The organism is Photobacterium halotolerans DSM 18316, from assembly GCF_000425165.1.
GTDB lineage: Bacteria > Pseudomonadota > Gammaproteobacteria > Enterobacterales > Vibrionaceae > Photobacterium > Photobacterium halotolerans.
Genome location: NZ_AULG01000016.1, coordinates 1 through 57671 on the forward strand (window position 1 = coordinate 1; position 57671 = coordinate 57671).

Consider the following 57671-nt stretch of genomic DNA (forward strand, 5'->3'; position numbering starts at 1 on the left):
AATGTGGCGGAGAGATAGGGATTTGAACCCTAGATACGCTATTAACGTATGCCGGTTTTCAAGACCGGTGCTTTCAACCACTCAGCCATCTCTCCGTAAGTGCGGCGAATAATACGTGGGGATGATGGTGCTGTAAAGTAAAAAAAGTTCAAGTGCTCAATAAGCCACCAGACGGCAAGTTAACTGATGGCTTTCGTCTCAGCCTGCATCAAAAAACACCGCTTAAGCTAAGTCTGACGCCACAAATCCCTGATACTGACTAGTGTCATTACGGATGATATCGCGCAAAGCAACAGGGTGAAGCTGGTGTGTGTCCAGCTGTGACTTGTCTGCCCAGATAAACTCAAGGTGAGGTTCTTTTGAAGCAATGACTGCCGGTGCATCAATACCCAACAGACGGCCACGAAACACCAGCGCGATTTCCGTTTGATGCTGCCCATTTTGCTGCCAGTCATTTTCAGCGATACCGATCAGATCCCCGATCTCGGCGGTGAATCCCGTTTCTTCGTGAAGTTCTCTTGCGACAGCCTGCACTGCCGCTTCTCCGGCATCAACATGACCGCCAGGGAGAAACGTGAATGCCTCCCCAACCCGTTTTACCAGAAGTACTTTTCCCTGCACTTCTATCAGTGCCCGGGATGCATAGTGTAATCCCAACCTTGCCACCTGTGTGGTTACTTTACTGTGCACATAGCTTAACGGCTTGAAGATACCGCGGCAAACAGCACTCAGGTTATGCTCTTGCTATAGTTGTGCTAACCTTCTGCCTTCATTTACCTTACAAGGTTTAGAGAGATGAACATTTTCAGTAACTTCGAAAGCGGCAATATTGATGTTGTAAAAGCCGACCAGCCTGGTGATATTCAACTGCGAATTAAAAAAGACAACCAGTCTGATTTTTACCAATGGTTTCACTTTCGTCTGGAAACTCAGGCTCAGGTTGAACATGCCTTCGAATTACAGGATTTAGCGAAATCGGCCTACCCGGAAGGCTGGAAAGATTACGATGTCGTGGCATCTTATGACCGTGAAGAGTGGTTTCGCATTCCGGCTGAATTTGACGGCGACACCCTGCGCTTTAAGGTGATTCCTGAACAGCGTTCCATGTATTTCGCCTACTTTGCTCCCTACAGTTACGACAGACATCTGGATTTGCTGCATCAGGCTCAGATGAACTTCAACTGTGAGCTGGAAACCCTGGGCAGCACGCTCGATAACAATGACATCAGCCTGCTGACAATAGGCGAGCCAGGCGAAGGCAAGAAGAAGATCTGGATTATTGCGCGCCAGCATCCGGGCGAAACCATGGCAGAGTGGTTTATGGAAGGGCTGCTGCAGCGCTTGCTGGATGAAACCGACACTGTCGGCCGTGCGCTGCTAGAGCGTGCCGTCTTTTACATTGTGCCGAACATGAACCCGGATGGCAGCATCAGAGGCCACCTGCGCACCAATGCCGCCGGCATCAACCTGAACCGCGAATGGCTGACCCCCAGCATGGAGAAAAGTCCGGAGGTTTTCCTGGTGCGGGAGCGCATGCTGGAAACCGGCGTTGATATGTTCCTCGACATTCATGGTGATGAAGCCATTCCATACAATTTTGTCGCTGGCTGTGAAGGCATTCCTTCCTATGACGAGCGCCACGCCACGCTGGAACACAACTTCAAACAAGCCTTGCTGACGATTACACCGGAATTTCAGGATGAATACGGTTACGACAAAGATGCACCGGGCGAAGCCAATCTGAGCATGGGCACAGCCTGGGTTGGTGAGCAATTTAAATGTCTGGCGTATACCGTTGAAATGCCGTTTAAAGATCACAACCTGCAACCGGATGCCTTTTATGGCTGGTCGCCGGAACGTAGTCTGGCATTTGGTCAGGACATGTTAGCCGCAGTCCGCGTGGTCGTTGACCAACTGCGCTGATTATGGCTGATTGAGAAATGCAAAAGCCAGTCTCCGGACTGGCTTTTTAGCACTTGGATGGCGCATTATTCAACCCGCATTTTCTCAGGCTGGAACGGCGAAAGATACTCTGAAAATCGATTCTGTCAAAGCAGAATCTTATCCTGCCAGCGACTTCATCTCACAAATACGCCATTGGTCACAAAGCACGATTTCATTGCTTTGACGCTGTCTGAAAGCTCTGATAAAGATATGCCTGATCTCGACGCATAGTGCTTTCAGGAGGTAATTGTGTCTATCAACTCACTTGAATATCTGGAAATGGCTGATGCCGCTAACAAGTGGGACCAGCAAGACGAAACAGCATCATCTGCTAAAGTCTCTGCCAGTAAACGTCAACAAGCCGCTGCACGCCGCCGTATCGAAATGCTGCGTGACATCCGTGAATGCGGATTAACCATTGAGGAAGCCAAAGAGCTGGGTTTATTACACTGAAAACCCACACTTAACTCTACCGATCTCATCATGGCTAATGTGCTCGCTTGCATTAGCCATGAATTGTCACCCTCTCGCCATCGTTTTTTTCTATTGCAATAATTGCCCGATCCCCTCTTTTCTGAACGACATAAAATCAGTACATTGAGCCCATATTGAGACAGATGGAAATTGATTATGTCGACTATCACTACCCGATGCCCGCATTGCCAGGGCCTGAACCGTATTCCCGTTGAACGTATTAATGACAAAGCCGTATGTGGTGCATGCAAAGAAGCACTGCTCGACGGAAAACCATTAGAAGGCACCGCCGATAACTTCCAGGCTGTGCTGCAAAGTGAACAGCCCGTTGTGGTCGATTTCTGGGCCCCCTGGTGTAACCCTTGCGTGGGTTTTGCCCCGGTTTTTGAAGATGTCGCGGCAGAAAGAACCGGACAGGTACGCTTCGTAAAAATTGATACCGAAGCTCAGCAGGCGCTGGCGGCGCAATACCGTATCCGCAGTATTCCTACCATTATGGTCTTCAGACAGGGCAAGCTGGTCGACACCATCAATGGCGCGCTGCCAAAATCTCACTTCGATCAGTGGCTGAATCAGGCACTGGCAAAATAACCTTTCCGCACATATAACGTGATAAATCACGCGGTATCTTTCTTATTAAAGATACCGCGTCATTGTTAGCCTCTGTATTCCTTCACTTTTTCGAGTACTTACCTATACTTAACGTCATAAAAATTATGTGTTTGGGTAATAGGTGTTGATGATATGCAAAAGCACTTTTCTCGCGCGTGTCTGGCTTTTACAGGCCTTTTCTGGCTGTCGGGATGCAGCAGTTTATCCTCGCTGGGATTCAGCAGTGACTACAGTATGTATGACACCGCCCAGGAATTTATTGACGAAAATGAGGTTCGCTCCAACGGTGCCGTGGTTGACAAAGGCCAGTATTATCCCAAAAGCGCCTACTCTTATACCTACCGTTATTGCAGCAACAGCCCGGAGCAGGCCGCGGAAGATATCGCGCAGTTTCAGAATCTGGCCCGGCAGGTCTGCGATCTCAATAATGGCCAGCTCAATCACCAGGAGACAGGCACCTGGTGCGTAGTAAACACCAACACAGCCGAGGAATACCCTTTCTTCTCAGCCAGTATCAGCAGTACGGATCAATGGGCAGATTTGTGTCTCGACGGCCCATTCGTGACGCTGAAAGTAATCGAAAATGATGGCGCGCCGGACGACGAATGGTACAGCTCGGCCATTGTACTGGGCTACCTGCCCTACACGGCAGAACGCAGGCTGCTGGATGCGCCCGCAGCAGCAACCGTGCTGATTGAACCCACCAAAGCACCGGCAGCGAATGGTGCCTGGACGGAAGAAAGCGAACATATTTATACCAGTGTCGGCGAAAATGTCTGCCTGTATGAGAGACCGCGTAACAGCACGCTGGGATATACCTACCGCGGAACTGTCCGAAATGCCACCGATGGCAAAGTGAGGGTCCTGGTCACCGAAAAATACAAAGGCGATATCCGGACCGCGCCAACCTTAGAGCGCTTAGACTGGCATGAAGAAGCCTATATCACGGCCAGTGCCAAGGCGTGGTTTGTATGCTCGTCGTGAATTGGTAACGACAGCCCCGAACGGACTCCCCTTGGCAGAGAATGGCATCAAGCCATTGATTTATAAGACACAAACAAAACCCGGCGATTGCCGGGTTTTGTTTACAAGGCAGAGAAATCATTAGACAACAAATTTCTTCATTGCACTGTTTAATTCATCCACCTGGGATTTGATGGACTGAGAGGTTTGGTTGGCATTATCGCAATTGCCGGACACATCGTCGGCAGAAGAAGACAGCTGGTGCACCAGCTCAGCAACCGACTGTGACACATTCGACTGTTGTTCAGTCGCAACCGCAATATCGCTCACCTTCTGCGACACCACCTCCATGTAGCGAACCGTATCTTTGAGCATCTCATTGGCCGTCGCAGTATGCTCTGTGCCCACCTGAACCAGAGACTGACTCTGTTCGATAACTTGTACGACCTGATGTGTGGACGCCTGGAGGGCTTCAACAATGTCGTTAATCTCTGTCGTGGACTCAGTCGTGCGCTGGGCCAGCAGGCGGACTTCATCGGCAACAACCGCAAAACCGCGGCCTAAATCGCCGGCACGGGCCGCTTCTATCGCCGCATTCAGCGCCAGCAGATTAGTCTGCTCTGCCACCCCCTGAATCACTTCCGTGACATGTTCAATGCGGTCACTGTCTGCCCTGAGTTGCTGAACCATGTCACTGGCCTGCGCCACCAGCGTATTGAGCTCTGTCACTGTCTGCTGGTTTTGATCCAGCGCCTGCTCGCCATTCACCAGCAGGGAAGCCGAGTGGGCAAGATCGTCAGATGCCGCCTGGGTATTTTGTGCCGTTTCATGGGCCGTGGCGGACATTTCCTCTATTGCTGTCGCCACAGAATTGATCCGCGATGCCTGATCGTTCACCTCGCCTGCCGTATCCGCATTGGTGGCTAGCAGCTGATCCATGCTGGCATTCACCGCGTGCGCTTTGGTCGACACCCCGGTGACTAAGCCAGACAAAGCGACGGACATACGGTTAACCGCATCGATCAGCGCGGCAATTTCATCAGAGCCTTTGTTTGCCAGCGCTTTACCGGAGAAATTCCCGTGCGATATTTCTTCAGCGCGTGTTACCACACGGCTTAAACGCGAACCGATATCCCGCCCCAGCCAGGTTGCGATAAACAAAGAACATAAGCTGGCAATCACGCTGGTGGCAATCAGCAGTACCACCACTTTCTGCACGCTGCTGCTGATGGCACCCCCACTTTCAGCAGCAATCACCTGCTGCTCGCTAACCACAGTTTCAATGGTTTGCGCCAGCTGTTCGACCGCAAGCAGGGTTTCTGTTTCCATCAGGTAATTGGCTTTATTCCAGTCCTGTGCCTGACGGTGCATCACAACGTCTGTCGCCATTGGCAAATACATATCCTGCATTTCTTTAAACAGCGACCAGAGACTTTTCTGGCTGTCGCTCAGGCTGTCCTGCTTACGGTTAATTTCAGACACCGCCCGGTTATGATGCCGCAGGTACTCTTCGAACTTGTCCAGATTGTCCTGATCCGCGCTGATCAGAAATGCCCGCAATTCCCCCAGGCCGTTGGATAACGACGAATAAGCATCCGTCAGCAACTTCATCAGGCGCTTACGATCGTCGCCCACAGGGTTACTTTCTTCTTCGTTAAGCATGCCCTGCAGCTGATCCAAAGCAACTTCAGCCAGCGGCGCAGCCTCTGATTGCAATAACGTATGCGCGGGCAGGTTTTCCGCCGTATGGCTCATAGAAGCCACCGCTTTTTCACTGGCTTTCAGGGCTTCCCAGTCTGCTTTCACTAACTTGAATTGCGCTTCACTCAGATGGTTTTGTAAACGGGCGACTTCTTCATCCACTTTGGTAAACGCATCGTCAAGTTGTTGACGGTACCGTTCCTGGCGCGCGTCATCTGCCGCCAGCATATAAGCCCGGAGGCTTGATAATGAAAATTCGGCGTTCTGCTGTATAGAACGACTGGCATCCACAGTGGGAATATCCACATTCAATAGTGAATAAGCATGACTTTCCACTTTACTGATCTGGAGATAAAGAATGATTGCGGCGGCTAAAAATAATGCAGTCAACAAGAAAAAGCTGACCCTGAGCTTCCTTGCAATAGATAAATTCATAACTGACAAGTCCGTTTACTTCGTATGTTGGACCAATATAATGATAGCGATACCAATTGTGAACACTTTGTCATCAAAGTATGAATTTTTTCAGCATTACGTGTGGTAAATGCCTCAAAAAAGCACATCTTATTAAACAAATTGAATAATTATGTCGTTTGATACCCCGAACTATCCCGCCAACACACGCATAGATATTACTATGCATCAAGTCCAGTATTTTGTAGCAAAAATATGACATTAAGTGATTTTTTAATCTGCTAAAGCGCCACGCCACATTAAAAAAGTGATTAAAATCACATATCCTGAACGATCGGTAAGTATAATTGTAAATAACAATAATTATTACTTCGTATTAGTTTTACATTCGTTTGGGGTATCCGCGTTATGACACAATTATTCACGCCGAGTCTAAGTACACTTGGGCTGGCAATCAGACAAATCTGCCACAAAAGCATTCTGCCGATTTCCTTATTCGCTATCGCGTTGCCTGCATTTGCAGATGAAGCAACGAACAGCGTACAGGATGTTGAGCCAGAAACGATTGTTGTGACTGCGTCAACATTGAAAGTAGAAGCACCACTGGCTGAAACGCCTCGTACCATGGCGATTGTTGATCAGGATAATCTGGAAAAGAATCAATTCCAGAAGCTGGACGAAGCGCTACGCTATCAGGCTGGTGTCCTTTCAGCACCTTATGGTTCAGATACAGATACAGACTGGTTTAAAGTCCGCGGTTTTGATGCTGCAACTTACTTAGACGGTAATCGCCTTTTTACTACCGGATACTATGTATGGACACTGGAGCCATTCGGTCTTGAGCGCGTTGAAATCCTGAAAGGGCCTGCCTCTGTGCTTTATGGTGAAGCGCCTCCGGGAGGGGTTGTCAACGCCATCAGCAAACGCCCTACCGACACGCCTGAAGGTAACGTACAGCTGCAAACCGGTAACCGGAACCTGAAGCGTATTGGTGTCGACATTTCCGACTACGCCAATGAAGATGGCGATGTTCGTTATCGCATTGTCGGCCTGGCGAGTGAGCGAGATGGCACATTGGACGGTACTTACAATAACCGTTATTACTTCGCACCAAGCCTGACCTGGGACATGTCTGACGACACCAGTATTACTTTCCTTGCCAGCTATAAAGAAGATGAAGGTGTTCCGACAAACGGTTTTTTCCCTGCTTACGGTACATTAATCGATACCCCACAAGGTAAAATCGACCCGTCAACAAATTTGGGTGAGCCAGATTACGACATCAATAATAACAAGCAAATTTCATTGGGTTATGAGCTGAGCCATACATTTAATGACGTTTGGAGCCTGAAACAAAATGCTCGTTACGCTTATACAGACCTTCTACTGCGCAGCACTTACGCCTTTGGTAGTGAAACATCTGCCGACCTGTTCCGCGGTTTAATTTATCGTGATGGCACAACAGACACATACAGTCTGGACAATCAGGTCACAGGACATTGGTATGGTGATCGCACAGAAAACACCTTGTTGGTTGGTCTTGATTTACAGTATTACAAGAACGACAGCAAAGAAAATCCATGGCCCAACACTATGGGTTCAAACATGGGAACCATCAATGCTTTCGATCCTGAGTACGGTAACTTCACTCCGGCAGATCCGAGTTTGGCAACACATGCGCTGATCACCAAAAAGCAAGCTGGGTTATATGCCAAAAACCAGTTCAAGTTTGACGGTAAATGGATCGCGACAATAGGTGCCCGCTTCGACGAAGTTGATGTGGATAACGAAAACAAGACGGCAAATACTGACGAAGATGTTTCAGACAACCATTTATCCATGAGCGGTGGTTTGATGTATTTGTCCGAATCAGGTCTGTCTCCATACGTCAGTTATGCAGAGTCTTTCGAAGTCATTGCCTCTATCGATCCACTAACCAATAAGATTTATAAACCTTTGGAAGGTGAACAGATTGAGGCTGGTGTGAAATACACACCTGAGTTCATTGACGGCTATATAAATCTGGCCTGGTTTAATATCGATCAAAACAATGGCTTGGTTTCATCGATTGACGGCGGATCCCAGACTCAGGCCGGTAAAGTCACTTCACGCGGTGTTGAAGTAGATGCTGTCGCCAAACCGATTGAAAACGTCAGTGTCGCGTTCAATTACACCTACAACGACAGTCAGTACAAACCTTCTGAAGGTGCTGAAATGACACGTTCTCCGCTCATTCCACGTCACATGGCTTCAGCTCAGGCTGATTACAACTTTGCCAGCTTAGGCGCTGAAGACTTAACGGTTGGCGGTGCTGTCCGATACATTGGTTCTTCTGTCGGTCACACGTCAACAGGCGCAGCAATGCTGAATATTCCGTCTTATACCGTTTGGGATATGCGTGCTCAATACAACATCAACAACCAGTGGCAGGCTCAGCTGAACGTCAACAACCTGTTTGACGAAACCTATGTGTCCAGCTGCGACTACTACTGTTACTACGGTGAAGAACGCAGTGTAATAGCAACCCTGAATTACCGCTGGTAAACCATTCACCTGCGCCTTTACGACCTGAACCCTGCTCTGTGAGCAGGGTTTGTTTTTTTACACACCGCCAGTTCACCTTTATCATAATTAATCTATATTGATACTTTAAATATCATTATATGGACATTGATTATGAGCAACCCCTACGCTCAACCCCTGACTGACGCCACGTGTGAAATTGGCGAGTCGCCGATCTGGCTGGCCTCAGAGCAGACCCTGTTCTGGGTCGATACAGAGCATCACCGCATCCACCAGTATTCCCTGAAAACAAAAACCCATAGCGCCACCGACGTACCAGTCGCGGTCACGGCCATTGCGCCTGCCAGCTCTGGCTGGCTCGCCGCGACAAAAACAGGGCTATATCGCTGCCAGGCAGATTTCAGCGGCTTTGAGTTTATCGCCGATCCAACCGAAGGGCTGGCCGGCATCCGGCTGAACGATGCAGTCAACTGCCCGAACGGCGATCTCTGGTTTGGCTCAATGAATGAAGCCCATTTAGAGCAAGCCGATGGCTGTCTTTACCGCTACCAGGCTGACACCCACACCATCAGTCAGCTTGATAGCGGATATGCTGTTGCCAACGGCATTGCGTTTAACGCCAGGCTGAAGCGTGCCTACGTAGCCAATATGTTCCGGGGTCAGGTTATCGAGCTGCAAATGAATGATGACTGGACTGCCATCCTCAGTAAACGTGTCTTTATTCAGTTGCCGGAGCAAGAAGGCTTACCCGACGGGCTGACAACCGATGCGCTGGGCAATCTCTATGTGTGCCACTGGAATAAAGGCGCTGTCAGCATATACAACCCGGAAGGTAAATGTATTCATTTGGAAGAGCTGCCGGTAAAGCACGCGACCCGGTGTACCTTTGGCGGCAACAAACTCGACATTTTGTTTGTTACCACGGGCTGGTATGGCATGTCGGAACAGGAACGCAGTGAGTTGCCACTCTCTGGGCGTACCTTTGCCATGCCATCGCTGTTTGAGGGAAATACCGAGAGTATTTTCTGCGAATCGTTTCCACATCAACCTTTTAGGCAATAGGTATACCCGCTATAATCGCCGGACAACAGGAATTACAGGATTCAGCTATGGAAAACAAAGCCAACGCCGTCAGTCGCATTGTGGAAATCATCACCCAAAGCGCCAGACAGGAACAGCCGGTTCCGCTGCCGGAGCTGATTTTTCATTCTGAGATCCCGAAACCCACCTATCACCGCCTGGTGCAACAGCTGGACGACGAACAGTTTCTGACGGCTGACGAACGCGGCAACGTTTACCCCGGTGCCGAACTCAAACGCATTGCCCTCAATCTGAACAGCAATAACGAGCGAAAAGCACAGCTTCAGGCGATATTGCACGGGCTGTCACGACGGGTGAAAGAAACCTGTGGTATTGCCATTCCGGACGGCAATGAAATGGTGTACCACGAACGGATTCAGACCAACTGGCCGCTGCAGATTGTCTTACCCATAGGGATGAAAACCCCGGTCTGGGCAACGGCCAGTGGCAAGTTGTTTCTGAGCTCCCTGACCAAAACTCAGCGGGAGCGGATCATAGGTCAGCTGGATATGACCAAACTGGCCAAAAATACCCATACCGACCCTGATACGCTGGAGCAGGAATTAAAGATCATCCGCGGACGTCAGGTGAGTGTGGATAACGAAGAATTCATCGACGGGCTGGTGGCTGTGGCCATTCCGGTCAAATCTGCCGACGGTAAATTTCTGGCATCCCTGTTTTGCCACTGTCCGAAAACACGCAAATCTCTGGATCAGTTACTGACGTATTTGCCCGATCTCGAACGTACCCGGGATCAGCTTCAGGGCTATATTCGTGAACTGACTTAATCACAGCCCTTTGCTGTTGCCAGCTAATCTCAGCTCAGCATCATTGCCATAATTTCATCCGCGGCTTCTTGCATCAGCGGCACAAAGGTTTCCAGATCAAGCAACGGATGACGAACCACAGGGCTGTGACAGAACAGAAACCCCAGCAGCAAACCATCACGCGCTATCGGCACGGAAACCGCGGCCATACCATCAATGAATTCACCATTATCCCGGCCGTAGCCCAGTCCACGAATAGTGGCCAGCTCCTGCTCCAGTTTTGCCTTATCAACCAGGGTATGTTCGGTGAAGACTTCCAGCGCGATGTTATCCAGAATCACCCGGCGCACGCCGTCCGGCAAGGTCGCCAGATACAGTTTGCCTGACGCCGTCGCCGCCAGCGGCACTGAACTGCCTACCGGCAGGCTGATCTGCAAAGGCCAGTTGGTCTGAACCCGCTCAAAGTACAGCATTTCGATGCCGTTCGGCACAGAGATGCCACAGGTTTCACCAATTTGCGCCGACAGCCTTTCCAGCACTGTCAGGCGCTGCGACTCAAAGACCTTATTGCGCAGCACGGCCAGTGCCATCTGCCTGAATTCCGGCCCGGCAATCACTTTTCTCAGCATGTTCTCGCGCAGAATGCCAAGCTCTTTTAACTGAACCAGCAGTTTTGCGGTGGCCAGCTTGGGAAGATCCATCGCCTCAGCCAGTTCATTCTGATCGTACTGACCTTCGTGCTCGGAGATAAAGGATAAAATCCGTAAGACACGCTCAATCGTCGAGCCTTTTTCTTTTCGGGTAATGGGCTTAATTGTGTTCATGTTTATTCATATAGTGTTGTTTCAGGTCAGGTTATACGGATCATTCTGGGTGATCAATATAAGGTGAGCGAAGTGGGGTGTGTTCTCTTTAAAGTCTGTCTGATATGTCGCGCTTGAGTTCAGTGTTTCCTTCGCCATGGTGTGGCGCGCGCCAGACACTCTTTGCGGGCACAAAGAGTGCCCAGAAATGCCTGTTTGTCCGTTGCTGTTGCCCGGGCCGGTTGTAGGCGCTCCCGGCGCCGACAACCTAAAAATTCGTCCATGAGTTTTTCCCTGGGGATGTGGTTTTTTTGTGATTTTTGGGGGGCTGTGGTTGGTGCTTTGGGTGAGACATGAAGGTATGTCGCGATTAGGTTCAGTGGCAATCTCACCATATTCGGATGCGCGCCAGACACTCTTTGCTGGCTCAAAGAGTGCCCAGAAATGCCTTTTATTCTTTGATGTTGTCCGGGCCGGTTGTAGGCGCTCCCAGCGCCGACAACCTAAAAATTCGTACTGAATTTTTCCCTGGGGAAGTGGTTTTTTGTGATTTTTGGGGGCTGTGGCTGGTGCTTTAAGTGAGATATGAAGGTATGTCGCGCTTGAGTTCAGTGCTTCCCTCACCATGGTGTGGCGCGCGCCAGACACTCTTTGTTGGCCCAAAGAGTGCCCAGAAATGCCTGTTTGTTCGTTGCTGTTGTCCGGGCCGGTTGTAGGCGCTCCCTGCGCCGACAACCTAAAAATTCGTCCTGAATTTTTCCCTGGGGATGCGTCACAAATACACATTATCAAACCGTCATTCCCGCGCAGGCGGGAATCCATAAAGCAAGTTCAATGGCTGGATAAGTATGTCGCGCTTGAGTTCAGCGCTTCCCTCGCCATAGTGTGACGCGCGCCAGACACTCTTTGCTGGCTCAAAGAGTGCCCAGAAATGCCTGTTTATCCGTTGGTGTTGTCCGGGCCGGTTGTAGGCGCTCCCGGCGCCGACAACCTAAAAATTCGTCCTGAATTTTTCCCTAGAATTGTGTGATACAATTTGCAAACACACTTTTGGACATTTCCGAGTTAAAACCTTAACTCTAACTCGTCAGTTTCAGATTAAAATTTCTATGAGTTAACACCGCGCTCACCGGTAAATTGGGAGCGAAGCGAGTAATTTATCCGAGTGCAGCACTTTGTTAGGCATTATCCGGAACATTCAAAAATCTACCACTTTCTGCAACATTTGCTCTAGGACCTCCAGCTAATTCGCCCCTAAAAACTTGATAAAGTTCATGACTTTCTTTTATCCCTTTTGTAAAGTCATTCAAATTTCTCTCAGCCTGTCTCTGCATTCTTTTTTCGCCTCTTTCGACATCATAATATTTTGTCTTTGTTTTTTCTCGCTGTCTAAAAACGAAATCCATAGAACTTCCTAAACATACACCAGACATGAAAGCTTGCCGAACATGAGCGTTAGGGCCTGAGTCGATAGAATGAGCGCACTCAATATGCCCCATCCAATTGAACCACATTACAGCACCGTCCATTCTGTGATATCTTGCGTAAGGGAGCCTAAAATCTTCTGGGTCATTCAAGGCCACAATACGTTGATAGCGCTCTAGATCTTCTGGTAATGCATCTTTACCAAAAAAGGTAAACGCATCCAATATGGCTTCAGTATCCAGTTGTGAGTCGAAGTTAAAGTGCTCTTCTAGCAATTTAACCATTAACTCTTCAACCTTTAAAATTGAATTTTTTATTATTGGGCTATTAATTTCTTTTAAAACTTTTTCCCACAAATCATCTTTGTCTTCTTCATCTTCTAACGACACCTCTGCATATTCTTTCCATAGATTAAGAGCAAGATTTCGATCACGACCAAAGTATCTTCCAACATATTGCATGTAGTTTTCGTCAACTGGCCTCCCATAAACATCATGGTACTCAGTGTAACTATCTAGATCACGAAAAAACGCAGCATAATTATCGCCACGTCGTTTAGGTGCTCCATCCTCTATCCAACTGGCAAATAAAACTTTCTTCTCCTCAGGCCATCCATCTGGTGGCGGCATAGCAGAAAGCAAGGGGTTATCTCTTCGTAATCTTGACAATATTCGATCTGAATTTTCTTTCACCGAGCGCCAATCAGAAAGGTCGAAGTGATTCCCCATGCAAACAATATCTCCATCCGTAAAGAGTGGTCGAATATCTTCCTCAAAACCTACATTTCCAATCATTCTATTACTCATTATATTCTTCCTTTTCAATGATTATAATTAACCTTAGTTACAGTCTAGCCTATTAACTTCCGGCAAAACATCTACCTAAAATTTTATTATCGTGCATGCTGGTTTCCCAAACCCATTATTTAAATTCGTAAATAGATAACCGATTTATAAAAATTAATCATATGAATTAATACGTGTACAAACGCGAAAATTTTTTAACTATTTTCCTTGATAACCGGTAGCCTTAAAATACTATATGTAAACACAGTATTTTAAGGCAAGGGTTATCATGAGTATAAAAAGCCTATTTCTAAGCGGTCTTCAAGAAGAAATGCATATGCGTGGTTACAGTATTAGAACGGAAAAAAACTATCTGTATTGGATCAAGGCATTCATTAACTTTCACGACAAGCGTCACCCTGAAACAATGGGAACGAAAGAAGTTGCACAATTTTTAACCTTTCTTGCCAATCGACAAAATGTGGCTATCAACACACAAAAAATTGCACTGAACGCATTAACCTATCTATCAGATAGCATTTGCACCATGAGCTTGGGGATTTAGGTTTTTGCTATGCCACTAAACAGCGACATTTACCGACAGTGTTATCTCCATTGGCAATCTCACCATATTCGAATGCACGCCAGACACTCTTTGTTGGCTCTAAGAGTGCCCAGAAATGCCTGTTTGTTCGTTGATTTTGTCCGGGCCGGTTGTAGGCGCTCCCGGCGCCGACAACCTAAAAATTCGTCCTGAATTTTTTCCTAGAATTGTGTGATGCAATTTGCAAACACACTTTTGGACAGAAATGAGTCAGTGGCTTTACTAATTTAGCAATTTACTGATTACTTATAGCATCCAGCCTTGCATCTGATTTGTATACCCTCTTGTGCATACAGTAGTGTAAACACACACTCGTTTTCCCCTTCATAATGGTCTTAATCCTTTGAGATAGTTTAATTAAGAGCGTTTGACGGTAAAACAAGACAGGTTCTTACAGGAGACATAAGGGGCTATATCTCCTGTAAGAACATTTATTTTCTTCGTTTTTTCAGGTTAGTAAAGTACTCCTCAAGGTCTGCTACATCTTTTTCCAATTCATCAATATCTGGAAATGCACCAGCAACTTCTTCTGCCATATCATGTCCGTGCATATATGTACTGCACTTGCTCATAGCCGTATTAATGGTTTCAACATCTAGGTCAGTGATATCAGTTAGGTATCTGCAACTCTGAGTTTTTACTTCCCTATTGAAACGCTCAACAACACCACGAATCAACCATTCTTCGACGAGCCTTTCCCAAGTTTCTCGCATTTTCCCATAGATAAATCCTGCTTGATGTTGATAGTCTTCTATGGATTCGTTGGCTTTTTTCCTAGCTATGACCAACTTATTTTTGAGGAAACCTATTCTGCTTTGTGTTTTTAAAGCGTCCCAAGGTGGAGCATCGAGAGGAATACCTGTAACACTCTTATTTCTAGTAACAGCTTTAATAGTCACATCGTCAGCAGTCTCTTGAATCATTTTCATGAAAGGTAAGTCATGAGTAAATACGATTACTTGCCTTGATTTTGCTTCCTCAACGATTCTTGTTGCGAATCTCAGTCTCCATATGTGGTCAAGAGAATTTACGGGATCGTCAAATATGATTGCAGACTTTCTGCTATCGGTAGCTAACTCCGCAAAGAAGCTTGCTAAAGATATACATTTTTGCTCTCCTTCACTTGCAATATCGATAATGTTTGTATTGTTCTCTGAAAGCTGAATACTGAAGTTTTGGTTGCCTTTGGCACCTTTCGTGAGAGCATTAATTTTGAAGTGGTTGAATCCTAATTTTTCTAGCTCACTATTGAAAAACTCTTGCATCCGTCCTATCGAGCCAGAGCTACATATCTCGTTATTTAACCTCGTGATTGCAGTTGTAGAGGTGGATCGCTTAACTTTATCATAGGCTTCTCTTTTCTTAGCTTTCGCAATTTCAGATTTAATTTGTTCTTTGACCGCTAGGATTTTCTCCTTGTCTTCAATCTCAAAGATTCTCTGCTGTTTAATCTTAATTGCTGCTGCTTTTGCTTCGTCATTCAACACCGCTTTCTCTGCTTCCTCCAATTTAGTTATGTGGGAGTTTAACCGTGTAAGTGCTACTGAATTTATTTCTTCTTGTTTAAATACAGGGGGGTCTTGTAACAAGCTATCAGATCTAGTTTTGAGTGTTAGAATCAGCGTATCGAACTGCGTACCTAACTCTCGGTCCTTCTCTTTAATTTCATTGAGGATGGCGTCATATGGAACAATAGAAAAACTTAAGTCCTTAATTTTTTCAAGTTCTGCACTCCAATTTTTCAATGCAACATCTGCTTCTTTTTGCAACTCACTACGAAGATAAGTGTCGAAAGAAGCTAACCTTGATGCAGTTGTATTATCAATTTCCTGTAGACATGTTGGGCAGTGGTCACCTTCCTGTAGAGGAAATGTCTTCTTTTGTTCTGCATTTTCAATGAAGATTTTGGCCGCGTTCCACATCGTAAGCCATTGTTCGGAACCTATATTCGATACTGGTAATTGAGAAAATGTCACTGAGCTTAATTCAGCCGCAGCTAACTTAGTTTGTTCTTTTTTGCTGTATAAATCCTTATAGTGTTCCACCGACTTTAGATTTAGCTTATCAAAAAGATTTTTTAAGAACTTCTGAAGCGGCACTGCCCGAAGTCTTCTTTTTTGATATCGGTCTTTAAGAGTTTTAGGTGAGTTATTAGTCAGTTCAATGACTTCTTTTCTCAATTCTTGTAGTTCAGACAGTTCTTCTTGAGTAGCACACAATAAATCTACGCTTTCAGGTTTTAACTGTGAGCTTATGACTAGTTTGCTTGGTGTGGTGCCTATATTCATTTGTGGAAGAACATGGACGGGTAGATAAGCGACCTCTTCCTTTTTCGCCTTGTTCGCAATGAAACTACTCACTTTGAGCAATTCATCCAATAGCTTCAAAGCCGCAGGTTTAAAGTCCAAAGTATCAGTTTTAGACAGATAGTGAATCGATGATTGTGAGTCGAATACTCGAATAGACTTAAGACGAGGGTCTGGTTCCAATTGATTGTTCCATGTCACCAGTTCTGGTTTCCCATTTGATTCTATTTGAATTTCTGCCGATGGTATTCCAACTTTGTCAGCGAATACGTTATGTTTTAGAGCAGGAGCTTCCCCCCTTGTTAAGCAGGCATTCTTCAATATCTTGGCATAACTCGACTTTCCAGCTCCGTTGTTACCATAAATGACGGTCAACCCTTTCGGTGAAAACTCAATTTTTTTCTCCGCAGCAAGTGTTGATATGTTTAAAGCATTGCCAACAGAAATAAGTTTGTTTTCTTCAGCTTCTGTATGATATCCAGTTGCTTTAGCTTGCTGAGTTAATATTTCGTAATCTGTACTTTTGTCTTCTAAACCAAACTCCATCTTTGCAAGTACGTAAGCAGTTTCGAGTTCTGAATGTGATAGTTCACCTAAATCTAGTGCTTGGTTTAGAGTGTATCTCCACCAATCAGGCTTTCCTTTATTGTTTATTAGATCACATATTTTTGTTGCTATTGGCATAGATACTTCCTTCGCTGATGCAAATATCAATGATATTGCATATTTTTGTGGGAAACTTTTTATAGCTCAAATAAACATACCCAACTGGGAGCGTCTTCGACACATATCGAACAATCAATAAATCCGATTTTTCACATAACTGGTAGAGTGAATACTTAAGATTAGATTTTCTATGGGAGTTTGTGTTTGACTTCGCATAATCAAGTACTAGCTCTAACAAATTTCGGGGGCAATAACGAGTTACAAGCCCAAACAATACCACTCCCCCAGGGAAAAATTCATGGATGAATTTTTAGGTTGTCGGCGCCGGGAGCGCCTACAACCGACCCGGACAACACCAGCGAACAGACAGGCATTTCTGGGCACTCTTTGGGCCAGCAAAGAGTGTCTGGCGCGCATTCGAAAATGGTGAGATTGTCACTGAACCCAAGCGCGACATACCCGCAAGAACTTCAGAATTCCCCAAAACCACGCTACCGCCAAAGCGCTCTATCAAGAACCCCCTGAATCTCCCGTTTCCAAGACTAGAACACGGTTTAAGGGTTGCTGCATTGAATCACCCACAGTGTGATTTGAGCCAACAAATCAGTACAACGCCCTTGTTTTGCAATGTCTTCACCGCAGACGAGTGACCTGAAAGTACGCTTGTCGGGGTTCACTCAGCCTGAAGGGTTTGCCCGCTTCGCCGGGCAAATAAAAAATGCCCGGACAGGCACTGCACTGTCCTTTAACCAACAATGGGGTAATTCCAGCTTGGACCTAACTATTTCCACTCCCCCAGGGAAAAATTCATGGACGAATTTTTAGGTTGTCGGCGCCGGGAGCGCCTACAACCGGCCCGGACAACGCCAACGAACAAACAGGCATTTCTGGGCACTCTTTGGGCCAACAAAGAGTGTCTGGCGCGCATCCGAAAATGCTGAGATTGCCACTAAACCCAAGCGCGACATACCCGCACAATTTCTGAAATCACCCAACCCATGGCAAAACAAAAAAGCCCGGACTCAATACCGAGTCCGGGCGATACGGGTGGTCAACCAACCCACCCTCCCCAAAAGAAATGTCGCTAGTTCGCGTACCTCAACCGCGCATCAGCCCAATCCGCATGATCATAGCCATCGCCATCACCCGCTGCGCCGACGATCAGTTTCAGCTCAGTGACATTGGACGGGATCGGCAGATTGACAGTGACCGGTCCCTGACTGCCGGTCAGCGTGACACTCTGATAGGCCAGACTGCCGTTCAGCCAGACTTCAAACACCACACTGCCGTTATTGCCGACTTCATCATCCACACCAATCACCGCCTGGAACTGGTCATACTCACCGGCCACCAGGGTATAAGTGACGGTTGAATCCGCATGCACACCAAGCCCTTTGCTGTAGACCGAACCGCCAATGGTGATCGGACTGCCGTCGTTGGCCAGCTCTTCGCCATTGCTGGTGTCTTTTTCCAGCGGGCCCCAGCCGTTGATTACCGTGCCGGTTTCGGTCATGTCACTGAGATAGCTGTACTGACTCTGCCCGGAAGACTGCAGCAGTTTGGCATCGCCCCAGCTCGCGTGGTCACTGCCGACGCCGTTACCGGCCCCCGTCACCACCAGTTTCAGCTCATAATTATCCGGGCTCAGGTTGATGGAGACATACTGGGCAGTGTCTGAACCGGTCAGCGTGCCGCTCTGATAACTCAGTACACCATCGACCCAGACTTCGAACACCACGCTGCCGCTGTCACCGACTTCATCATCAACACCGACGAAGGCGCGGAACTGGGTATAGTCACCGTTGCTGATGTCGTACACTACTTCAGATTCGGCATGCACACCCAGGCCTTTCTGATACTGGGTGCCGCCAATCGAGATGGTACCGCCGTCATCCGAAGCCGCCTCGCCATTGCTGGCGTCTTTTTCAAACGGCCCCCAGCCATTGCTGGATGACACTTCTGCCATGTCACTCAGGTACACCACTGTGGCTTCTGCCGGTGGCTCAGGCACTACGATCTCCGGCCCTTCGTACTCAATCTGCTCCAGATAAGCGACCAGCGCTGCCCGTTCGCTGGCACTGCTGACGCTGTGCTGGGAACCGGTTTGCAGCACATCATTGAGCGTCGCGGCCTGTCCGTTGTGGAAATACGGCGGTGTTGACCAGACGCCAATCAGGGTCGGCGTATCAAAACCGACGCCGCCAAGCGGATTACCACTTCCCTGACCGGATGAGGCCTGAATGGTGCCGACATCATGACGCTGATTATCGGTATAGAAGTCCCCACTGTGACAGCTGTCGCAGCCTTTTTGGGTGAACAGCGTCTTACCTGTCGATCCGGCCGCAGTCAGGCTGCCATCCTGATTGCGGTACGGACTGCGTGGATACGCATTCAGACTGCTGACGTAAAACGCCAGGTTGTCCAGATCAGCACTGTAACCGGCTTTATTGGCCCCTAACGGATCCGAGGTCAGCGCAAAGATGGCATCATCAAGAAAACCTACGCCCTGAAACGCCAGACGAATATCGTTTTCAAAATCATGAATCTCATCGAAGTTGGCTGTCCAGTGAACCCGGCCATTCCCCATGCCGACACGGCCGAGCAGAGAAATGGTATTTCGCAGCCCTTCACCGCGGTCGGTAAAGTCCCAGACACGGTTATCACTGTCACCATCAGTATGACAGCCGGCACACGAGATATAGCCATCACGGGTCATGCGTGCATCACTGGCGTTGTAGAAAATCTGTTTACCAGCCAGCACGCGCGGATGCATGGTTTCATTCGACACCAGCGAAATATCCGCCAGTTTGGCAATGGCTTCGCCCTGATTTTCAAACGGCGTTAAATCATGAACCGAGATGGTGCGCGACAGGAAGTTATGCACGAACAACAAGTTGCCGGCTTTCACCAAACCACGTGGAGCTTTACCTGAATCTGCAATTTCACTGGCCCGCTCACGGGTATAGGCATCACGTACCTCGACGCTGTTTTGCCCTTCCAGCGCAATGTAGACATAATCGCCCAGCTCGCTGAACACCAGCGCTTTGGGTTGTGCCCTGTCGTCCATGTCCATTTGCAGACTGGGGACTTCGGCCAGCGTATTGAGATTGATCTGCGAAGTAATGGCACGCAGGGTGGTTTCAAAGGTCAGCGCCTGGTTTGGATCCCCCTCATTGTATTCACCGCGATCCACATTGGCTTTGATCGCCGGGATCCATGCCGACTGGCCGTCCGGCGAGATAGTAACCGCATTGAGATAATTCGGGATCCCGCGGCTTCTGTCTTCGCCATCCACAGTGGTGGTGTCTTTCTGCAGATTGACCACTGAGTCCACTGACATCGAACCGATATGCACGGCCACGACTTCAGCGTGCGACTGAGGTGAGATAAAGCGTGTCACCAGTGCAGTGGCCGAATCACTGTCGACGGCGATGCCTCTGGCGCTCTGGCCTACGCTGACCGTACCGGTAATGGTACGGTTCGACGGATTGATTTTGACCACTTCACCGGTTGCCTGCAAAGTGACCAGCGCGGCACTGCCGTCCGGTGTAAACACCACACCATGCGGCTGGCTGGCGCGCGGCAGATCTATGGTATGCAGGACGCTGCCGGTGGCAGACAAGACTTTGATGTTGTCGCTGTCCTGATTCGCCACCCAGAGGTTGCCGTCAGGGGCAATCGCTAGGGTACGGGGTTTCTCGCCGACCTGGGTTTCCCACACCTTACCAAACGGCGAGACCTGGCTGATCGCTGTGACTGTGCCGTTATCCTCATTGACCGCGTACACCCGGTTGGCATCTTTCACTATGGTGCTGGCGGTCGTCGGCGTGTTCAGGGTCAACGGGTTGTACACGGTATGCTGCTGCGTTTTACTCGTGGTCAGTGAGCCCGATTCGCGCACGGTCACAATGGCATTCCAGTGATTTGGCGAGCTGTAAGTGTGACTGACCGAGCCATTGCCGGAAAATGCGGTTGGCGGCGTGCCGTCACCAAAGTCCCAGGAATACTCCAGGTTGCCGCCCAGCAAAGGAGAAGCCGAGGCTGAGAAGGAAATGGGCGTACCCAGCGTTACCTGAGCCGTGCTGCCAAGTGTAATATCGTGACCAACGGCAGACCCGGTGGAGAAACGGTAGCTGGTCGCTGGCAGCGGGTTACCGGCAAAGTCTTCAATACCATCTACTTCAACCACATAAATGCTGTCGGCATCTAACTGGCTATCCGGTGTGAAGTTGGCAAACCCTAAATTCACACTGTAAGTCCCGCTGACCGGGGTACTGCTGCCCAGCTTGGTCACGGTAAAGGTATTGCTGTTGACCGACTCCATCAGCAGGCTGTCGGAAAAGACAATCCCGACCCGTGAAGAGCGGGGCTGGAGAATTGAATCGGCTTCCGGGCTGCTGTGGACAATCGCCGGAGGCGTATTGTCGGGCCCGGCCTGATGGGCAATTAAACCGCTGCCGGTGCCGTGGTCATTGCCGACCCAGACCATATTGCCGAACGGAAACACCTGACCATGATCGGTATCGCCGCCGGCCGCATTGAGCGAGCCGCTGCCTGATAGCTGTATATTGCTGATATTGCTGATATCCAAGACCGAGATATCGTCCTGGTTACCGAGAAACAGCTTATTATCCTGCACGTTACAGTACAGATTCTGGAACCCGGACAACTGATCGTGCACCAGTGTCATGGGGGTAGCAGAGGTATCGTAAATTCTCAGCTTGTCCGCGGTAGAGCGGGCGCCGAAGAAAGCATATTTACCGTCCCAGCACGAGGCATAATATTTCTCCGGCAGGGAGCTGAGGGTTTTCTCCAGTGTCGGGGTTTCCGGATCATCCAGGTTCAGAATAGAAAAACCGGCAGTGGTTTCCATGCTCGACAGGAACATCTTGTTGCCCACCACAAAGACCGGACCGACGTTGAAACCGCCCAGCTGCGAGGTAGGAATGGTTTTCACTATCGAAGGGTTACTGACGTTGCTGGTATCCACTATGGTTAAGCCGGCATTACCACGGGCCACATACAGATAAGGTGCCTGCCAGAACAGCTGCCAGGACACGTTATTGTAGTCACCAAAATTGACGCCCGAAATGGGCAGTTTAGAGACCTGAATCGGATTATTGACATCAGACCAATCCCAGATTTCAATCCCTTTCCCGGTCTGGATGGCTATCAGATTGTCTTCACTCAGACCAAAAGAATGCGGCTCGCGAAACTCCGCGGTACGCAGTCCGTTGCCGGTACGGTACTGATTACTGGTATCGGGCTCATAGACCATCTTGACCAAAGACAGGTTGGTCGGGTCTGAGGCGTCCAGCGCAATCCAGCCACCGGGGCCGCCGCCGCTGTCAGGGGCGAAAATACCGACCATGTAACCATTGAGCATGGTCATGACATTCACGCCATAGTGTTTGCTGCCGGGGTAATCCGGCGGCAGAAATCCGGTGGTGTCATCCACCAGCGGATAAGACACATGGGTGTAAGCTTCGCCTGAACTGTAGTTAAGGTTTCCCAGCCCGGGGCCCTGTGCCGCCGTGACTGACGCACTGAGTCCGAGCGAGGCAAGCAGTCCCAGCACAGGTCGTATGCCGGGGTAGCGGTTAAATCGCTTCCGTATTGCAGCCATGAATGATCTCCATGAATTATTGTATCACTAGCGCAGAATTGAACTGCCTGGGGTCTGCCACTGCACGCCCCTCAACCTCGGTTAGTGAGTAGGGTTGATTTATCGTGATTACTGCAAAACTTCGCCAACTGAGTCGCGGCTGAAAGCCGCTGATAATTCAGGCGGCTTCCTGCATGGGGAAGCCGCTCTTTTTAGGTCTGATTCAGTGTTACTTCATGGTCGGCATAACAAAGTCAGCCTGTTGCTGCTGGTTTTTCGGCCAGCGGGTGGTAATGGTTTTCATGCGGGTGAAGAAACGCACCCCATCGCTGCCGTGCATGTGCAGCGGTCCGAACAGAGACCGTTTCCAGCCGCCGAAGGAATGGAACGCCATAGGCACAGGAATCGGCACGTTCACCCCGACCATCCCCACTTCCACTTTGTCGCTGAACCGGCGTGCCGCTTCACCGTCGGCAGTGAAAATCGCCGTACCGTTACCGAACTCATGCTCATTGATCAGCGTCAGGGCTTCCTCCAGCGACTGGGCGCGCAGCATTGACAGGACAGGGCCGAAGATTTCTTCGCGGTAAATGGTCATCTCAGGGGTGACATGATCAAACAAGGTGCCACCGATGTAATAGCCGTTTTCAAAACCGGGCACCTGATAATCACGGCCATCCACCAGCAAAGTGGCGCCTTCTGCTTCGCCTTGGTCGATATAACGGCTGACGCGTTTCATGTGATCGTCGGTGATCAGCGGCCCCATTTCGTTCTCAACCGACTGGCCATAGCCCGGCCCGACCCGTAACTCACGAATCCGGGCGGTGAGTTTTTCTGCCAGCTTATCGGCCACTTCGTCACCAATGGCCACCGCGACAGAAATCGCCATGCAGCGTTCTCCGGCCGCGCCAAAGGCGGCGCCCATCAGTGCATTGACCGTCTGATCCAAATCCGCATCCGGCATCACCACCAGATGGTTTTTCGCACCGCCCAGTGCCTGCACCCGCTTGCCGTGTGCCGAGCCCTGCGCATAGATGTATTCCGCAATCGGTGTCGAGCCGACAAAGCTGACCGCTTTGACTCTGGGATCACTCAGCAGCACATCCACCGACTCCTTATCGCCCTGCACGACATTAAACACCCCTGGCGGCAGTCCGGCCTGAGTCAGCAATTCTGCCAGTCTCAGCGCCGCGGACGGGTTTTTCTCTGACGGTTTCAGCACAAAGGTATTGCCGGTGGCGAGGGCGATCGGAAACATCCACATGGGCACCATGACCGGGAAATTAAACGGAGTGATCCCCGCACACACGCCCAAAGGCATCAGCATGGAATGCGAGTCCACATCTGTGCCCACATTGCGGCTGTGTTCGCCTTTTTGCAGATGCGGAATGCCGCAGGCAAATTCGACCACTTCCAGCCCGCGGGTCAGTTCGCCTAACGCATCACTGTGTACTTTTCCGTGCTCGCGGCTGATCAGCGTCGCCAGCTCATCCATGTTCTGTTCCAGCAAGGCTTTGAAGCGAAACAGAATGCGCGAGCGATTAAGCGGTGTCATTTGCGCCCAGGCCGGCCATGCTGCTTCTGCGCTGGCAATCGCCTGCTCGGTATCCGCCACGCTGGACAGGCCAACCTGATCGATCACTTTGCCGGTGGCCGGATCCGTCACCGGCAGATTGCGATCTGAGGTCACTGGCACTAATTCACTGTTGATGTAATTTCCAATCATCATTAACTCCATACCTTTTTATACAGTTCAATCACTTCATTCTTGCTCGGAATACGCGGATTATTATTCGGTGAACCCGATGCCAGCGCCTGCTCCGCCATGATGTCCAGCAGCTCATGATACTGGTGCCGGTCAATCCCGAAATCCGACATGGCCGGCACCTGCAGATCGACGTTGAGCTGGGTCAGCTCAGACATCAGACGCTGCACGGCTTCTTCATCACTGACGATGTCATCAGCCAGCCCCATCGCGCGGGCGCAGTCGGCATAACGCGTCAGACTGGCCGGAATGGAAAACTCGGTAATCGCGGGCAATAACATGGCATTGCTCATGCCATGCGGGACATGGAAATGGGCGCCAATCGGACGGCTCATGCCGTGCACCAGTGCGACAGACGCGTTGGAGAAAGCGATACCGGCCAGTGTGGCTCCCAGCATCAGCTTCTCTTTCGCCTCATGATTGCCAGGGGTATTCACCGCTTCGCGAAGGTTCGGCGCAATCAGACGCATGGCGGACAGCGCCTGCTGATCGGAAAACACCCCGGCTTTGGCACTGACATAAGCTTCAATCGCGTGTGTCAGGGCATCAATCCCGGTATCGGCAGCAATACGGGCCGGCACCGACAGGGTCAGCTCATAGTCGATGATCGCCGCCTGGGGGATCAGTCCCGGCCCCATACACAGCATTTTTTCGTCTGTGTCCTGATCGGTGATGATAGTGACCCGGGTGACTTCCGATCCCGTGCCTGCCGTGGTCGGAATCGCAATCACGGGCAAGATGGCTTCTGTCACCACATGGGGTACTTTGTAATCACGCATCTGACCGCCGTGCTGTGCCAGCAGACCAATGGCTTTTGCGCTGTCGATGGCGCTCCCGCCGCCCAGCGCAATCAGGCAGTCAAACTGTCCTGTCACCACCTGATCAACCGCCGGCAGGATAGAGGCCTCAGTCGGCTCCGGCTCGGTATCCAGAAAGACACCGCACTCCAGCCCCGCCGCCGCCAGCGCGATTTCCACCCGGCGGACATAACCCAGCTCAGACATCACTCTGTCGCTGATAATCAATGGCTGACGGCAAGACAGCAATTTCAGTATGTCTGCCACTTTATCCAGCGCGCCAGCCCCGATTTCCATCAGGCCGGGCATTACAATTCGTTGTGTCATCCCTTTCGTCCTTTCAACCTTGTTATCATCTTAATAATATAGAGCACATGTGGATAAAAATGAGACAAAAAATATCAAAATAAATCAATTTTGAGAGACTGAGCAAAATCGTTAAACATCAGGATCAGCAAAGCCGTTCCGGTAGCACAGCCACCGAAACGGAGCAGTTAACTGTTTGATATTAAATGGGGTATCAAAGACTCATGACATCAGCCCTTTCAAGGCGTTCGACACCGCCAGGTAACGCTGGTAGCGCTGATGAAGAATGGCTTGCTGCTGAGGCCTGGGCGTAAGAGGCGTATTGAGTTTGGCCATCGCGGCGACTGCCTGCTGCAGAGCCGGAAAACAGCCTGCACCGGTTGCGGCAGCCATCGCCGCCCCTCTGGCACCGGCTTCGGTGCAGTCGGAGGTCTGAATCGCGACATCCAGCACATCCGCAAACAGCTGGCTCCAGACCGGACTTTTGGCGGCCCCGCCGCTGAGAACCGCAGTGTCGATATGCTGACCCGCCAGCCTGAGCTGGCCGACATGTTCTAAGTGACCAAAGACAATGCCTTCATAAACGGCATAGAGTAAGTCCGATTTTTTATGCCATCCGGCCAGCCCGGAAAAATTCCCCTGCACCGGCTGATTGTCACAGCCGCCGTAGAGATAAGGGTGAAACAGCGGCAGATCGTCACTGATCACGGTGTCAGCCACCATGGCATTGAGTTGCTGAAAAAGATCGACATTGTGGGTTTTGGCTTGCTGTTTTTCTTGTTTAAAAAATTCGCAGATGAACCATTCGAGGTTCGAGGCCGAGGTCGCACTCGACTCCACCGCCAGATAACGCTGGCCGGGAAAATGGCAGGCCATAAAGACATCCCTGCCCGGCAAGGTGTCCGTCACCACCTGGTTAATGCTCCAGGAACCGGCAATCACAGAGGCGGCCTGACTTTGCCAGACCCCTGAGCCGATAGCGCAGGCCACGATATCAAAACAGCCACTGACCACAGGCGTGCCTTCGTTCAGTCCGGTTAACGCCGCCGCTTCCCTGCTCACCCGGCCCATGACATCCTGACATTCCCTGATGTCGGGAATCGCCTGCTGCATCTCTGGAATTGCTAATGCAGTAAGCAAAGCGGCCGATGCTTCACCTGCTGAAAAGTCGTATAAACCCGACGCACTGAGATCGCCGTACTCGGTCGATATCTCGCCGGTCAGACAAAAATTCAGGTAATCCTTACAGAACAGGACGCTGCCGATGCTCTGGTATGTCTCCGGGTGGTACTGTCTGAGCCAGCAAAGCAGAGTGGCCGATTGCGCCGGCCAGACACCCTGACGATTCAGCTCCTGAATCAACTCATAGTCGGGCTGATTTTTTATCGTCTGCACCAGATCACTGGCGCGGCAGTCGAGCGATTTGATCGCCAGTAAAGGCATGGTGTCGTGATCCAGCAGGTACAGGCCGTTGCCGTGACCACTGCACCCGACGGCCACCACCTGCCCGGACTGCACCGCCCACTCTTCCAGCAGGCGGCGTATCAGGGTTGCGCACTGCGTCCAGAGCGCTGCCATATCGCACTGAGCAAAACCCGGTGCAGGAAAATGCGTCGCCACTTTGTCGCCCAGCGCACCGATTTCGCGGCCCTGTAAATCAAAGAGCGCCACTTTTATTCCCGTGTTTCCGCAGTCTATACCCAGTACGTATGGTGTCATTGCTTGCTTCCTTTTCTTGCTGACAGTGAAAAATTACTGCTGATAAATGGCCAGTGCATCCGACACGCTGGCGTTGTTGTGGATCATCGCCATGAAGGCCTGCACGATACGGCTCGGGTTGGGGTGCTGGTAAATATTCCGGCCATACACCATGCCCAATGCGCCCTGATCCAGCAGTTGACGCGCCTTGCTGAAGACCACTTCGACATCTTCTTTACCGCCGCCACGGACCAGCACAGGACAACGCGCCGCTTCGACCACGCGGTGGAATTCCGACGCATCAGCCGTTGGATCAGCTTTGATGATGTCTGCGCCCATTTCGCGGGCCAGACGCACCAGGGTCACTATCTTTTCCGCATCACCGTCTACCGCATAGGCTTTTCCGGAACTGGCCGGCTGCATCACCAGCGGTTCAATCATCAGCGGCATACCGTATTTGTCGCAGTCGTTTTTCACTTTGCTGATATTGACCACACACTGACGGAACAGATCCGGCTCATCGGGCAGCATAAACAGGTTGACCACTACGCAAGCTGCGTCCATCTGCAGCGCCTGCAGTACCGGCTCCTGATCATTTTGCATCACAGCCCACATATGGCGGTGGCGAATGGTGTTGTACGGATTGCCCATATCCAGCCGCATCACCAGAGCCGGTTTGTCTTTGCCGTCAACGTTTTGCAGCAGGTCGCTCTGACCATAGTTCATCTGAATCGCATCGGGTCTGGCTTCCACCAGCTGGCTGACGACCGAGTCCATGTTTTCCAGGCCATCGAGAAAAGACGGCTCGTTACACACACCGTGATCCAGTGCCACGTCCAGACAACGGCCGTTGTTAAACAGCCGGTTCATCCTTACTTTCTTACTGATATACATAGTTTCCTCCTGAAAAAGATGTGGTCCAGATTTGCTCAACCTGTTCAGTGCTGACGGCCAGACCATGATGTAGCTGTAACTGACGACAACTTTCTGCCAGATCCTGTTTTGTTTGCTGTTCGTTCCAGCCCAGCGTCGCGGCCACCAGCTCAGTGACTTCAGCCAGTACCTGATTGTTTATCTGTCCTGCAATTGCCATCGAAGTGCGGCGCTGCAGCAGATCCAGCGTGCGGCACACCGCCTCGTGTTCAGTCAGGTACATCAGCTCGCGCCTTGTGTACGCCGGCAGGCTGGTCAGCACCGTATCCTCACCGGCGGCCAGGTAGGCCATCACCGTCAGGCACTGAGTGCCGTAACGTTGCAGCAACACCTCTGCTCTGGCTTCACTCAGGCCGTATTGGGCATGAGCCGCTTTGGTAAAAGCTTTGCGTTCGATATCTGTCCCAGGGAAATCCCTGCCGCCGCCGATGGACCGGTCGGTTGTAGAAACCCGGCGGGGGAGCGCCATGTCCGATAAAATCTGATCGGCCACTTCTTCCCCGAAGGCGCGAAATGTCGTCCATTTGCCGCCGATCAGAGAATACAGACGCACCTGACCGTCTTCCGTCCTGTCCACCCGCAGTGCATGACTGCGCGGGATCTGCCCTGTGGTCGAGGTTTTCACCGACGGCAACGGGCGTACGCCGCTGAACTGATACACTATGTCTTCCCGCTCAATCACCAGTGCCGGAAACACGGCTTTCAGTGAGTCGAGCATGTAGTCAATTTCATCATCGGTACAGGTCACGGCATCCAGATCTGCCACCGGAATGTCTGTCGAGCCGATCAGTACGTTGCCGTAGTAGGGAAACAGAATGCACACCCGCCCTTCCGGGTTCTCGTAAAACACCATGTGCCCGTCCAGCTCGGCCAGTAACTCAGGGTGGCGGACAATAATGTGCGAGCCTTTGGTGCCCTGCAGATAGCCCGAGGCCAGTCCCAGACGATCATTGGTCTGATCAACCCAGGCCCCGGTGGCGTTGACCAGTTTGTCTGCGCTGATCGTGCTGGTCTCCCCTGTTAAGGTGTCACGCAGGGTAAAACGCTGACCATCACGGCCCAGCAGCTCGGTATAGTTACAGGCCAGGCTGTCGCTTTGCTCGCCCGTGTCGCTCAGCACCTCCATTGCCAGACGCTCAGGGGCACTGATCCAGGCATCGTAGTAATCGGCGCTGCAGGCCACAGCGGGATCGAACTGTGGCCAGCGCGCTGCCGTTTCAGACTGCGAAAAGAAACGGTGTTTGGGCAGGCGCTGATCACGCCGGGTGAAAAAGTCGTAGAACCACAGCCCCAGTTTAATCACCAGCGCCCCGCGGCGACTGGGTTTGTCCATCAGTCCGGTGAAGTTAAACAGCGCATAAAACAGCCCGGACCAGCGAGAAAAGATCGGAATCGTAGTAACCAGCGGCTGCACATAATGCGGCGCATTGGCCAGCAAACGGTTCCGCTCTGCCAGCGATTCCCTGACCAGGGCAAACTCACCGTTTTCCAGATACCGCAGGCCACCGTGAATCATCCGTGACAGCGCGGCGCTGGCTTTACTGCAGAAATCTTCTTTCTCCACCAGCAAGACTTTCACCCCCTGCAAAGACAACTCCCGGTACACACTGATACCGTTGATGCCGCCACCGACTATCAGCACATCGAAATGTGCATCCCGGGGTAATCGTTCCCGCCTTTGTTTTCCATCGCCTGCCATACTGCTCCCCTTATCGATTCTTATTGTGGGTGGGAATCACCTCAGTCAGTCTGCAACTGGCTGAGCGACTGGGCCACCAGCGTGCTGATGGTATCCACATCCGTCGCGGCCAGATTCACCTCTCCGGCCCGCGCATTCTCAGCCGCCTGGCTTGGATTGCGGGCACCGCACAAGGCATAGGTAATGCCCGGCTGCGACAAGGTCCAGGCAATCACCAGCTGGGCGACCGAGATGCCGTAGTCTTTAGCCAGCGGCGTGACCGACTGGCAGAACTGCTGCACTATCTGGCGGTTGGGCTGGGAAAACAAAGGATTCGACAACCGCTGATCATCGCCGTCAAACGTGCGGTCGGCGGAGATTTTTCCGCTCAGCAGCCCCAGTGCCAGCGAGGAATAACTCAGGCAGGACACACCGGTGGCGCGGGTATGCGGCAACAGGCTCTGCTCAAGCTCACGTTCTATCATGTTGTACTTTTCCTGCACCGCATCGACAGTGCCGAAGCGCTGATACTGCTTCAGATCGTCCAGGCTGATATTGCTAACGCCAATTGCGCGGATCTTGCCCTGCTGTTTCAGATCCATCAGGGTCGCCATGGTTTCTTCAATCGGTGTGGTCGGGTCCTGCCAGTGGGTGATGTAGAGATCGATATAATCCGTGCCCAGGCGGCGCAGACTTTGCTCCAGTTCATACTGAATGGCATCGCGGCCAAGATATCGGTGCACCGGCTTGCCTTCTTCATCGAAGAAATGGTTGCCTTGCTGGGTGTGCCAGACCAGGCCGCATTTGGTGGCCAGTACCACTTTATCGCGCTGGCCCTTGATGGCTTTGCCGACCAGCTCTTCCGAGCGGCCCAGTCCGTATGCCGGGGCGGTGTCAATCAGCGAGACACCGCAAGTGATCGATTCCTGAATAGCGGCAACGGCATCCTTTTCATTGGTGCCGCCCCACATCCAGCCACCCATGGCCCAGGTGCCCAGGCCAATCACGGAGGCATCAATACCTGAAAAACCTAGCTGTCTTTTGTTCATGGTCATCCCTCTCAAGTTAACAATTCTTCTGTGTTTCAATATGCATCGAGCACACCCTGGGCGGTCGATTCATCGGTGATCAAGGTGTTGAGAAAACCGCCGCGCAGCGCAGCCGCAATCGGCATCACTTTTTCAGCCCCGGCTGCAACGCCGATACTGACCGGGATCTGGCGCATTTCCGCCAGTGACAGGCCAACCAGCTTGTCGTTCAGCGCCGGAATGCAGGCCGAGCCGGACTGGTCATACAGATGCGCAAAGACTTCCCCTTTGCACTGGCTCTCTGCCACCAGGGCTTTTTCGCCGTTGATCCAGTGACGCAGGTCGAAATAGCTTTCATCGCCTTTCGCCACCGCGCCGATACCTGCCAGTGCGATGTCGGCGTGCCGGGCCATATCCAGCACTTCCTTGGTGGCCCGCATGTTGATCAGCATGTCACGGTCCGACTGCGTATCTGCAAACAAGGGCGCATGCAGCTGCATCGAACGGCCCCCCAGCTTTTCTGCCAGTGCCGAGGCCAGATAGTTCACATCGGTAAAATGCGTGCCCTGCACCCCGCCGGTGGCCGGTACCACAGTCACGTTCATGCCTTTGACCGGCTTCATCACTTCCACAATAGTTGCCAGTGCCTTGCCGCCACTGATGCAGATGACATCATTCTTACGCAGGGTGTCCTGCAGAAATTCCGCCGCCACTTCCGCAATCTGCGTAAACCCAACGACAGGATCATCGGCATAAGACGGACAAAGTACCGCTTTAGGCAGACCCGTACGTGCCATCAGCTGTTTTTCCAGCTCCATGACCCCCATGTGCGGAATATTGAGGATAATTTCGACCAGCCCCTCTTCCCGCGCCTGGCGGATAATGCGGTTCACCTTGGCCGGCGACAGATCCAGGCTTTTCGAGATCTCCGCCTGGCTGCGATTCTCCTTGTAATGCGAGAACAGCACCTTGCTCACCAGGCGGGAGACATCCAGGCTTTTCGTTGTGGTTTGCATAGGTTCAGCCCTCTCAGGATTTGGCTTTCGACTTCTGGTGCAAATGGTGGTCCGCCGCCACAGCCGCCAGCAGGATCAGTCCTTTAATGAACTCCTGCCAGTACACAGACACATCGAGCAGAATCAGTGAACTGGACACCACACTCAGCAGCGCTATCCCCAGAATGGCCCCGAAGATGGTGCCTTCGCCGCCTTTGAGGCTCGCGCCGCCGATCACCGCTGCAGCGATGATGTTGAGTTCCAGCCCGACCCCGAAGTTGGGCGTTGCCGCACCGAATTTCGACATATAGATGATCCCGGCCAGACCGCAGAGCGCGGAGGACAGCACAGTGACGTACAGCTTCACCTTGTTGGTATTGACGCCCGAGTACTGCGCGGCTTTCTCGTTACTGCCGGTGTAGAAAATCTTGCGGAACGCTTTGGCATTACGCAGCAGGAAGTCGCTGATAATGATCACCACAAAGAAAATGATGATAGAGAACGGCACCCCGAACAGGGTTCCCTGACCGACAAACTTAAATTCAGGCGGCAGAGTGAACAGCGAAATGGGTGTGCCCTGGGTGATGATCATGCTGGCCCCCCGCGCCAGCCCCATAAAGGCCAGGGTGACAATAAAGTGGTGCAGGCCCAGCCGCGTGACGCACAGCCCCATCAGCCAGCCGATGAAACCACTGAAGCCAATCGAGGCCAGGCTGGCCAGCCAGGGGTTCATGCCCAGCATGAAGAGCTTGGCGGCGAACACCATGGCCAGACACATCACCGCGCCGACCGACAGGTCAATCCCGCCGACAATCAACAGCATGGTCATGCCAACCACCACAATGCCTTCGGTGGAAAACGACAGCAGCATGGCTTTCATATTGGCCCAGGTCAGGAAATACGGTGAGGCAAAGCTCATGCCGATAAACATCGCCACTATGATGAGGATCAGCGTGAATTCCCGCATCTGACTGACGCGCACCAGCGCATCACGGAAGGAGCGTTTTTTACCGGTAACCGAAGTGCCGGGTGTAGATACATGTTCAATAGTCATTATTATGTTCTCCTGCATTACGCCTGTACGGCTGCCTGCGTCAGTTCCGCGGAACCGGACGCAAGGTGCATGATATTCTGCTCAGTAATATGATCCCCGGTCAGCAGCCCCATCTGACGCGACTCGCGCATCACCATGACCCTGTCACTCAGGCCGATGACTTCCGGTAATTCCGAAGAGATGACAATGATGCCGACACCTGTGTTTGCCAGATCGCGGATCAGTTTGTGAATTTCAGATTTTGCCCCTACGTCGATGCCCCGGGTCGGCTCATCAAGAATGATGAGCTTAGGGTTCACCGACAGGATTTTGGCCAGAGCGACTTTCTGCTGGTTACCCCCGCTGAGCGACGACACCTTATGATGCAGGCTGCCGCTTTTCAGGTTCAGTCTGTCGGTCAGGGTCTGGGTTTGATCAAATTCCTTGTCTTTGCTGATCAGACCGTGCTCAGACACCAGTTCCAGCTTGAGCGCAGAGACATTAACGGCAATGGATAAATCCAGAAATAACCCTTCTTCTTTACGGTCTTCCGAGAGATAGACAATGCCTTTGTCTATCGCATCGCGATAACAGTTAATGGTGATCGGCTGGCCGTTGAATCTCAGCTGGCCGCGCTGTTTGGTGTGCAGGCCGCACAGGCCCTTCACCATTTCAGAGCGCCCGGCGCCAATCAGACCGGCGACGCCAAAGATTTCACCCTGATACACCTTAAAATCAATGTCGTTAAATCTCTGCCCGTCTGACAGGCCTTCAACGTCGAGGATCACCGGATTATTCTCGACCTGACCCTGGCATTTCGGCGGATACAGGTTGGCAATTTCACGCCCGACCAGGCTCTGAACAATCGCCTGTGGTGTGGTGTCCTCTATCCGTTTGGTATGTATGTAATGACCGTCACGGAATACGCTGACCCGGTCGCACTGCTCAAAAATCTCCGCCATGCGGTGACTGATATAAATGATGCTGATCCCCCGTGCTTTCAGTGTCTGCATAATGGCAAAGAGGATGTCGGTTTCCTGATCCGTCAGCGCTGCGGTCGGCTCATCCAGGATCAGAATTTTGCAGTCCAGCACCAGGGCTTTGGCAATTTCCACCAGTTGCTGATTAGAGATAGTCAGATCAGACACTTTCTGCCGCGGGTCGATATCGGCCAGCTGACTGACCACCTCATAAGCTTCGCGATACAGGGTTTTGTAATCCACCAGCCAGCCAGCCGAGCTGTTGATTTTCGCCATCATGATGTTTTCAGCCACTGACACATCTGAGCAGAGCGCGATTTCCTGATGGACAAATCCGATGCCCAGCTTCTGTGCTTCTAACGGACTGCTGACCACCACTTTTTCGCCATTGATAAACATTTCCCCGCTGTCAGGCTGGTGTATGCCGTCGATGATTTTCATCAGCGTAGACTTGCCGGCCCCGTTTTCACCGGCAATGGCATGCACTTCACCGGGCAGCAAATCGAAGCGGATATTATTCAGCGCGGTTGTCGAACCAAACGTTTTGGTCACATTTCGGATCTCAAGCACTGGCGTTGTGTTGGACGTTTCCACCGTCTCTCCTCCATGAGTATGCTGAGGGAAGAGGCCCGGCTACCGGGCCTCAGCAGGGTCGGACTTACTCGTTAATACCTTTAGTGCCGCGTTTCGCCAGGTACTTATCCCAGTAGAAATCATCAGCATTGGCTTTGGTGACGATGGAGAAACCGTTGTCGACAAACGGCACGCTCATTGGGTTATACCCGGCACGGTCATGGTCGTTCATCGGATCGATCAGGCCAGGGTGCGCCGCCATATACAGCAGCATCATGCCCATATAACCCTGCATCCCCTGGTTCGGGTTCACCGCACCGAAGATTTCACCCTGTTTGATCATGTCGAGGATCTTGGCGTTCACGTCGGCATTGAACACACGGATTTTACCGCCCAGCTCTTTGGCTGCCTGTGCCGCCCCCATGGCAGAGGTTGCTTCCGGCATGAACACTGCGCCCAGATTCGGGTGCGCCTGCGCTATGGTCATCAGAGAGTTATAGGCTTTGGTGGCATCGGTATTACTGGCCGCACGGGAAACCAGCTTCATGTCAGGCCATTTTGATTTCATACGGGCAATAAAGGCGCTCACGCGTCTGTCGTGGTTGTCCTGGCCCGGGTTCTCCAGCACTGCGTACTCACCTTTACCGCCCATGTCTTCCGCCACGGCATCGGCGGCGAACTTACCTTCCTGATAGTTATCAGAGGTAATAAAGGACACGCGCTTACTGTTCGGTGAATCCGCGGCAAAGGTCACAACAGGAATACCCATTTCTGCTGCCCGGTTAATAGGTTCAATAAAGGGATCCGGGTTCATGGGGTGCAGCAGGATCCCTGCCGGTTTCTTGGCCAGAATCTGCTCAAATGACGCAAGCTGTTTATTCACATCATATTCCGGCGTGCCGGTATAGACAGTTTTACAGCCCATTGAACGTGCTGCTTCTTTCATCATTTCATAGACAGGGAACCAGTACTCGACACCGGATACCATTACGTTCATGTAATAGGTTTCACCCGGCTTACACTTAAACGGCGTCGGCGCTTTGGTTTCAGCCATGGCTGGTGAGGTAGCGGATAGAATGGACAGTGCAACAGTGGCGGTAGCCATCTGAAGCGTTTTCTTCATGACACGTAACTTGCTCATCCCACTCTCCTTTGTTTGGGGGATTACGAACTTTCAACCTACTGCCACCAGCTTGTGATACCGCGACCAAGCTTCAGATTGAGAAATAAACCAGTGAATGAAATATTTTTGCTCTCCGTGAAAGATGTTTAATGGATGTTAAAGATATTTCATTTGAGTTAAATTTATGCACAAAATTCGATCACGTCAAATCAAATTGATAACAAACGTCTCATTTTGTCGCAATAATCACGATTCCTGTCTAACTCTACCTTGACCTGTGAGGTGCAACATAACGCGCGTCTAATGGCTAACATGCTGATAACTGGTCATTTATTAACAAAACTCACAATAAAAACAGTCGGATCAGTCCTGATCCACGACAAAAAAGTGATAGTGGTAAAGCGTGAAGCACCTCACTTTTTATTTTCATTCCACCGGATGTTCAGACCAAGTCATGTCACAAAACACTACCATCGCCTCAGCGAACTGATTACACTGACAATCGTTTTTGTTAACACACATGTCAGGATGTATATGTTGGATTTCACCCTACTAAGCGCATTTATCCCTACTTTTTTCTTTGTTTCGATTACACCTGGTATGTGCATGACACTCGCCATGACACTGGGGATGAGCATTGGTGTTAAACGCGCACTCTGGATGATGATGGGTGAACTGCTCGGTGTGGCCCTGGTCGCCATTGCGGCTGTAATGGGCGTTGCCACCGTCATGCTGAACTATCCTCAGCTTTTCAGTGCCCTCAAATGGGTGGGTGGTGCTTACCTGTTCTGGCTGGGCATCAACATGTGGCGTAACAGGGGTAAAATGTCACTGAACCTGGAAACGCCCACAGTGACACAACGCGGACAGCTCATTTCTCAGGGATTCATCACGGCCATTGCCAACCCTAAAGGGTGGGCCTTTATGATCTCCCTGCTGCCACCTTTCATTAACATTAATTTGCCAATGGCACCCCAAATGGCCGGGCTGCTGACTATCATTCTGATGACAGAGTTTGCTGCCTTACTGGTTTACGCCAATGGCGGCAAGAGCCTGCGTCTGTTCCTGAGCAGGGGGGACAACCTGCGTTATCTCAATCGCATTGCCGGGACTTTGATGATGGGTGTGGGTGTCTGGCTGGCGCTGGGCTGAACCAGATAAAAGACGGGTATCAAGAATAATGCCGACATTTGTTCGGCATTTTTTATACCTTTTTTCGTCAATAATTCGTCATCCTCCGCTAATCCCCTGAAATGCATCGTTAAAATCTAACCGGTTAAACGTCTTATCATGATTTTCCAGTATTTTTTGTGACAAAAATCACTTTCAATTAAGCAACGATGTGCACTACAATTTGCGGTCTGTCAAAAAACACAAAAAAAAAGGAAAAAAATGTGTTGTGATAAGCCAAATTTAATGAGATTGAAACGTTCCATCTGGCAACGATTAACCTGTAAAGCCATCTACCTTTGCAAGAACTGCAATAAAAAAAGAAAAATTTAACAGTACAACCAGCCTGACCTTTCTAATTTCTCCACTAGAGCCTGTGCACTGTACCAGCAATGGGAGCAAAGCTCCCATTAACGCCGGTTCAGTACGTCCTTTTCTGCTTTCCCAGCCTAGCCACTCCATACTTAATCCTTTGTTTACCCAGTGTAAAAAAAGCAAAAAACCGCTACACAAAGTCAACATTACGTCACGGTGTCGTCAGCTTTATGTCACCAATAAAACCAATGTGATATCTGTCACACTGATAAGCAAGAGTACCGCTTACACTGCCCGGCATCAGTCACTGTTGAAAGATCAGGGGGAACAATGTGTTGCGATAATCCAATGCTATACCGAGTAAAACGAACACTATGGGAAAGGTTTACCTGTCGTGCAATCTACCGCTGCAAGACATGCAATACGAAAATGAAAGTGTGATTAAAGATGACAGATGGCGGCCCTGCGACTTGTAACGCTGAACACCATCAACCGCAGCAGCAGATGCTATGTTTGAAACATGGTGGTAAAACACTGCTGAGGCCAATATGCGCTTCCTGCCTGCTTGCTTACTGGCACTGACATTAACAAGTTGTTCGCTCACAGACGAATTTAGCCCCAACACGGTCAATGGCGTGCCCAATGTCAGTGTCACCGAATCAAAAAATGCACGTAAGCATTTAGCCTCCGCGACCAGGTTGTTTACAGCCGTGAGGGAATTACCTTCGCTGGACTGCTGCGATGAATTACCCGTGCTTTTTACCCTCTCCAGCGATGATGTGATCCTCGAATTATCTTCCGGCCGCAGTTTCGTCAAACTGATAAAACTCACCCCTCAGCTCAGGCGGCAAGATCTGACGCTGACGAGCCTCGTCAGCCAGACCGTCTTAGCCCCGCAAGTGCAGTTTTATACCGAAGATTTCCTGTTGATTGACAGCCTGACAGCATACCGCTACCGCCCATTCTCTTATCGGGAGCCGGACAGACTCGAAATCACCCTGCCGCTCAGCCAGTACCATCCCCCGGTTCACTATATGCTGGTTTACACCAGCCAGAGCGAAATGGATACCTACACCCTCTTACTGGACATTGAATCCAAGTATGATCGCAGCCTTGGTCTGGATATCATGCCCCGCCCCTGGTTCATTGCCCCGCACGCACCCACCGGAACGCTGATTTTGAACCGTGCGACGAAATAACCGTTACCGACACAAGAAAAAGCCAGTCAGCAAAACCGACTGGCTCCTTGTCTCGGAGGGATGTCAGAGAGCAAACCGGTTAGGTTAACCACTTACCCTATACGCTCAACCTGAGCACGGCTCAGCATCCTCCAGTCCTGTGGCAACACGCGTGTATTACCTGTCACACTGACGGTAGCCGTCAGTACAATGTCTGAACTGGAACGGCCAATCATCAGATCAAATTCGCCCGGCTCAACCACTCGCTGATGCTGGTTATTGGTAAAGTTCAGCATATCTACCGGCACGGTGAAGTACACACGGACTGTCTCTCCGGCGGCAATATCAACACGCTCAAACCCTTTAAGTTCACGAATCGGTCTGACCTGAGAAGCCAGCTTATCCCGGACATATAACTGCACCACTTCGCAGCCGTCCCGTTGCCCTGTATTGACCACATCGACTGACAGGGTAATTTCACCGCTAATATCCACTTCCTGAGTCTGCAACTGCAGATTACGGTAGCCGAATCCGGTATAAGTCAGGCCGTACCCAAAGTTATACTTCGAACCAAAGTGATACGGTATCGGCGTGCCGCCGCTTTTCAGCTTATGGTTATAGTAATAAGGTACTGCCCCGACGTTTTTGGGAATAGACAAGGTCAGACGCCCCGACGGCGATACTGCACCGCTAAGAATATCGCCGATCGCGTCGGCCCCTTCCTGGCCAGGTGCCCAGCCGTAAAGCACAGCTGCCGCCTTACTCTCCCAGCCATTGAGATTATAAGGACGACCGCCCGTGATCAGGACAACTGTCGGTGTGCCTGTATTAATGACAGCTTCCACCAGCGCCTGCTGCACGCCAGGTAAATCAAGCTTTGCGGCATCTGAGCCCTCACCGACTGTGCCAGTCTGGAACAGACCCGCAAGATCCCCCACACACACTACAGCCACTTCCGCTTTTTCCGCTTCAGCAACCGCTTCAGCAATCTGAGAACGATCCGTCGACACCGGCGATTCCTGCATCTGGCCCAAGGCAAGGTCGACATCACCAGGAAAAACCGGTGCACCTGCGTGGCGCTTCGTCAAAATGTCGCAACCTTTGGCATATCCGCTCACGTTCAAACGTTCAGTGATCGCTTGCTTCAACGTTTTAGCGACCTTTGTTTCACCCTCGACGCTACTGAGAATCAGGTGCACAGGAAAACTGTAGCCACCCAATAGCGCCAGCTGGTCGTCGGCTGTCGGCCCGATCACGGCGACTGACTGCTTTTGCGACAATGGCAAAATGCCTTTATTTTCAGTCATAACAACAGATTGAACGGCGACCTGATAAGCCACGGCTTTAACACTGTCCTGCTGCAGCCGGATCGCTGCGACATCTGTATAGGGATTTTCAAACAGCCCGAGGGCAAATTTTACCGACAGAATGCGACTGACAATTTCATCAATTTTAGCTTCAGACAACAGGTTACGGTTAACCGCCTCTTTCACCGACCGGGCACACAAGTCATCCGGGAGCTCTATATCCAGACCTGCATTAAATGCCAATGCCGCCGCTTCAGCGCGATCAGCTGCAACCGCATGATGCGAGGCCAGCAAATCAACCCCGCCGTAATCCGCAACAATCAGGCCGTCAAACCCCCACTGTTCACGTAATACAGTCGTAAGAAGGAAATGGGAGGCATGGCAGGGCTCATTATCAATATCGTGATAAGCGGGCATGACTGACCCCGCATTACCTAATTTGACAGCCATTTCAAACGGCAGCATAAAGGTATCATTCAATTCTTTGAAACCCAGATGCACAGGTGCATGATTACGCGCGCCCTCGCTGAATGAATGGCCAACATAGTGCTTCAGTGTGGCCAGTACATCTCTGTCTTTACCCTGTAACCCCTGAACATAGCGAGTTGCCAGAACACCAGCATGGTAGGGATCTTCCCCCAACACCTCTTCTGTGCGTCCCCAGCGCACATCACGGGACACGTCCAGCACAGGCGATAAGCCCTGGTGCGCCCCTGCCTGACGAATTTCCTGGCCAATCGCTTGCCCGGCCTGCTCGATCAGCGCCGGATTCCAGGTATGCCCATAGTTCAGCGATGACGGAAACAGCGTTGCTCCCTGGGCCATCAACCCCACCAGGCATTCCTCGTGTGACATGGCCGGTATCCCTAACCGTGTTTCTTCAACCAGGAAGTGTTGTAACGCATTCAGCGCCTCAACACCGGCTTTCGCGTCAACTGAGTGCGTCCCCAGCGGCCGGGTGATCTGTCCCAGACCGAACTGCAAACGCGATTTGATATCTGCCCGCACCGCATCACCGGTGAATTCCATTTCCCGTTCTTGATGATCCCCTTGCGGATCGAGAATCAGCCATTGTGCATGCATCTGAGCAATTTTCTCGTCCAGTGTCATCTGGCTGAGCAGGTCTTGTGTTCGTTCCTCAATGGAATAAGAAGGGTTCTTATAGATACTCATGCATTCACCCTAGTTCTGCGTTATGTACTTTGACTGTGGCGTCTTGCACTGTTTTTGCATCCAGTGTCAGCAGCGCTTTAATTTGTTTAAGCTTTTGGCTGTCGAGTTCGTAAAAAGCCATAACGACAGCCAGCAGCGCAAAAATCACACCGGGAAAAACCGTGTAAAGGAGATTGATCCAAACAACCGCTTCTGCCGACTGGCTTTCCGCGCCACCGACATAACCAACAGCCGCCAGAATCCAGCCGACCATTGCCCCGCCGATTGCGATGCCTAATTTGATAGCAAACAGATTGGTCGAAAAGATCATGCCACCCAGTGCCCGATTACTGCGGGTTTTCTCATAATCCACTACATCGCTCATCATGCTCCACAGCAAAGGCGTGGTGCTCATCTGCACAACCCCCAGCAGGATAACCAAAGCAAACACCATAGCCACATTGCTTGGTTCGACCAGAAATAACGCTGCTGACAGCAAGCCCGACAATACAATCAGTACCCGATACGTTTTCACCTTATCAAATCGTCCCAGCACAGGAGCAGAACCGATAGCACCGACAATATTTGCCAGCATGCCGGTTACCATAAATAAAGTGGCGATATCCGGACGCTCCATCACGTTATTGACGTAATACATGGTAGAGGCCCCCTTCAGCACAACACCGGTCAGCAGCAACACGTTGAGCACAAACAGCACCCGCCATTGGGTGTTTTTCCATAGGATTTTCATGTCGGCAAATACCGACTGCTGGACTTCGTTTGCTGCCGGTAAGCAACGCTCTTTGGTGTTCGAAAAACTGTAGAAGAACAGGCCGACAGCGCCCAGACCCATCACCGCCATGGCTCCCAGATAGCCCAACTGTTTGTTGCCGCCACCAATAATATCAACCAGCGGCAGAGCAATCAGTGCCACCACTAATCCCCCCGCCGTACTCAGCGCAAAGCGGTAAGATTGCAACGATGTACGCTCCTTTGAATCATTGGTCAGGGCATTTGCCATCGCGCAGTAAGGGACATTAATCGCCGTATACATCAGCGTCAGAAAAATATACGACACATAGGCATAAATAATTTTGCCGGTTTCCCCGACATCCGGGGTATAAAAAGTCGCCGTACAGGCAATACCGAATGGCACTGCCACCCAGGCAAGATAAGGACGGTAACGTCCGAAACGGCTTTGGGTCCGGTCGGCAATCGACCCCATCACTGGGTCTGTGACCGCATCAATCACACGCACCAGCAGAAACATGGTGCCCATGTGGGCAGGAGACAATCCATAAATATCAGTATAAAAATAAGCGAGGAATAACATTACCGTCTGCCAGACAAAATTACAGCCGGTGTCACCCAGACCGTAGGCAATCTTTTCCTTTGCCGTTAGCTTTATCGTTTCCATTTTTTTCTCCAGAGGTACAGGTCATTTATTTTTTTAATCTCCTCTTTATTGTTATGAATTATTCTCCCAAATCAATTTATGCAAAATGATATCATTTTTACGATATTTCACATGTGTGAACCAAATTGTATTTCCACTACTACCCGCTGCTTACAGTTATTAAATATCAATCAGTTAAACATCATTAAACAGATAATCACAGAACTGTTAATTTCTATTTCGGGAGCCAGAGCACATTAGTTAAATCCGTGAAATTCACTGTTAAATTTCATAATTGCTGAGACACAAAAAAAAGCAAAAAATAGATATCGAACAGATCACCGACGTATATGGATGAAGACTATGACTGAATTTTTCAAAAACATCAGCAAGGTACAGTTTGAAGGAACTGAAACAACAAACCCGCTTGCATTCCGTCATTACAACCCGGATGAAGTTATTCTGGGTAAGACAATGAAAGATCACCTGCGCTTTGCTGCCTGCTACTGGCATAACTTCTGCTGGCCAGGTTCAGATGTGTTCGGTGCTGGCACTTTTGACCGTCCCTGGCATCAAGCCGGTGATGCGATGGAAATGGCCAAAATGAAAGCGGACGCCGCTTTTGAATTTTTTGCTAAACTCAACGTCCCTTTCTATTGTTTTCATGATGTTGACGTTGCCCCGGAAGGCAACTCCATTAAAGAATATGTCAATAATTTCACCGCAATGGTGGATGTGCTGGAAGCCAAGCAGGCCGAGACAGGGCTGAAATTGCTCTGGGGTACTGCCAATGCCTTCTCTAACCCTCGCTATATGAATGGTGCCGGTACCAATCCCAATCCAGAAGTCTTCGCCTACGCGGCAACCCAGATTTTTAATGCCATGAACGCGACCCAGCGACTGGGGGGTGAAAACTATGTGCTGTGGGGCGGGCGTGAAGGTTACGAAACGCTGCTGAATACTGATTTGCGTCAGGAACGTGAACAACTGGGTCGCCTGATGCAACTGGTGGTTGAGCATAAACACAAAACGGGTTTTAAAGGCACCATACTGATTGAGCCCAAACCGCAAGAACCCACCAAACATCAATACGATTACGACACAGCAACAGTATATGGTTTCCTTAAGCAGTTCGGCCTGGAAAACGAAATTAAGGTCAATATTGAAGCCAACCACGCCACACTGGCAGGCCACAGTTTCCATCACGAAGTGGCGACGGCGACCTCACTGGGCCTGTTTGGTTCTATTGACGCCAACCGCGGGGATGCGCAATTGGGCTGGGACACAGACCAGTTCCCGAACAGCGTGGAAGAAAATACACTGGTGATGTATGAAATCCTGAAAGCCGGTGGCTTCACCACAGGCGGTTTCAACTTCGATGCCCGCGTTCGTCGTCCGTCGATTGATGGCGAGGATTTGTTCCACGGCCACATTGGCGGCATGGACACCATGGCACTTTCCCTGAAACGGGCTGCCGCTATGATTGACAACGATCGACTGGCTGACCATGTCGCTCAGCGTTATGCCGGCTGGAACGGCGAACTCGGACAGCGAATCCTGCAGGGTAATCTGTCTCTGGCATCACTGGCCGACTTCGCGCTGACCAATGATATCCAGCCTCAACCAGTTTCCGGCAGGCAAGAGTACCTGGAAAACATAGTGAACGGCTTTATCTATAAATAACAACCTCTCGTGGTTTAATCTTGGCCGGGTATATCACCCGGCCTTTTTCATTCTGCAACCACGGGTTTACCCGACTGATTAGTACTGTGTCTGTTAATGCTGCCAACAGCAGCAGCCCCACTCTCGATTTAACATGATCTGACAAGCCGGCTGACCACTTGCCATTACCTGCAGTGCGCCGGTTAATCCGCTCGCAACTCAACCAAACCCGGCTCGCTATTACCTCCGGGGCGAAAGCCAAACAAAGAGCAAGAGCACCATTAACCATCTACTTCACATTCCCTGTCCCGCGCGAACAGGTGGCGACTGAAGCCGTGCCCAGAGACAAAAAAGCCCGCATGGCGGGCTTCAAAATCAGTATCACAGGTATTCAGAGATTACACATACTCAGCCTTGCCTTTCACTTCAGACGGCGTCCACACACTCTCTAACTGCTCCAGGGATTTTCCTTTCGTTTCCGGCACCCATCGGTAGACAAAATACACAGTGAAGATCCCCATCACCCCATAGAGCCAAAACGGAAACCCGCCGTTATAGGTCTGATATAACCAGCTGCTGTGGTCATTCATCATAGGGAAGGTCTGAGAAACAACAAAATTGGCAAACCACTGGGCGAAAACCGCAATAGACAACGCTTTTGAGCGCACACTGTTTGGGAAAATTTCAGAAAGCAGCACCCAGGTCACAGGACCAAGCGATAATGCAAAAGCGGCAATATAACCCAGAACAAACACCAGCAGATAACCGCCAATGGCATTCATATAAGCTGCCGTACCAATAGCTAACATACTGATCGCCATTATCCCTGCGCCAATCATCATTAATGGTCGGCGACCAAACCGGTCAACCGTAAAAATCGCGATGACGGTAAAGGTCAGATTCACCGCTCCCACCAGTATCGTCTGCAGCAACGCGATATCCATACTGGATTCACTGAAGCCTTTCAGTATTGTCGGCGCATAATAAAGAAACACATTAATACCCGTTACCTGCTGCAGAACACTGAGCATAATGCCGATTACAAGCACACCCAGCAGCCCTTTAGACACAATACCGCCAGTCGAATTTTCTTGCAGTGAAGCATGGATGTCCTGCCACTGGCTTTCTGTATCGGCACCTTTATTAACGGCTGTCAGCAATGTGCGGGCTTCCTCATAACGTCCCTGCATAGCCAGCCAGCGAGGCGTTTCAGGTACAGTAAAGAGTAACAGCAGAAAAATACCGGCAGGTACCACTTCAGAGCCAAACATCAGTCGCCAGCCCATCGTATTTAGCCAGACCTCAGAGCCCGACAGCGCAATACCGTAGTTGACGAAGTACACCACCAGCATGCCAAAAATAATGGCAAACTGATTACAGGACACCAGACTGCCACGGCGCTGCGGCGGCGCCACTTCGGCAATATACATAGGCGAGACCATTGAGGCGATCCCCACACCGACTCCGCCAAGCACCCGGTAAAGAATAAATACCCAGTAGTTTTCCGGAATTGCCGAACCGATGGCTGAGATCAAAAAAAGCAGGGCCGCAATGATCAGCGCACCACGTCGGCCATAACGGGCACTCAGTCCGCCGGCAAAAATGGCACCGATAACGCAACCAATCAAGGCAGAAGAGGCAGCAAAACCCAGCTCTGCCGCATCCAGTGAAAAGTAGGTTTGCAACGCTTCGGTTGCACCGGATATTACCGCGGTATCATAACCAAACAGTAATCCGCCCAGCGCAACCACCAATGTCAAATGCAGTACATTAGCAGGTTGTTTCATAATCAACTCCGTGTAGGTTTTATATTGGTATGTTCCACCTACATATTGTGAATACGGAGCAATGATTAATATTATGATAAATAAAACATACTTTATGTAATTTTACTTATGTGAAGACTGTCATTCATAATTCGGAAATAAAAAAGGCAGTAACTTACGCCCTGCCATTTTCACTACTAATAAGTTTGCTTATTAGAAAACAGATTGAAGTTTATGATAAATATTTTGATAGATTTTACGTTTTTTATTATAGAAATCCCGCATGTCGGTATTAGGGCTATGCCGCTGTACCAACTCGGGAACCGGGCAGATATCTGACAACGGCGCACCGTCTGTCACACCCAATTGGGCAAGACGGGCTGCCCCCAGTGCCGGACCGACATCCCCGCCAAGACGGTAAACCAGCGTATGACCCACAATATCAGCGAGCATCTGTCGCCAATACTCACTGCGTGCGCCGCCGCCAATCAGATTGATCTCTTCGGGAATATCTCCCGCACTGTGTAAAGCGTCAAACCCATCCGCAAAGGCGAACCCTACCCCTTCCAGAACGGCGCGGCACAGGTCAACCCCTTGTGTACTGTGGGTCATACCAAAGAAAACACCTTTAGCATTGGGATTATTATGCGGGGTTCTTTCTCCCGACAGATAAGGTAGGAATATCAGGGTTGAATCTGGCTCCGAGTTCGCCTGTACATCTTCCAGCATCGCCGGCACAGAATGATAACCTGTCAGCTCAGCAGCCCAATTGAGGCATGATGCGGCACTTAAAATCACAGACATGGTATGCCATGTCGAAGGCAGTGCATGACAAAAGCTGTGCAACGCTGACTCAGGATTGGATAAAAAACCATCACTCACGGAGAAATACACACCGGATGTTCCCAGTGACAGCATTGCCTGGCCCGGCTTAGTGATCCCGACACCAATCGCGCCAGCCGCATTGTCCCCGGCTCCTGCAACTACAGGGACACAGCGCATCCCCCACATTTCAGCAATCTCAGGCGATAAGGTCCCTGTCACTTCACTGCCTTCAAACAAGCACGGCATCTGTTTCCGGCTCAGACCAGTCGCTGCCAGCAGCTCATCATTCCAGTCACGCCTGGCCACATCCAGCCACAGTGTCCCTGCCGAGTCAGACAGATCTGAAGCTAAGTCACCCGTCATGCGAAAACGCAGATAGTCTTTGGGTAATAACACTGTCGCCACACGATTAAAATTGCCGGGCTCATGCTTTTTTAACCACAGCAGCTTCGGCGCATTGAAGCCAGGCATCATGATATTGCCAGTGATATCGCGACTGGCTGGCACCAAAGCTTCCAGTTCCTTACATTCCGCGAAACAACGGCCGTCATTCCACAAAATGGCCGGGCGAATGACCTCTCCCTGGATGTCCAGCAAGGTGGCACCATGCATTTGTCCGGCAAGCCCAACAGCCAAGACCTGTGACAGATCCATTTGCTGACGCAGACCATCCATCACTTCACATGTGGCTTGCCACCAGTCTTCGGGATGTTGTTCAGACCACAGCGGCTCAGGCCGCGATACCGATAAAGGTACTGTCTGGCTGGCCAATACTTTGCCTTTGCTATCCAACACAATTGCTTTTACCCCTGATGTCCCTAAATCAATACCAATAAACATGGCTACCTCTTCTCCTGTATCTGTGCCGTCATCTGCAATAGAGACGTACAAGCATGGTTTTCTCTATGCTCCTTTCACTGCAGAAAGTTCTCAATTACGTTTTTTCACACTCAAATTAACGGATTTCTTCTGTGTGGTACGGGTCACACAGTACCTGATAAGCCGCTGCTACACTCCAGTTACGTTTTTTGACAGGACATTAAACGAAGTATCACCATGAATAAACGCTATAGGATCACCCTGTTATTCAATGCCAATAAGGTGTACGACAGACAGGTTATCGAAGGGATCGGTGAGTATCTGCATGCAACCCAGTGTGACTGGGATATTTTCCTCGAAGAAGATTTCCGTGTGCATTTAGACAACATCAAAAACTGGGTAGGTGATGGCATTATTGCGGATCTCGACAACCCTGAAATTGAAGAAATCCTTAAAGAAATCAATATCCCGACAGTAGGTGTCGGGGGGTCTTACGAAAATGACCATGATTATCCGAACCTGCCTTATATCGCCACAGACAACGCGCAACTGGTCAACATGGCCTTCCAGCATCTCAGAGATAAAGGACTGGAAAACTTCGCTTTTTACGGGTTACCGCCCTGCCCCACGTCTCGTTGGGCTGCAGAGCGAGAGAAATCTTTCCGGCGGATTGTTAAAGAAGAAGGGTACGAAGGATTCATCTACCGCGGCAATGAAACATCTCCGCTGACCTGGCAATATGACATGAATCGCCTGGCAGACTGGCTGCAAAATCTGCCAACACCGACAGGAATTATTGCCGTAACGGATTCACGGGCCAGGCATCTGCTCCAGGTGTGCGATCATCTTAACCTGATGGTGCCGGATAAAATTGCTGTGATAGGCATTGATAATGAAGAGCTTGCACGCTATCTGACACGTGTTTCTCTCAGCTCTGTCGGACAAGGCTGTAAAAAGATGGGATATCAGGCTGCCAAGATGCTCCATCACATTTTGCTTCGTAAAGAACAACAGGACGCAGAAGATAGCCCCCGGCAGAATATAATCCGCCACAGCAAAGTGCTCATTCCGCCGACCCAGGTTTATGAACGCCAAAGTACAGACTTTCAGGCGCTGCGCGATCCTTATGTCATTCAGGCAATGCATTTCATTCGCCACAATGCAATCAAAGGTATCAAAGTCGATCAGGTGCTGAACTACGTCGGTGTTTCCCGTTCAAATCTGGAAACACGATTTAAAGAAGAACGTGGGCATTCTATCCATCAGGAAATCCACAACTCTAAGCTGAAGCGAGCCTGTAATCTGCTGCGCACCACAGAACTGCCAATCGCTGAAATCGCTTCTTTATGTGGCTACCCGTCCTTGCAGTACATGTACTCAGTGTTTAAAAAGAATTTCAATCTCACCCCTAAGGATTACCGCAAAGGGGAAGATCACGACACGGATATTAACTAACGCCAGTCACCTGACAGCAAGGCCGATATTCGGCCTTGCTGTATATGATTAACGCTGGATGACTATGATCTGATACGCCGTGGTCTGGCGGTAAGCTTTCCCAGGCCAGTAATGACAATCCTCAGCATTCATCATATTGACCTGATTGGGATAGCATTGCGCTTCCAGACAAAAACCATCATACCGGCGATAAACTTTATCCCGGCCATGCTGCCCGGCCAATGTGTTGCCGGTATAGAACTGCAAACCAGGTTGGTCTGTGAACATTCTCAGGCCCAGACCAGTCTCTGCACATTGCACTTCAGCGACCCGACGCATACCCGAGCCAGTTAAACACCAGCAATGGTCAAACCCGCCAACGGCTTTGACCTGAGCATCATTTGCCACCAACCGGGAAGACAAGCGGGTTAAAGTACGAAAGTCCATCGGGGTATCTTCGACAAAACACTTGTTGTGCGGAATCGACTGCTGATCGATTTCAAAGTACATGTCAGCGTTAATCTGGACGTCATGCTCAGCGATCCCACTCACGCCACCATTGAGATTAAAATAAGCATGGTGAGTCAGGTTAACCGGTGTCTTCCCGTCCGGCTCAGCCTGATAATCAATCACCAGAGTATTGTTGTCCGTCAGCGAGTAACTGACCAAAATACTGATGCTGGCCGGGTAGCCAGCCTCCCCGGCATTCACAGAAGTGCTCAGACTGATTCGGTTTGCGGATATTTGCTGCACCTGCCAGCGCCGGTTATGCAACCCAGCTCCTGCTCCGTGGAGATGGTTACTCCCTTCGTTTTGCTCAAGCTGGATCAGTTTACCATTCAGTTCAAACTGGCCGCTTGCAATACGGTTCGCCCAGGGACCCACGACACCGCCAATGTAAGCCTGGCCTTGCAGATAAGCTTCAGGGCTTTCATAACCCAGTACAATATTCACAGCTTGACCATCTTTGTCGCAGACCACAAAGTTGACCAGTGTTGCCCCGAGATCGCTGATATCAACCTGAGTTCCGCGCTCATTCGTCAATGTATAGAGGTGGTAATCGCCCCACGTCTTAGCGTTACAAGCCATGTCTCCGGCCTCCTGATTTCTGCCTTGATTGTCTTGCTATTTTTCAGCCAGACACCTTTATTCTCCATTACGAATTTTTGTTTCATGGTGATGTTATTTCGCGACGGCGACCTAACTGCAGCCTCACCCTGCTCACGGTCACAGTACCTTCGGCTGGCAGCCCCATGATTCAAACTTCGCATTCAGAAATACCGGCTCACAAGGGATCAATATTCTGCTCACGGATTGAAACATTTAGTTACATTGGCACATAATACGTAATACTTACTATTTGAGGCTGGCTGAATGAATAACAATACGCTGGGATTTGTGATGTCTGATGTCACCCGCCTGATGCGAAACCTGTTCAAAAAACGCCTGAAAGGTCAGGACCTGACGCTGGTTCAGGCCAGAGCCTTGTTCTACATCGCGCGTTTTGAAGGTGTCCGGCAGGTAGAGCTGGCAGACATGCTTGAAATCAAGCCGATTTCCCTGGTCAGACTGATCGACCTGCTGGTCGAGGCCGATCTGATAGAGCGCCGTCCGGATCCCAAGGACAGACGCGCCTACCAGATTTATCTGTCTGCCACCGCCCAGCCTCACATTGATGAAATTCTGAGTGTGATCAAAAGCATTCAGGATGATGCGTTAGCAGGGCTGTCTGAGGCAGAGATTGCCACTGTCACTTTTGCATTCGAAAAAATGCGCCGCAACCTGTCAGCCCTTTAAATCAGCCCGGTTATACCGAGAAGTTGGAGTACCTACCATGAGCAACATGCCCCAGGAACAAGCAGACGCCCCGCAAAGCCCGCCACCGAAACGGTCGATGAAGCGCTTTGTGCTGCTCGTTGTCATTCCAGCCATTGCCGTCATCGGCGGTGGTGTGATGTACCTCAAAAGCGGCCGTTATGTGGAAACCGACAATGCCTATGTCAAAGCCGACAAAGTGCCTGTCAGTGCTGAAGTGTCCGGCCCGGTGCTGGAGGTCATGGTAAAAGAAAACCAGCAGGTAAAAGCCGGCCAGCCCCTTTTCCGGATAGATCCGGCCCGGTTCGATGTCGCCGTAGCCAAAGCCGAAGCGGAGCTGGCGCAGGTGCGCACAGATCTCGCGGCACTGAAAGCCAGCTATAAAGAGAAGCAGGCTGAAATTGCGCTGGCACGCACCAAACTGGCCTTTGCGCAGAAAGAGCTGAAACGACAAAAAGATCTGGCGGTGAAAAAATACGTCTCGACCGCCAATTTCGATCTGGCGCAACAGGCCGCTGATCTGGCGAATCAGGAAATTAACGCACTGGAACTGGATCTGAAACGCATTGCTGAAACCATGGGCGGCAGTGTAACCACGCCGCTTGAGTCGCACCCGAAATACATGACGGCGCTGGCGGAGCTGAACCGCGCCAGGCTGGATCTGGCCCGCAGCACGATCAAAGCCTCTGTCGACGGCATTGTGAGCCAGCCACCGAAACCGGGGCAATACATGAATCCGGGCGTGACCGTGATGTCGCTGGTCGCCAGTGCCTCTCCCTGGATCGAAGCCAACTTCACTGAAACAGACCTGACCAATGTCAGACCAGGACAAAAGGTCAGCATCCATGTTGATACCTACCCGGATGCAGAATGGAGCGGTTTCGTCGACAGCCTCAGCCCGGCAACCGGGGCCGAGTTTTCCGTTATCCCGGCCCAGAATGCCACCGGGAACTGGGTGAAAATCGCCCAGCGCGTACCGGTTCGCATCGCGATCACCTCAGACTCTGACAGCCCGGCGTTACGTGCCGGCCTGAGCACTGTAGTGGAAATTGATACCGAACATCACCGCCAATTCCTCGGGCTGTCATTATGAGTCAGCACAGCCTGGCAGCGCCTGCTGAACCGGCTAACCGTGGTTTCATTACCATTGCGGTGATGCTGGCCACCATAATGCAGGCGCTGGACACCACGATTGCTAACGTCGCGCTGCCGCACATGCAAGGCGCGATGGGGGCGACGCAGGATCAGATTTCCTGGGTGCTCACCTCCTATATCGTTGCCGCCGCCATTTGTATGCCGTTAACCGGCTTTCTCAGTGCGCAGTTTGGCCAGAGACGCATCTTTTTGTGGGCTGTGGTGGGTTTTACTGTCAGTTCCATGCTGTGCGGCGCAGCGCAGTCGCTCGAGCAAATCGTGCTTTTCCGTTTGCTGCAAGGGGTGTTCGGGGCCAGCCTGGTGCCGCTGTCGCAATCTGTGCTGCTTGATACCTACCCGACCGAGCAGCATGGTTCAGCCATGGCGATGTGGGGCGTGGGTGTGATGGTCGGCCCGATCCTGGGCCCGTCGCTTGGCGGCTGGTTAACCGAGTATTACAACTGGCGCTGGGTGTTTTACATCAACCTGCCGTTTGGCCTGCTGGCCTGGTTCGGCATTGCCGCCTACGTGAAAGAAACCGCGATAGATAAGTCGCGTAAGTTCGATTTGTTCGGCTTCGCGCTGCTCAGTCTGGCTATCGGCTCGCTGCAAATGATGCTGGATCGCGGTGAATCGCTCGGCTGGTTTGACAGCCCGGAAGTGGTGATCGAGGCCATTCTTGCCGGCGGCTGTTTTTATCTGTTCATCGCGCACATGTTTACCCACAAAGCGCCCTTTATTGAACCGGGTTTATTCAGCGACAGTAATTTTCGTATCGGCCTGCTGTTTATCTTCATTATCGGGATCATACTGCTGGCAACCATGGCCTTACTGCCGCCCTTTATGCAAAACCTGCTGGGCTATCCGGTGCTGGATGTCGGCTACCTGCTGGCCCCGCGCGGCGTGGGCACTATGATGGCGATGATCACCGTCGGTAAACTCGCCGGTAAGGTCGACCCAAGGTACAAAATCTTTCTCGGCCTGATGCTGACGTCCTTCTCGTTATGGGAAACCACGCTGTTTGATCTCAATATCAGCGGGTGGGATATCGTCCGTACCGGGGTGATCCAGGGGCTGGGGCTGGGCTTTATTTTCGTGCCCCTGTCGACCATCACTTTCGCCACCCTGGCACCGAAATACCGTGGCGAAGGCACAGCGCTGTTCAGCCTGATGCGTAACATCGGCAGCAGTATCGGCATTTCTGTCGTGATCACTTACCTGTCGCAGCAGACACAGGCCAACCATGCCGCGTTTGCCGATTACATTACGCCGTTCAATTTTGCCCTCAATCAGGCCATTGATGCCGGTGTGTACAACCTGTCGACCCCACAGGGGCTGGTGGCGATGAACGCCGAAGTCACCAAACAGGCCGCCCTGCTGGCTTATCTGCAGGATTTCCGCCTGATGATGTGGGTCACGCTCGCGGCTGTGCCGCTGGTCTTCCTGCTGCGCACCCCGAAAAAGCGGCCGCAGACAGCAAAAGCAGACACGGACACCGTAATGGAATAACGGCCCGTGCCAACAGCAAACACGCCCCGCCAGTCTTAAGCTTGTGGGGCGTGTTTTTAAGATGCCTGTTTTCAAGAAAATAGAGGTCTGCGATCAGTTGTCGTAACGCCAGCGCGGCGGAAATGCCTGGTTCATCACCAGTGAATCGCCTTTCAGCTCAAACTGAAGTTTCGCTTCGTTTGTAGAGACGTTGTCGACAATCAGACAAGCCTGAAAGACAGACCAGTTAAAATCCACGGTCACAGTGACCTTTGCCCCCTCGAGAGCAATGTCTTTTATCGTCATTGAATCCGGCACAATCGTCATGTGCGGATCGTCTGTCCAGGCCAGTTCATAAAACAGCGGCTGGAACTCACTTTCCGCCGCCTTCACCGCCGCGTGAATCTGCGCATCACGATCCGGCAACTCAGTATTGAGTGCCAGTACCAGTGACAGAGCTTGCTCACTCATGATGTATCCTCGTTTCTTTACTGACAGATAGCATACCAGATACCTGATACCTGATACCTGCAAACAGCGAACGAGCACTCATCCTGTATGGGCAATGACTGCCGTCAGAAACTGGTGTTCACCGGCAATTTAGTCGCCCGGCATGCGCTTCCCCAGAAACAGTGACTACACTCATGTCATCGGTTTTGTCGATTTGCAGGTACTTCTATGGATAGTAAAGAAGAAAAAGAGGCGGGAATTTTACAGGCACTGGCGGAGCGTCTGGAATCCCAGCGTTTACCCAGAGCATTAGCTATGAAAAAGCGGGTAGATAATGGCGAAACCCTGAATGAACTGGATATTCAATTTCTGAAAGATGTCTTCGACGATGCTCAGCGCATCATGCCTATTGCGGAGCGCCACCCCGAATGGCAAACCCTGGTCGCGAACCTTATCGGCCTGTACCAGGAAATCACCAGTAAAGCGCTTGAAAATGAAGAGCATCAGAAAGGCAAGACTTAGCCTTGGGTGAATCGTGTTGGGTGAATCATGGCAGCGCCGTTCTCTGTATCTAACCGCGTAGAACAAACCGCAAAGAAAAAGCCCACACCGAAGTGAGGGCTTACTGATTCCATCAGCCAATCATGCGTTCGCAGCTTTGCGCATGCTCATTGAGCAGTACCGTTTGCGCACGTTTAAAGAAGTTAAAATCGGTCGCGGTCGCGCTGGTGTAAGCGCCCATCATGCGGCCGATGATCAAATCACCGTTGTCCAGTTTCGGCAACATGATGTTTTCAGCGATCACATCAATGCTGTCGCAGGTCGGGCCGGCCAGTACACTCGGCGCGTACTCACCATCTTGCTTCAGCGTCACCAGCGGATACTGGGCGTCGTCAAACATCAAACCACTGAACGAACCGTAAATGCCGTCATCCAGGTAATACCACATCTGGCCATCACGCTCAGCCTGCCCCATCACGGACGCGACACTGGTGACCGACTGCGCCACAATAAAGCGGCCCGGCTCCGCCAGTACCTGAACCGTTTCAGGCAGTTCATTCAGCGCCTCGTTAATCGGCACACAGAACTGGTCAATCGGCATCACCTGCTGCGAGTAAGAAACCGGAAAACCGCCGCCAATGTCCAGCGTGCTCAGCGCCGGTAAACCACGTTCCACCACCTGCTCCATCACTTGCTTACAAGTGCGGATCGCATCGACGTATTTCTGCGGATGCAGGGTTTGTGATCCCACATGGAACGACAGGCCTTTGATGCGGATATTCCAGGCTTTGGCGGTTTCAATAATCGTCAGCGCCTGCTCCGGTGAACAGCCGAACTTCTTCGACAAATCGGCAAAGGCTTCAGCGTTGCGGAAACTCAAACGCACCAGCAATTCCACGTCGTTGTGATACGGTTTGAACTTCGCCAGCTCGTTCAGGTTATCCACCACAAACACAGTGCAGCCGTACGCCAGCGCGTCGCGAATGTCAGCGTCACGCTTAATCGGGTGGGTGTGAATAGTGCGCTCGGCAGGGACACCTTCCTGCGCCACCAGATCCACTTCGCCACTGGTTGCCAGATCAAAACTGGCACCTTCTTCGAGCAAAGTTCTCACCACAGCCGGGTGTGGCAGCGGCTTGAGCGCGAAGTGAAGGGTCACATTAGGCAGTGCATTATTGAGTGCACGATACTGCTGGCGAATCACATCGCAATCGAGCAGTAATAACGGCGCACCGAACTGGGCTACTGAAGATTCAATTAACTGAACCTCGTCAGCCGCCAGTGTCTGAGCAGAGAAAGAATGAAAATCTAGTACAGAATGAGCATGAGCCATAGCTGGCCTCCAACAATCGATAGCACTTTTCATCCGCAATGATGAAAAGTGGAGCGTCAAAAAAAGCGCACAAGCGCAGTCAAAGTCACTCTTGGATAGTTGCTCTATCGCCTTGCCACAATATCAGCTGTGATGTACTCGGATTGGCTATCATCAAGAAGCGGCGCGATAGTAAATTCATCACCTTTTCCACGCAATAAAAAATTGGGCGCACAACACAAAAAATTTTTGTGGTGACGATAGCATTTTATTATGGTGGGTTTAGGTGAAGTGTATTGGTTTGTCGCGCCTAGATTCAGCGCCCCATTCAGCATTTTCTTGTGCGCGCCAGGTACGCTTTTCAGGCCAAAAGCGTACCCAGAAATGCCTTTGGTTCTCTGGTGTTGTCCGGGCCGGTTGTAGCCGCTCCCGGCGCCGACAACCTAAAAATTCATCCATGAATTTTTCCCTTGGGAAGTATCATCAATGTACATTTCAACCCGTCATTCCCGCGCAGGTGGGAATCCATAAGCGAGTGCAACTTTTAAGGCTGGGGATTCTGGTGAACCGGAGGTATGTCGCGCTTGAGTTCGGTGGTTCACTTGGCCTTGTTTGATGCGCGCCAAGTACTCTTTTTAGGCCAAAAGCGTACCCAGAAATGCCTTTTGTTCTCTGGTGTTGTCCGGGCCGGTTGTAGGCGCTCCCGGCGCCGACAACCTGAAAATTCATCCATGAATTTTTCCCTGGTGTGGGGGATTACTTGGGCTGAGACAAACAATTGGCCTGAAACATTTTATCAGTAATGCGCCTCACACTTTGTTATACATCCATTTGACCAAATTTAACTAATGCATCACTATGCAAAAATATTAATCAACCTTGGATCACTCAATGAATGCTGGGTAGATAATTATCGTATATATAGACTTCTTTGAATGATGTTCATTGATGCTGAGGGAAGAAAATGGAATTTATTGTTGGCGTGCTTTTTATTTATGTTCTATACAAACTAATAACTAAAAAATCTAAGCCTAAATCCGCTGACAGTTCACTCCAAAATAAGACAATATCAAAGCATTCTGCTCAAAAATGCAATACCAATAGCATGCAAACGACATCAGTTTCTACAAGTGACCTTGATGTGATCACTACCTTCACAACTCACACAAGCCTTGAGAAAGAAACTGAGAAATCGTCGAACCATCAAGAAGGTAGATGGATTAGTGAAAACGAACAATTCCAAAACGTTAACAGCTCAACCCAAAAAAATTCAGCCTCAAAACTTGCCTCTCAAACAAACCACAGTAATAGCACAAAAACGATATCGATTTTTTCACATAATGACGATGATGAGTTTGCAACATTCACAGTTCACACAAGTTTTGGTCGTGAACCAGAAAAATCTCCGAACAAGAAAAAGGGCCGATGGATTGGTGAGAGTGAACAGCTGACCATTATCGGAAGAAAGCTCAACAAAGGTCTTTTTTACTTTGGTGGGGTAATGAACTCACTTGATGGATATAGGTTAGAACCATCTCTTATCGATGAGGAACGCCCCGTATCGAAACCTTCAATTAACATCGGATCAGAATTACATACCGACGAAACACTGGGATACTGGCCAAGTTATTCCTCTTTATCAAAAGAGTGCAGAGGAGCCTATCTAGACTGGTTAGCATCTGACCGCTCTGATCCAAACACACCAATCGGGTACGTATTCATTTACTTCTATGGTTTTGAAAGAAGAATCATTGAAAACCAAACTAACTCTCAGGTATCAGATCAAGAATTCACCACATTATTTGAAGAGGTTTTACGCCTCAATAAGGTCTTCAACACAAACCGTTCTTTTAGAGGATATTCAACCAATTTTCTTGAGTTGATGGCTCTGCTCAGGCCTGCTCTACTTGAGCACCGGATTGCAGAAATACCAGATACAAACAATGCATTATCATTCAAGCTGAAACTAGCCAAAACCATAGTTAATGGACACCCTGTTGGCGCTGAGCTGGCTTTAGAGTGGTTAAAGAATACATTTGAATATTCGCTAAAAATGCCTGCCCGTAGATGTGAAGAGGAGTTTCGCAAGCTTTTCGAAATAAGGTTCTCTCAAAAATTTTGCGAAGGTGTTTATGTAAAGCCAAACAAAACCAAGCTTCGAATCAGATATCATGCAGCAAGCAACAGCATTAATAGTGTTGATTTAGGTATGGAAGAGTTACCTGATCCAAGTATTCTCAAAGGTCCCATAAAAAAACTCATCCCCATTGCAGAGCAATGCACGGAAGAATTAGGTAGCTATAGTCGATACTTAGGTAAAGCTGACACCTCCAAAAATGATATAGCTGCATTGATGTTACTACCAA

At 50.6% G+C, this 57671-nt stretch carries 43 protein-coding genes and 1 tRNA gene (1 of these 44 running past the window's edge); 18 read left to right on the forward strand and 26 right to left on the reverse strand.

The annotated features are described in order from the left end of the window. Positions 1–4: 4 nt before the first annotated feature. Both H511_RS0104075 and H511_RS24020 read right to left on the reverse strand, forming a co-directional pair. A tRNA-Ser gene (locus tag H511_RS0104075) sits at positions 5–95 on the reverse strand. A 127-nt stretch (positions 96–222) separates the two neighbouring features. Continuing rightward, positions 223–690 (reverse strand): NUDIX domain-containing protein, encoded by a 468-nt coding sequence (locus H511_RS24020; protein ID WP_162144599.1) that lies wholly within the window; start codon positions 688–690, stop codon positions 223–225. A gap of 105 nt (positions 691–795) precedes the next feature. Between H511_RS24020 and H511_RS0104085 the strand changes: the two genes are divergently transcribed. From H511_RS0104085 to H511_RS0104100, 4 genes are all read left to right on the forward strand, one after another. Then, positions 796–1923: a M14 family metallopeptidase gene (locus H511_RS0104085; protein WP_027251163.1), complete on the forward strand. Its 1128-nt coding sequence runs from the start codon at positions 796–798 to the stop codon at positions 1921–1923. Between the two features lie 270 nt (positions 1924–2193). Next, complete coding sequence (locus H511_RS0104090; RefSeq protein ID WP_027251164.1) at positions 2194–2397, forward strand: hypothetical protein; 204 nt, start codon at positions 2194–2196, stop codon at positions 2395–2397. A 177-nt stretch (positions 2398–2574) separates the two neighbouring features. Further along, the gene (gene trxC / locus H511_RS0104095; RefSeq protein WP_027251165.1) at positions 2575–3009 is read left to right on the forward strand and encodes a thioredoxin TrxC; all 435 of its coding nucleotides are present in this window, start codon (positions 2575–2577) and stop codon (positions 3007–3009) included. A 153-nt stretch (positions 3010–3162) separates the two neighbouring features. Continuing rightward, positions 3163–4014, forward strand: a complete 852-nt coding sequence (locus H511_RS0104100; RefSeq protein WP_027251166.1) for a hypothetical protein — start codon at positions 3163–3165, stop codon at positions 4012–4014. 120 nt (positions 4015–4134) lie between these two features. Here the strand turns inward: H511_RS0104100 and H511_RS0104105 are convergent, their stop codons facing one another. Next, complete coding sequence (locus H511_RS0104105; protein ID WP_027251167.1) at positions 4135–6129, reverse strand: HAMP domain-containing methyl-accepting chemotaxis protein; 1995 nt, start codon at positions 6127–6129, stop codon at positions 4135–4137. Positions 6130–6516: 387 nt separating this feature from the next. On the opposite strand from H511_RS0104105, the gene H511_RS0104110 reads away from it, so the two are divergent. The 3 genes from H511_RS0104110 (at position 6517) to H511_RS0104120 (ending at position 10499) form a co-directional block, all read left to right on the forward strand. Beyond that, on the forward strand, positions 6517–8652 hold the full coding sequence (locus H511_RS0104110; protein ID WP_036758732.1) for a TonB-dependent siderophore receptor: 2136 nt from the start codon (positions 6517–6519) through the stop codon (positions 8650–8652). Positions 8653–8784: 132 nt separating this feature from the next. Beyond that, entirely contained in the window at positions 8785–9693 is a 909-nt protein-coding gene (locus H511_RS0104115) for an SMP-30/gluconolactonase/LRE family protein (RefSeq protein ID WP_051287827.1), read from the forward strand. A 47-nt stretch (positions 9694–9740) separates the two neighbouring features. Beyond that, on the forward strand, positions 9741–10499 hold the full coding sequence (locus H511_RS0104120; RefSeq protein WP_027251170.1) for an IclR family transcriptional regulator: 759 nt from the start codon (positions 9741–9743) through the stop codon (positions 10497–10499). A gap of 29 nt (positions 10500–10528) precedes the next feature. Here H511_RS0104120 and H511_RS0104125 read toward each other — a convergent pair whose 3' ends face one another. The 3 genes from H511_RS0104125 to H511_RS22500 form a co-directional block, all read right to left on the reverse strand. After that, positions 10529–11302: an IclR family transcriptional regulator gene (locus H511_RS0104125; protein WP_036758735.1), complete on the reverse strand. Its 774-nt coding sequence runs from the start codon at positions 11300–11302 to the stop codon at positions 10529–10531. 119 nt (positions 11303–11421) lie between these two features. Then, positions 11422–11565, reverse strand: a complete 144-nt coding sequence (locus H511_RS24570) for a hypothetical protein (protein ID WP_155804802.1) — start codon at positions 11563–11565, stop codon at positions 11422–11424. 894 nt (positions 11566–12459) lie between these two features. Further along, on the reverse strand, positions 12460–13512 hold the full coding sequence (locus tag H511_RS22500; RefSeq protein ID WP_036758738.1) for a hypothetical protein: 1053 nt from the start codon (positions 13510–13512) through the stop codon (positions 12460–12462). Between the two features lie 268 nt (positions 13513–13780). On the opposite strand from H511_RS22500, the gene H511_RS22505 reads away from it, so the two are divergent. After that, positions 13781–14056, forward strand: a complete 276-nt coding sequence (locus tag H511_RS22505; RefSeq protein WP_051287829.1) for a phage integrase N-terminal SAM-like domain-containing protein — start codon at positions 13781–13783, stop codon at positions 14054–14056. A gap of 470 nt (positions 14057–14526) precedes the next feature. Here H511_RS22505 and H511_RS0104140 read toward each other — a convergent pair whose 3' ends face one another. After that, positions 14527–17085, reverse strand: coding sequence for an AAA family ATPase (locus H511_RS0104140; protein ID WP_027251172.1), 2559 nt, complete (start codon positions 17083–17085; stop codon positions 14527–14529). Between the two features lie 280 nt (positions 17086–17365). On the opposite strand from H511_RS0104140, the gene H511_RS25085 reads away from it, so the two are divergent. Beyond that, positions 17366–17497, forward strand: a complete 132-nt coding sequence (locus H511_RS25085) for a hypothetical protein (protein ID WP_276324921.1) — start codon at positions 17366–17368, stop codon at positions 17495–17497. Positions 17498–18151: 654 nt separating this feature from the next. On the opposite strand, the gene H511_RS0104145 is transcribed toward H511_RS25085, so the two are convergent. The 11 genes from H511_RS0104145 to H511_RS0104195 all read right to left on the reverse strand — a co-directional run bounded on the left by H511_RS0104145 (position 18152) and on the right by H511_RS0104195 (position 35599). Next, positions 18152–22693: an NPCBM/NEW2 domain-containing protein gene (locus H511_RS0104145; protein ID WP_027251173.1), complete on the reverse strand. Its 4542-nt coding sequence runs from the start codon at positions 22691–22693 to the stop codon at positions 18152–18154. A gap of 208 nt (positions 22694–22901) precedes the next feature. Further along, entirely contained in the window at positions 22902–24398 is a 1497-nt protein-coding gene (locus tag H511_RS0104150) for a CoA-acylating methylmalonate-semialdehyde dehydrogenase (RefSeq protein WP_027251174.1), read from the reverse strand. A 2-nt stretch (positions 24399–24400) separates the two neighbouring features. After that, positions 24401–25561: an iron-containing alcohol dehydrogenase gene (locus tag H511_RS0104155; protein WP_027251175.1), complete on the reverse strand. Its 1161-nt coding sequence runs from the start codon at positions 25559–25561 to the stop codon at positions 24401–24403. A gap of 201 nt (positions 25562–25762) precedes the next feature. Continuing rightward, positions 25763–27259 carry an FGGY-family carbohydrate kinase gene (locus H511_RS0104160; RefSeq protein WP_027251176.1) on the reverse strand — a complete coding sequence of 499 codons (1497 nt, stop codon included), beginning with the start codon at positions 27257–27259 and terminating at the stop codon, positions 25763–25765. Between the two features lie 33 nt (positions 27260–27292). Next, entirely contained in the window at positions 27293–28132 is an 840-nt protein-coding gene (locus tag H511_RS0104165) for a class I fructose-bisphosphate aldolase (protein WP_027251177.1), read from the reverse strand. Beyond that, the gene (locus tag H511_RS22510; protein ID WP_051287830.1) at positions 28119–29870 is read right to left on the reverse strand and encodes a glycerol-3-phosphate dehydrogenase/oxidase; all 1752 of its coding nucleotides are present in this window, start codon (positions 29868–29870) and stop codon (positions 28119–28121) included. Before H511_RS22510 ends, H511_RS0104165 begins: the two co-directional genes overlap by 14 nt. 41 nt (positions 29871–29911) lie before the next feature. Beyond that, the gene (locus H511_RS0104175) at positions 29912–30898 is read right to left on the reverse strand and encodes an aldo/keto reductase (protein WP_027251178.1); all 987 of its coding nucleotides are present in this window, start codon (positions 30896–30898) and stop codon (positions 29912–29914) included. A 35-nt stretch (positions 30899–30933) separates the two neighbouring features. Continuing rightward, positions 30934–31893 carry a sugar-binding transcriptional regulator gene (locus H511_RS0104180; RefSeq protein WP_027251179.1) on the reverse strand — a complete coding sequence of 320 codons (960 nt, stop codon included), beginning with the start codon at positions 31891–31893 and terminating at the stop codon, positions 30934–30936. 13 nt (positions 31894–31906) lie between these two features. Continuing rightward, positions 31907–32926 (reverse strand): ABC transporter permease, encoded by a 1020-nt coding sequence (locus tag H511_RS0104185; RefSeq protein WP_027251180.1) that lies wholly within the window; start codon positions 32924–32926, stop codon positions 31907–31909. Positions 32927–32943: 17 nt separating this feature from the next. Next, complete coding sequence (locus H511_RS0104190) at positions 32944–34479, reverse strand: sugar ABC transporter ATP-binding protein (RefSeq protein ID WP_027251181.1); 1536 nt, start codon at positions 34477–34479, stop codon at positions 32944–32946. 64 nt (positions 34480–34543) lie between these two features. Next, on the reverse strand, positions 34544–35599 hold the full coding sequence (locus tag H511_RS0104195) for a substrate-binding domain-containing protein (RefSeq protein ID WP_237582843.1): 1056 nt from the start codon (positions 35597–35599) through the stop codon (positions 34544–34546). 519 nt (positions 35600–36118) lie between these two features. Between H511_RS0104195 and H511_RS0104200 the strand changes: the two genes are divergently transcribed. Beyond that, entirely contained in the window at positions 36119–36733 is a 615-nt protein-coding gene (locus H511_RS0104200; RefSeq protein WP_211225185.1) for a LysE family translocator, read from the forward strand. 294 nt (positions 36734–37027) lie between these two features. Here the strand turns inward: H511_RS0104200 and H511_RS0104205 are convergent, their stop codons facing one another. Beyond that, on the reverse strand, positions 37028–37213 hold the full coding sequence (locus tag H511_RS0104205) for a hypothetical protein (RefSeq protein ID WP_027251184.1): 186 nt from the start codon (positions 37211–37213) through the stop codon (positions 37028–37030). 401 nt (positions 37214–37614) lie between these two features. On the opposite strand from H511_RS0104205, the gene H511_RS0104210 reads away from it, so the two are divergent. After that, complete coding sequence (locus H511_RS0104210; RefSeq protein ID WP_027251185.1) at positions 37615–38265, forward strand: MalM family protein; 651 nt, start codon at positions 37615–37617, stop codon at positions 38263–38265. A 92-nt stretch (positions 38266–38357) separates the two neighbouring features. Here H511_RS0104210 and H511_RS0104215 read toward each other — a convergent pair whose 3' ends face one another. Together H511_RS0104215 and H511_RS0104220 are read right to left on the reverse strand one after the other, a co-directional pair. After that, a complete protein-coding gene (locus H511_RS0104215) occupies positions 38358–40724 on the reverse strand; it encodes a glycoside hydrolase family 3 N-terminal domain-containing protein (protein ID WP_027251186.1) in 2367 nt (788 codons plus the stop codon). Positions 40725–40728: 4 nt separating this feature from the next. After that, positions 40729–42120: a glycoside-pentoside-hexuronide (GPH):cation symporter gene (locus H511_RS0104220; RefSeq protein ID WP_027251187.1), complete on the reverse strand. Its 1392-nt coding sequence runs from the start codon at positions 42118–42120 to the stop codon at positions 40729–40731. Between the two features lie 342 nt (positions 42121–42462). Here H511_RS0104220 and xylA point away from each other — a divergent pair, with 342 nt between their 5' ends. Then, positions 42463–43782 (forward strand): xylose isomerase, encoded by a 1320-nt coding sequence (xylA, locus tag H511_RS0104225; protein ID WP_027251188.1) that lies wholly within the window; start codon positions 42463–42465, stop codon positions 43780–43782. A gap of 377 nt (positions 43783–44159) precedes the next feature. Here the strand turns inward: xylA and H511_RS0104235 are convergent, their stop codons facing one another. Further along, a complete protein-coding gene (locus H511_RS0104235) occupies positions 44160–45548 on the reverse strand; it encodes a sugar porter family MFS transporter (protein WP_027251190.1) in 1389 nt (462 codons plus the stop codon). 192 nt (positions 45549–45740) lie between these two features. Next, complete coding sequence (gene xylB / locus H511_RS0104240) at positions 45741–47192, reverse strand: xylulokinase (protein WP_027251191.1); 1452 nt, start codon at positions 47190–47192, stop codon at positions 45741–45743. Positions 47193–47408: 216 nt separating this feature from the next. Here xylB and H511_RS0104245 point away from each other — a divergent pair, with 216 nt between their 5' ends. Beyond that, positions 47409–48626 carry a XylR family transcriptional regulator gene (locus H511_RS0104245; protein WP_036758742.1) on the forward strand — a complete coding sequence of 406 codons (1218 nt, stop codon included), beginning with the start codon at positions 47409–47411 and terminating at the stop codon, positions 48624–48626. A gap of 48 nt (positions 48627–48674) precedes the next feature. On the opposite strand, the gene H511_RS22515 is transcribed toward H511_RS0104245, so the two are convergent. After that, positions 48675–49694 (reverse strand): aldose epimerase family protein, encoded by a 1020-nt coding sequence (locus H511_RS22515; RefSeq protein ID WP_036758745.1) that lies wholly within the window; start codon positions 49692–49694, stop codon positions 48675–48677. Positions 49695–49979: 285 nt separating this feature from the next. Here H511_RS22515 and H511_RS0104255 point away from each other — a divergent pair, with 285 nt between their 5' ends. The 3 genes from H511_RS0104255 to H511_RS22520 are packed head-to-tail and all read left to right on the forward strand — an operon-like array spanning position 49980 to position 53063. Further along, complete coding sequence (locus tag H511_RS0104255; RefSeq protein ID WP_027251193.1) at positions 49980–50402, forward strand: MarR family winged helix-turn-helix transcriptional regulator; 423 nt, start codon at positions 49980–49982, stop codon at positions 50400–50402. A 37-nt stretch (positions 50403–50439) separates the two neighbouring features. Beyond that, positions 50440–51513: an HlyD family secretion protein gene (locus H511_RS0104260; RefSeq protein ID WP_027251194.1), complete on the forward strand. Its 1074-nt coding sequence runs from the start codon at positions 50440–50442 to the stop codon at positions 51511–51513. Next, positions 51510–53063 (forward strand): DHA2 family efflux MFS transporter permease subunit, encoded by a 1554-nt coding sequence (locus H511_RS22520; protein ID WP_155804803.1) that lies wholly within the window; start codon positions 51510–51512, stop codon positions 53061–53063. Before H511_RS0104260 ends, H511_RS22520 begins: the two co-directional genes overlap by 4 nt. A 93-nt stretch (positions 53064–53156) precedes the next feature. On the opposite strand, the gene H511_RS0104270 is transcribed toward H511_RS22520, so the two are convergent. Further along, positions 53157–53513, reverse strand: a complete 357-nt coding sequence (locus H511_RS0104270) for a hypothetical protein (protein ID WP_027251195.1) — start codon at positions 53511–53513, stop codon at positions 53157–53159. Between the two features lie 207 nt (positions 53514–53720). Between H511_RS0104270 and H511_RS0104275 the strand changes: the two genes are divergently transcribed. Further along, positions 53721–54014 (forward strand): hypothetical protein, encoded by a 294-nt coding sequence (locus tag H511_RS0104275; RefSeq protein ID WP_027251196.1) that lies wholly within the window; start codon positions 53721–53723, stop codon positions 54012–54014. 112 nt (positions 54015–54126) lie between these two features. Here the strand turns inward: H511_RS0104275 and H511_RS0104280 are convergent, their stop codons facing one another. Next, positions 54127–55326: a type III PLP-dependent enzyme gene (locus H511_RS0104280; RefSeq protein WP_027251197.1), complete on the reverse strand. Its 1200-nt coding sequence runs from the start codon at positions 55324–55326 to the stop codon at positions 54127–54129. 943 nt (positions 55327–56269) lie between these two features. On the opposite strand from H511_RS0104280, the gene H511_RS0104285 reads away from it, so the two are divergent. After that, positions 56270–57671, forward strand: partial view of a tellurite resistance TerB family protein gene (locus H511_RS0104285; protein WP_027251198.1) — the 5' portion only. It continues 1079 nt past the right edge of the window; only the first 1402 of its 2481 coding nucleotides appear in the window; it begins with the start codon at positions 56270–56272; its stop codon lies off the right edge, out of view.

Excerpts from the sequence above, each read along its gene's own strand:
- xylB (WP_027251191.1), bottom strand. The coding sequence starts at position 47,192 with ATGTTTATTGGTATTGATTTAGGGACATCAGGGGTAAAAGCAATTGTG.
- H511_RS0104175 (WP_027251178.1), bottom strand. The coding sequence starts at position 30,898 with ATGAACAAAAGACAGCTAGGTTTTTCAGGTATTGATGCCTCCGTGATT.
- H511_RS0104255 (WP_027251193.1), top strand. The coding sequence starts at position 49,980 with ATGAATAACAATACGCTGGGATTTGTGATGTCTGATGTCACCCGCCTG.
- H511_RS0104270 (WP_027251195.1), bottom strand. The coding sequence starts at position 53,513 with ATGAGTGAGCAAGCTCTGTCACTGGTACTGGCACTCAATACTGAGTTG.
- H511_RS0104260 (WP_027251194.1), top strand. The coding sequence starts at position 50,440 with ATGAGCAACATGCCCCAGGAACAAGCAGACGCCCCGCAAAGCCCGCCA.
- H511_RS0104120 (WP_027251170.1), top strand. The coding sequence starts at position 9,741 with ATGGAAAACAAAGCCAACGCCGTCAGTCGCATTGTGGAAATCATCACC.
- trxC (WP_027251165.1), top strand. The coding sequence starts at position 2,575 with ATGTCGACTATCACTACCCGATGCCCGCATTGCCAGGGCCTGAACCGT.
- H511_RS0104145 (WP_027251173.1), bottom strand. The coding sequence starts at position 22,693 with ATGGCTGCAATACGGAAGCGATTTAACCGCTACCCCGGCATACGACCT.
- H511_RS0104245 (WP_036758742.1), top strand. The coding sequence starts at position 47,409 with ATGAATAAACGCTATAGGATCACCCTGTTATTCAATGCCAATAAGGTG.
- H511_RS0104280 (WP_027251197.1), bottom strand. The coding sequence starts at position 55,326 with ATGGCTCATGCTCATTCTGTACTAGATTTTCATTCTTTCTCTGCTCAG.
- H511_RS0104100 (WP_027251166.1), top strand. The coding sequence starts at position 3,163 with ATGCAAAAGCACTTTTCTCGCGCGTGTCTGGCTTTTACAGGCCTTTTC.
- H511_RS0104125 (WP_036758735.1), bottom strand. The coding sequence starts at position 11,302 with ATGAACACAATTAAGCCCATTACCCGAAAAGAAAAAGGCTCGACGATT.
- H511_RS0104085 (WP_027251163.1), top strand. The coding sequence starts at position 796 with ATGAACATTTTCAGTAACTTCGAAAGCGGCAATATTGATGTTGTAAAA.
- H511_RS0104115 (WP_051287827.1), top strand. The coding sequence starts at position 8,785 with ATGAGCAACCCCTACGCTCAACCCCTGACTGACGCCACGTGTGAAATT.
- H511_RS0104180 (WP_027251179.1), bottom strand. The coding sequence starts at position 31,893 with ATGCAAACCACAACGAAAAGCCTGGATGTCTCCCGCCTGGTGAGCAAG.
- H511_RS0104185 (WP_027251180.1), bottom strand. The coding sequence starts at position 32,926 with ATGACTATTGAACATGTATCTACACCCGGCACTTCGGTTACCGGTAAA.
- H511_RS24570 (WP_155804802.1), bottom strand. The coding sequence starts at position 11,565 with ATGGACGAATTTTTAGGTTGTCGGCGCCGGGAGCGCCTACAACCGGCC.
- H511_RS0104105 (WP_027251167.1), bottom strand. The coding sequence starts at position 6,129 with ATGAATTTATCTATTGCAAGGAAGCTCAGGGTCAGCTTTTTCTTGTTG.
- H511_RS0104195 (WP_237582843.1), bottom strand. The coding sequence starts at position 35,599 with ATGAGCAAGTTACGTGTCATGAAGAAAACGCTTCAGATGGCTACCGCC.
- H511_RS0104215 (WP_027251186.1), bottom strand. The coding sequence starts at position 40,724 with ATGAGTATCTATAAGAACCCTTCTTATTCCATTGAGGAACGAACACAA.
- H511_RS0104155 (WP_027251175.1), bottom strand. The coding sequence starts at position 25,561 with ATGACACAACGAATTGTAATGCCCGGCCTGATGGAAATCGGGGCTGGC.
- H511_RS0104165 (WP_027251177.1), bottom strand. The coding sequence starts at position 28,132 with ATGTATATCAGTAAGAAAGTAAGGATGAACCGGCTGTTTAACAACGGC.
- H511_RS0104275 (WP_027251196.1), top strand. The coding sequence starts at position 53,721 with ATGGATAGTAAAGAAGAAAAAGAGGCGGGAATTTTACAGGCACTGGCG.
- H511_RS0104140 (WP_027251172.1), bottom strand. The coding sequence starts at position 17,085 with ATGCCAATAGCAACAAAAATATGTGATCTAATAAACAATAAAGGAAAG.
- H511_RS25085 (WP_276324921.1), top strand. The coding sequence starts at position 17,366 with ATGGATGAATTTTTAGGTTGTCGGCGCCGGGAGCGCCTACAACCGACC.
- H511_RS0104235 (WP_027251190.1), bottom strand. The coding sequence starts at position 45,548 with ATGAAACAACCTGCTAATGTACTGCATTTGACATTGGTGGTTGCGCTG.
- H511_RS22510 (WP_051287830.1), bottom strand. The coding sequence starts at position 29,870 with ATGGCAGGCGATGGAAAACAAAGGCGGGAACGATTACCCCGGGATGCA.
- H511_RS22520 (WP_155804803.1), top strand. The coding sequence starts at position 51,510 with ATGAGTCAGCACAGCCTGGCAGCGCCTGCTGAACCGGCTAACCGTGGT.
- H511_RS0104210 (WP_027251185.1), top strand. The coding sequence starts at position 37,615 with ATGCGCTTCCTGCCTGCTTGCTTACTGGCACTGACATTAACAAGTTGT.
- H511_RS0104220 (WP_027251187.1), bottom strand. The coding sequence starts at position 42,120 with ATGGAAACGATAAAGCTAACGGCAAAGGAAAAGATTGCCTACGGTCTG.
- H511_RS0104110 (WP_036758732.1), top strand. The coding sequence starts at position 6,517 with ATGACACAATTATTCACGCCGAGTCTAAGTACACTTGGGCTGGCAATC.
- H511_RS22515 (WP_036758745.1), bottom strand. The coding sequence starts at position 49,694 with ATGGCTTGTAACGCTAAGACGTGGGGCGATTACCACCTCTATACATTG.
- H511_RS0104205 (WP_027251184.1), bottom strand. The coding sequence starts at position 37,213 with ATGGAGTGGCTAGGCTGGGAAAGCAGAAAAGGACGTACTGAACCGGCG.
- H511_RS0104150 (WP_027251174.1), bottom strand. The coding sequence starts at position 24,398 with ATGATTGGAAATTACATCAACAGTGAATTAGTGCCAGTGACCTCAGAT.
- xylA (WP_027251188.1), top strand. The coding sequence starts at position 42,463 with ATGACTGAATTTTTCAAAAACATCAGCAAGGTACAGTTTGAAGGAACT.
- H511_RS0104160 (WP_027251176.1), bottom strand. The coding sequence starts at position 27,259 with ATGACACCATACGTACTGGGTATAGACTGCGGAAACACGGGAATAAAA.
- H511_RS22505 (WP_051287829.1), top strand. The coding sequence starts at position 13,781 with ATGAGTATAAAAAGCCTATTTCTAAGCGGTCTTCAAGAAGAAATGCAT.
- H511_RS22500 (WP_036758738.1), bottom strand. The coding sequence starts at position 13,512 with ATGAGTAATAGAATGATTGGAAATGTAGGTTTTGAGGAAGATATTCGA.